Genomic DNA, 52,887 nt, shown 5'->3' with positions numbered 1-52,887 from the left:
CGGCGTGTTTGCCATCTGGCGCATCATCAACTCGCCCTTCGGCATGATCCTGAAATCGGTGCGCGAGAATGAAAACCGCGCCATATCGCTCGGCTACTCCGTCAATCGCTACAAGCTGGCCGCTTTCGTGATGTCGGCGGGCCTTGCCGGTCTGGCAGGCGGTCTGAAGGCGCTCGTCTTCCAGTTTGCAACGCTGACCGATGTCGGATGGCAGATGTCGGGTGAAGTGATCCTGATGACGCTGCTTGGCGGGATCGGCACGCTGATCGGGCCCATCGTCGGTGCAGCCTTCGTCGTCGCCTTGCAGAACTATCTCGCAACGTCCGACTTCCCCGTCACAATCGTCACCGGCATCATCTTCATGGCATGCGTCATCCTCTTCCGTAAAGGTATCGTCGGAGAGTTCTATGCCTGGCTGGAGCGGAGGAAATGAGCATGAGTGAAACCTTACCCATTTATCGCACAAGCGTTTCGCCGAGCTGGATAGACTATAACGGCCATATGGGGGACTATGCCTATGGTATCGTCTTTTCGGATGCCGCCACTGCCTATATGGACCGAATTGGCATTGATGCCGCCTATCGTGAGGCAAATAATGCCACGCTCTATACCCTTGATAGCCGTATCGGATATTTGAAAGAATGCCACGTCGATGAAACATTGAACGTGGAGCTGTCTGTCTTGAATGTCGATCACAAGCGTATGCATGTTTTTATGCGGATGCTGAATGGAGACGGGGAGGAAACGGCCTTCTGCGAGCAGGTTTTGATGCATGTCAGCCGAGCGTCGGGATCGCCGCGTTCAAGCAAAATGCCTGAGTTGGTACAGGAGAAGCTATTTGCCGATCTTGAACTGTCCAAAGCCACCATCAAGCCCGATTGGATCAATCGGCGGATCGGTTTGGAAAAGCATCGTAATTGAGCTACGCCAGCGGCTGCGGTGCATGCAGACTGCCCAAGCATCACACGGCGTATACCTTGGTATATGCCGTGTACCATAATGCACCTTGCAAAAACCATGCATTTTCGTAGCTCGCGAAAGGCGCATCTGGTAAAGAGATGCCGTCGGAGCAACAAGCTCCTTAACACAGGAAAACACAATGCCAAGCGACAGTAGTCGAAAGCTGTCGCCACTGGGGTTGTTCGACGAGAGCTAATCTCATGCTCTTGCCCGGACGCTCGCAGTGGCGCGTCATGAGGTAAGAGATGAATATTGCAGCCGCAATCGCAAATTTTGGCGCGCGCTTTGGTGTGCCTATGCATTCCATTAGCCGCAAAACCGCTCGCAGCAGCATAACCACTTATAGCCACGTGTTTGAAGCCGATGTGAACCGTGACGGAGCCATCCGGAAGGCTCCCCAACTGACAACGATCTGGTACGTCAATCCTGAAAACGGACGCGTGGAATGTCGCTGGACAACAGACCGCGAAGAGATTGCACACTATAGGTCGTTGCCGGTGTTGGAACGTTTCGGCCTGTTGCTTGCTGCCGGGCAGCAGAACCGAACGTCAACCTGGGTGCATTGATAAGCGAAATCATTCAAACAGTGAAATTAGACCATGGACGATGACCCCAGTAGGTCCGCTCGTTTATCCCCGGTAGCGCTAATCGGGCAGGCTTTTCACAATCTCGACAGGAAAACAAACCGGACGTCGCTTCGACGGTGCGGCATGGGTTGGCATATCCCTTAAGGGGGGCATGTCAGCGCTCGTGCCGGACGTGGCGGCATGAGGATAATGACATGAATGCCATATTGAAACAGCCCGTATCTGCCGCTGCCCGCAAGGACGACAGGAAACTGTCAATGCGTGCGGTGCGCGAGGCACAAAACAGCGTTGATACGACGCTCGCAAATTTCAGGACGACCATCAACGGCCTGACTGAGACTGAAGCGAAACACCGCCTGATCAAGGACGGACCCAATCATGTAGCACATGAAAAGCGTCCGCACGCGTTGGTACAGTTTCTGCTCGCCTTCAAAAACCCGTTTATCGCCGTGTTGGTAACGCTTGCGGCTATATCGTCCGTTACGGATATCATTCTTCCGCTGCGCAACGGCGAAGACCCGGAATATACCGGCGTGACGATTATCTTGACGATGGTGTTCCTCAGCGCATTGCTGCGTTTCTGGCAGGAATTCCGCTCCGGCAAAGCTGCGGAAGCGCTTAAGGCCATGGTGCGCACAACTGCAACAGTGTTGCGCCGTCAGGGAAGCGGAAACGCACAAGGTGTGGAAGCAAAACTGGTCGAAGTTCCCATGGCCGAACTCGTCGCAGGCGATATCGTCAAGCTTTCAGCTGGCGATATGATCCCTGCCGACGTGCGACTGCTTGAATCGCGTGATCTGTTCGTCAGTCAGGCGGCCCTGACGGGTGAAGCTCTACCGGTTGAAAAATATGACACGCTTGGCGCTGTTGCTCAAAAGTCTGCCGAGACTAAAGCAACCGTCGGTGATCAGATGGACATGCTTGATCTGCCGACTGTCTGCTTCATGGGCACAAATGTCGTCAGCGGCTCAGCGACTGCTGTTGTGGTCGCAACCGGCGCACGCACTTACTTTGGTTCGCTTGCGAAGGCGGTCGTGGGTTCGCGCGCAGAAACGGCCTTTGATCGGGGTGTTAACAGCGTGAGCTGGCTTCTGATCCGCTTCATGCTGGTAATGGTGCCGGTGGTCCTGCTGATCAACGGCTTTACCAAAGGGGACTGGCCTGACGCCTTCATGTTTGCGCTCGCTGTGGCGGTTGGTCTTACACCCGAAATGTTACCGATGATCGTTTCCTCGAACCTTGCCAAAGGTGCTGTCACAATGGCGCGCCGCAAAGTCGTGGTGAAGCGTCTGAATGCCATCCAGAATTTCGGGGCGATGGATGTGCTTTGTACAGACAAGACCGGCACATTGACTCAAGACAAGATCATCCTCGAACACCATCTTGATGTTAACGGCCAATGTGATCCAAGTGTATTGCGGTTGGCATGGCTCAACAGCTACCATCAGAGCGGCGTGAAGAACCTTATGGATCAGGCCGTTATTCGCTTTGCCGAAGACAGCCCCTCAAGCACTGCTTCAGCTCGGTTCTACAAAAAAGTGGATGAACTGCCGTTCGATTTCGTTCGTCGCCGCTTGTCGGTTGTGGTTGAAGGTTTTGGTGGCGAGCATCTGCTGGTCTGTAAAGGCGCAGTGGAAGAAATGCTGGCGATCTCAACCTCAATTCGCGACGGCGATGAAATCAAGCCGCTGGATGATGCGCGCCGTAAAGCGCTTGTCGAACTGGCACGCGATTACAATCGTGATGGTTTCCGTGTGCTGGTGGTCGCCACACGAGAGATCGATCCGTCTTCCACCGTGGCGCGCTATGATATCCCGGATGAGAAAGAGCTGGTGGTGCAAGGCTTCCTGACCTTCCTCGATCCGCCAAAGGAAACTGCACGTCCCGCAATTGCCGCCTTGGCCGAGCATGGCGTTGCCGTCAAAGTACTCACTGGGGACAATGATGTCGTCACCACAAAGATCTGCCGTGAAGTTGGACTGGAGCCGGGCACGCCAATTCTTGGTCGAGAAATCGAGAAGATGAACGACGAAAAATTGCGCGCGACGGTTGAGGAAGCCACAGTTTTTGCAAAGCTCACGCCATTGCAAAAATCACGGGTTCTCAAAGCGTTGCAGGCAAATGGTCATACGGTTGGGTTTCTTGGCGATGGTATCAACGATGCCCCAGCATTGCGCGATGCGGATGTGGGTATTTCGGTTGATAGTGGCACTGATATTGCGAAGGAATCTGCCGATATTATCCTTCTCGAAAAGAGTCTGATGGTGCTGGAAGAGGGTGTTATCAAAGGTCGTGAAACCTTTGGTAATATCATCAAATATCTGAATATGACCGCCAGCTCGAATTTCGGCAATGTGTTTTCGGTCCTTGTGGCGAGCGCTTTCATACCGTTCTTGCCGATGCTGGCAATTCATTTGCTGATCCAGAATCTGATGTACGACATTTCCCAGCTTTCCCTGCCATGGGATCGCATGGACAAAGAGTTTCTGGCAAAACCCCGGAAATGGGACGCCCGGAACATCGGTCGTTTCATGATTTGGGTAGGGCCGACGTCATCGATCTTCGACATCACGACTTTCGCGTTGATGTGGTATGTCTTTGCGGCGAACACGCCGGACATGCAGTCACTGTTCCAGTCGGGCTGGTTCATTGAGGGCCTGCTGTCGCAGACGCTTGTGGTGCATATGCTGCGCACGCAGAAAATACCGTTCATCCAAAGCACTGCCGCTTTGCCCGTGATGCTGATGACCGGTTTGATCATGACGCTTGGCATCTACATTCCATTCTCGCCGCTTGGAACTATGGTCGGCTTGCAACCGCTACCCTGGGCTTATTTCCCATGGCTGCTCGCAACGCTGTTCGCCTACTGTGTTGTCGCCCAAGGCATGAAGAGTTTCTACATTCGTCGCTTTGGTCAGTGGTTCTGATGTGACGCTGTCGGTGCCTCGCAGCGTCACATCGAAGGAAGTGGCCAGCAGCTATGCTGCTGGTCACTTTTTCATAGAAACGACTGTGTGGCTTGAACGCATGCCGGATCTTGCGAAGTATCATGGTAGATCAAACCAAAGGATTGGAGCTATAAGGTTCAAATGAAGCTTCAAACTTAACACCAGAGAGGAGCGCTAGATGCGAATGAAAGGCCTTCACCGCATGTCTCCGCAGGACATTGCGGCATCTCTGGTACTAGCGATTTTCTGCGCCGCCATTTTCGTATTCGACACAGTCACCGATTACGCGATAGCCGCCGCTGTTTTCTATACAGCTATCGTGCTGGTTTCGGCCAGATTGTTCTCGCACCGCACAGTGATTGGTGTCGCCGCTGGCTGCATCGTCTTGACTGTTGTAAGCTTCGGCCTGACGCGCTCGGGCTCTTATAATGTTGGTTTCATCAACACATTGATCAGCATTGTGGCCATCGCGTGCACAGCATATCTGGGCCTGAAACTGGTCGATGCGGAAGCAGAAGCCCACGAGACGCGGGAACGCTTGTTGCGACTTGCACGACTGACCACCCTTGGTCAGCTGACCGGCTCCATTACCCATGAAGTCAGCCAGCCACTGGTTGCAATCGAAACCAGTGCGGGCGCCGGCCACCGTTGGCTGTCACAAACTCCGCCAAACGTGGCGCGTGCTCTATCAACGTTTGAGCGGATATCTGCGGATTCTCATCGTGCGAGTGAAATCCTTGATCGTGTTCGCCGCTTGTCCAAAGGCGAAAAGCCAAAGATCGGGCGCTTTGATTTCAACATGGCCATCCGTGAAATGGCCGATCTGGCCGCAGCAGAGCTTCACCGGAATGGGATACGCCTTCAACTTGACTTGGCGAACGATCTACCGTCCGCTTGGGCAGATCGGGTGCAAATACAGCAGGTCATCGGCAACCTGATCCTCAATGCCATTGAAGCAATGGCGGGGACGGATAGGGACGATCGGTTTCTCCTGATAAAATCCCAGTTCGGCGTAAATGCCGGCTTGCGGTTTTCGATAGCTGATACGGGATCAGGTCTCACGAATGCAACGCGAGAACGCCTTTTCGATGCGTTCTGGACCACGAAAGACGGCGGCTTCGGGTTGGGGCTGACGATCAGCCGCACTATCATAGAGGCCAATGGTGGTCGTATCTGGACCGATGCCCAAGGTGCATTGGGTGCCGGGTCGAATGGCGTGACGTTTCTGCTGGAAGTGCCAGCGGTCAGGATGGGCGAGCAATGACGGCTACACACGAGAACGCAGCGGTCGTTTACATTATCGATGACGATCTCTCGGTTCGGCGCGCCTTGGAAGATTTATTTGCTTCCATCGATATGAAGGTGATCAGCTTTGAATCTGTGCGGAGTTTCCTTGATTTCGAACGCCAGTCCGGCCCGTCCTGCATGATACTTGATGTGCGAATGCCGGAGCAGACAGGTACGGATTTTTTCGCCCAGATGACAGGCCTCGGTATTCGTATTCCGGTTATCTTCATTACCGGTCACGGCGATATCACCATGGGCGTCAATGCCATCAGAAACGGGGCTGTTGATTTTCTGCCGAAACCATTTCGTGATCATGATCTGTTGGACGCTGTCTATCGGGCCATCGACGGCGATAAGAAACGTTTGCAGGACGAACAAGCGCGTTCTGAGATTCACGACCGTTGGATGAGCCTGACAGCGGGCGAACGTGATGTGTTCGCGCTCGTCGTGCAAGGTCTATTGAATAAGCAGATAGCCGCTCAACTCGAGGTGAAGGAAATCACCGTGAAGGTGCGTCGTGCGCATGTCATGCAGAAGATGCAGGCAGGATCGCTGGCCGATCTGGTGCGTATGTCCGCTCTGATGGAATCCTAGCAAGACGTAGTTCGCTACACACACAGAAAATGTGCTGTTTGTTACTGTAACAAACTTCATTTTCCGTGCGTTTAAGATACCTTTTTCGATATGAAATGGGGAAACTTGAGATGTCGATCTTCACGCGTACAGGTCTTGGACTGCTGTTGTCCTTCGTTTTGATGAATGGCGTTGCAGCGCAAGAGCATCAGTCGGTAAACGACGCCAATAATCCCCTGACACCGAAGATTACCGTCAACTTCCATAACTATTATGTGCCGGAAATATATGGATTATCCGGTCGGCGATCCAATCAGTTTCTCCTGCGTGGACTGGTGCCAGCGGAGATAGCCGGTTTGCCGCAATTGTTACGGTATACGCTACCCATCGCCACAGCGCCGGAGTTTCCCGACGGATATGTGACAGGATTGGGTGATCTGACGCTGATGGACATTTTCATTCTCCCCAAGCATGGAGACATCACATTCGGTGCGGGGCCGATATTGGTTATCCCAACCGCGACGGATGACGCACTTGGCAGCGGAAAATGGCAGGTCGGGGCGTCGGGCGTAATCGTCGCGCCGCAAAGTTGGGGTCTTTTGGGCGGCCTGGTGACCTATCAAACATCGTTCGCAGGGCATGGCGACCGAGAGAGGGTAAGCTTGGCAACCGTCGAGCCGATCATCAATTACAATCTGAAGGATGGCTGGTATCTTCGCTCGACAGCAACATGGAACTTCAATCTTGAGGACAATGAAGGGTATATTCCGGTCGGTTTTGGTATCGGTAAAGTTTTCGAGCTTGATAAAGGCATCACCATGAATGCGTTTATCGAGCCGCAATATACGGTTTGGCATCAAGGCGACGGCGCGCCGAAATGGCAGATATTTGCGGGCGTCAATTTTCAGTTTCCTGTTAAAAAATAATAGTGCCTCGTCGCGGCTTTTGTGCGGCGCGTTTGAGCGTATCAAAACTTGTTTGAGGCAAATTGCTGTCTCAGCCATTTGGCAGCGGGTCCGTGCGGGCGGAGCTTGTTCCAGACCAGTTCAAGCGCCACGGGATGGGCGCCACCGTCGAATTGCAGTTTTGGGATGACAAGTTCATCCGCCAATGGTGAATCCCTCAATATATGTTCCGGGATATAAGCCCAACCGATGCTCTGTTTCAGAATTTGCAGAATGACCCAGTGGCTTTCCACCCACCAGACCTCGGCGGCCACGCGAAGCCTGTGTTTTTCGTCCTCGTCACTGCGTTTGCGAACCATGATCTGCCGGTGCGTCCGCAGGTCTTCCCAATTCACAGGGCTGCTCGCAAGGGGATGGTTTCGACCGCAGACAAGCACAAGCGGCACCCAGCCAATGGTCTTGAACCCGAGTTCGGGCTGTATCTGATCCAGCCGCCACATGACGCCAAGATCAACCTTGCCGTTTTTAAGCAGCCCGGCGATCACGGATGAATGCGGAAACTGCAATTCGAGTTCGACATGGGGATAGTGCTTCGCAAACGCGGCGAAAAGGGCGGCGACCGCCGGTTCGGGATAGAGTTCATCCAGAGCAACCACAAGGCGGGACTCGACATGCTCATCGAAGTTTCGTGCGACTGAAATGAGATGTTCACGCCGATCCAGCATCAGACGCGCTTCGGGCAACAGCCTCGCGCCTGCTTCGGTCAGTGCCGGGCTGCGTGTCGCTCTGCTGAAAAGTTTGACGTTAAGATCGTCTTCCAGAGAGGAGATCAACACACTGACGGCTGACTGCGCTTTGCGCAGATGGCGGGCCGCAGCCGAAAACGATCCGTGTTCAGCGGCGGCAACAAATGCTTCCAGTTGGTCCAGCTCGACATTCATCTATCGCAAATCCAGATAGTATCTAACTTTTAAAATCCATAATAATAGATAGAAAGGGCACACCAATATCAAGGAATAAATAAGTGCGTAGTTTTGCAGATCGTGTTCGCCACGCGGCGATGTTTGAAATTATTGGACTGGCAATCTTCATTCCATGCTCGGCGATTATTTTTGATAAGCCGGTGGATGCGATGGGTGTCATCGGCGTCATATCCGCCACTACCGCGACTATCTGGAATTTTCTTTTCAATCTTGGATTTGATCGGGCTTTGCTGCGACTGAGGGGAACGGTGCATAAAACTATGCCCATCCGCGTTGCACATGCCATCTTGTTCGAAGCGGGTCTGATTGTGCTGCTGATACCGTTTATTGCCTGGTATCTGGGCATTTCGATCATCGTCGCGCTGATGATGGACGTGGTGATCGTGCTTTTCTATCTGGCTTATGCCTTTGTTTTCAATATCGCTTATGACTGGCTTTTTCCGATCTCGCCACAGCTTCCTGAGAAAAGTGCCGCTTAAAACTGTGCGGTGAGGCATTATTCTGCCTCACCGTATTCTGTGACGTCAAACTGGCAAACGGTGACGCACCAAAGTTGTCCAATAAGAGCAACCCCAGGCAATGACATCGTCGTTGAAGTCATATTTGGGGTGATGGAGATTGGCGCTTGGGCCGTTGCCGATATTGATCATCGCGCCCGGAACTTCGTTTAGCATGAACGCGAAGTCTTCGCCGCCAAGTGTGGCCGGCATGTCGCGCGTGACACGATCAGCGCCAGAGACGGCTTCGGCAGCAATGGCTGCAAGTTCGGTTTCGTGCTCGTGATTGACGGTCACGGGATAGTTGCGCTGATAGTCGAGCGTTGCCGTTGCTCCGAAAGCATCGGCAATGCCCTGCACTGCACGGGTCAGTTTTTCCTCGATGTGATTACGCACGTCCTCGCGAAGCGTGCGAACCGTGCCGGTCAAACGGATTTTCTGCGGAATGACGTTGAACGCATCGCCTCCCTGAATAGTCGTGATCGAAATCACGGCAGAATCCAGCGGATCGATGGTGCGCGCAGTCAGGGTCTGGATTGCCTGAATGAGAGCGGCTGTCACCGGGATTGGGTCGATGGTCTGATGCGGCGAGGCCGCATGTCCGCCAACACCTTCAATGGTGATGTCGAGAACGTCGACTGATCCCATGATCGGACCGGAATTGATGGTGAAATGTCCAACCGCAAGGTTTGGGCGGTTGTGCATGCCATAAACTTCGCTGACCGGCCAGCGCTTGAACAGGCCGTCGTCGATCATCGCCTTGGCACCGGCACCGCCTTCTTCGGCAGGCTGGAAGATCACGATAACCGTGCCGTCGAAAGCGCGACTTTGTGCCAGTTCGCGGGCCGCACCGAGAAGCATCGTCGTGTGGCCGTCATGACCGCAGGCGTGCATTTTGCCTGGCACTTTCGAAGACCATTCCGCGCCGGTTTCTTCCAAAATCGGCAGCGCGTCCATATCCGCTCGCAAGGCAATGGCACGGCCAGACTTGTTGCTCTGACCGCGTATGACGCCGACAACACCAGTGCGCCCGATGCCGGTTGCGACCTCATCGACGCCAGCCGCGCGCAGTGCATCGGCAACCTTGTCTGCCGTCCGGTTCACATCGTAAAGCAGCTCGGGGTTTTCGTGCAGGTCACGACGAAATGCGACGAGTTCATCGAGCTGGTTCGACGTCCAGTTTTCAACCGGCATATCAGGCTTCCTTCGTATTTTCTTCGGTGGCGTCGAGGCGATAGCGAAAATCGCAGTGGCTCGCGCCCTTCATGATGGTCTGCGTGCGTTCCAGCTTCATTGCGGGATTATAGCCGATGCAAAAATCGCCATCGCGATTGCAGGAAAGCAGATGCCCGATATGGCCAAGGCCCATCTCGCGGTACATTTCCGAATAACGGCAGCGCGTGACATTGAAATCGAAATGGTTTTCGCCCTGCGAAATCACGTCGATTTCCAGCGCGTTTTCCTTCGTCCACAGCGGCTGGATGTCGGCAAAATCCTGCAAGGTAGGCGTGCGACCCAGTTCTTCGGCAAAGCTTTTGCCCTGTTCAATTGCTGAACGGCTGACGGCTTCGCCCACCACGGCTTGGGCTTCTTCGTCGCCGGAGCGTTCGCGCAGCACATCATAGATGTTCTTGATGACCATCGCCTCAATGCGGCGGCGTTCGAGAATTGGCATTTGATTCATGGACCTGACCTTTCACATGAATAAGCTGATTTAGAGATTGGGTTCGGTGAGATCCTTGCGCCGAAGCCAGGCGAGATAGAAAGGCGCGATTTTCCGCGCGACTTTGTGAAAAGGCAATGGCGCGGGCTCTGAAACGGGTAGCGCAAGCTCCTGCACCGATTCTCCATCGAGCGCACGCGCGAATTCGCGACCAAGTGATGTGCCAAGCGCGACGCCACGTCCGTTGCAGCCGATCCAAGCCCAGCCATTGGTGCCAAGCTGATGAACGCGTGGGAAACGATCCCACGTCATGCCGATAAAGCCGCTCCACACATGGGTGATTTCCGGTTCCCCGAGGGCGGGAAAAGCTTCCGCCATGCCGCGCGCAGTCTTGCGCTTTACGCGCTCGGCGACATCGTAGTCACCCATCACAATGCCGCCGGTGATCAGCCGGTTGCGCGCATCGTAGCGGAAGAAGCGCAGGTCACCGCGTGTATCGGAAACCGCCTGCCGTCCGGGCAGAATTAACGCGCGCAGATTATCGCTGACGGGTGCGGTTGCCATCTGCCATGAGAGTACGGGCACGATTGTCCGGGCCAGACGCGGGGCAAGCCTTTCGCGAAGCTCGCCGGTATAAGCATTGGTCGCGAGCAAAAAGCCTTTAGCGCGCACTGTGGCGTTGTCGGTACGCACTTCCCAATGATCGCCGACTTGCCGATAGGATGTAACCGGGCTTTGCTCGTGAATGATTGCGCCATGGCGCTCCGCAGCAGCGGTAAGACCGCGCGCGAAGGCCAGCGGATTGATATGGCCGCCGGTGGGGTTGAACATGCCGCCGTACCAGAAATCGCTGCCGATCAGTTGCGATGTCGCGGATCGGTCAAGAAACTCCGCCGGAAAGCCGAACCGCTTCCACGCCTCGACACGCATTTGCGAAAGCTTTACCCGACCCGGCGAATGGGCAGGCTGGAACCAGCCTTTTTGTTCGGCTTCAGCCTCGATATTTTCATCGCGCACGATGGAAAACAGAATATCAGCGCTATTGCCGATCAGGCGGGCAAAGCGTTCGCCCGCAGCGCCATAGCGCTTGGCAATCGCATCCGGCTCGGCGGACGTCATGGTCGGGATGACCTGACCATTGTTGCGACCCGAAGCACCCCAGCCGACCGCATTGCCTTCCAGCAGGATGACGCGCTTACCACGCTTTGCCAGATGAAGTGCTGCCGACAGGCCCGTAAAACCGCCGCCGACAATAACAACATCGGCTTCCGCGTCACTGGTCAACGGCTTTGCAGCTGTGCGGGGAGGTGCCGTGGCGGCCCAGATGGAGGGTGGGAATTCTACTTTTTGCATGACGTCACGCATTCTCAAAACGAGGTGGCGTCCAGTTCTTGCCGGGGATCGAGGCAAGCAGGCGCTGGGTATATTCGTGGCGCGGATTGGCGAAGACTTCAGCCGTCGGGCCGGTTTCGGCGATCTCGCCCTTGGACATCACGATGATGCGGTCGCAAAGCTGCGCTGCGACGCGCAAATCATGCGTTACGAAAAGCAGCGACAGGTTCAGCCTTTCACGCAGATCGGCCAGAAGCCGCAGAACCTGCGCCTGTACCGAAACATCGAGCGCAGAGACAGGTTCATCTGCGACGATGATGCGCGGCTCCAAAGCGAGCGCACGGGCAATGCCGATGCGCTGGCGCTGCCCGCCTGAAAACTCGTGCGGAAAACGGTCGGCAGCAGCGGGCGAAAGCTCGACCAGTTCCAGCAACTCACGGGCCTTTGCGTGCGCCTCTGCCTTCGGTACACCATGGACGATAGGGCCTTGTGCGATGAGGTCCACGACACGGCGGCGCGGATTGAGGGAGGCCATCGGGTCCTGAAAGACCATCTGGATATCCTTCCGCATGGCGCGCACTTCACGCGGGCTTGCGCTCAGAAAATCCTTGCCGTTCACATCGACCGTGCCGCTGTCTGCTTCCAGCAGGCGCGTGACGATGCGCGAAACGGTCGTCTTGCCCGACCCGCTTTCGCCGACGACGCCCAGCGTTTCGCCTTGGCGCAATTCGAACGAAAGGTCCTTTACGGCGGGCACGGCACTGCGTTTGCCGGTTAGCAATCCGCCACGCGCCTTGAAGGTTTTGCGTAAAGCGCTTGCCTTGAGAATAATCGGTTGGGCTTCAACTGACGGCTTCGGTTCGGGCGGGGTGAGTGCGGGAACCGATGCGATCAGCGCTTTCGTGTAAGCATGCTGGGGATGGTTCAACACTTCGTTTGCAGGGCCTTGTTCGACCAGTTCGCCGAGCCGTAACACGGCGACGCGGTCGGCGATTTCTGCCACCACGCCAAAATCATGCGTGATGAAGAGAATGCCCGTGTCATGCTCGCGTTGCAGATCACGGATCAGCTTCAGAATTTGCGCCTGCGTGGTCACGTCGAGCGCAGTAGTCGGTTCGTCGGCAATGATGAGGCGCGGCTTCAGGATCAGCGCCATGGCGATCATGACGCGCTGGCGCTGCCCGCCGGATATCTGGTGCGGATAGGCGTTATAGGCGGATTCCGGATCGGGAATTTTCACCTCTGCCAGCATGTCCAGCACGGCGGCACGGCGTTCCTTGCGGCCAAGTATGGTATGGAGGCGCAGCACTTCATCGATCTGCCAGCCAACTGTCTTCTGCGGGTTGAGCGCTGTCATCGGCTCCTGAAAGACCATGCCGATGCGGTCGCCGCGCAGCTTTTTCATGTCAGCTTCGCTGAGCGAATAAAGGTCAGTGCCTTCAAGCTTGATCGTGCCATGCGTCACGCGCACATGCGGTTCCGGCAAAAGGCGCATGATCGCGCCTGCCGAAAGCGATTTGCCTGAACCGCTTTCGCCAACAAGGCAGACGATTTCACCGGGATTGATGGTCAGTGTGAGGTCCTGCAAGGCAAAAGGACGGTCGGCGCCCTTCGGCAGCGCGATTTGCAGGTTGCTGATTTCGAGAACGGGTGCAGCGGTCATTATTTCTTCTGCCTCGGATTAAGCGCATCGTTCAGGCCTTCGCCAAGCAGACTGAAGGAAAGAACGGTGAGCAGAATGGCGATGCCGGGAATGACCGAGCAGAACCAGTCGGTGCGGAGCACGGCGCGGCCCTGGCCGATCATGTTGCCCCAGCTGGCATAATTAGGATCACCGAGACCGAGGAAGGCGAGCGCGCTTTCCATCAGGATGGAGGTGGCCATAACGACAGATGCGAACACGATCACCGGCGGCAAAGCGTTTGGCAGTATTTCGCGGAAGATGATCGACATATTGCCGACACCCAGATTGCGCGCCGCGTCGATGAATTCGCGCTGGCGCAACGCCAGAAATTCGGCGCGCACCATGCGTGCAGGCGCGGTCCATGAGACGATGCCTATGCAGATGATGATATTCTCGATGGACGAGCCGAAGATTGCCACCAGCGCCAGAAGCAGCACGAAGCTCGGCACGGTTTGAAAGGCTTCGGTGATGCGCATCAGCACATCATCCACCCAGCCGCCATAATAACCTGCAAGCGCACCGATAACGATGCCGATGACAATCGAGATCAAGGTTGCGACGACGCCGATCAGCAACGAGATGCGTGCACCGTGGAAAATGCCAGCCATAATGTCACGCCCGAGCTGATCGGTGCCAAGCGGCGTTATCGCATTGAGGAATGGCCAGACAAGCGGATCGCCCGCACGGCGCAGCGGGTCGCCGGGCGCAATGACATCGGCCAACAGGGCAATCAGAACCACGGCGATGAAAAGAACAAGGCCCAGCACGGCAGCGCGGTTGCGGCTGAAGCGCTGCCACAGAACTTTCGTGCGGGAGACCTGTGGGCGGGTGAGGGAAAGGTCCTGGGATGTCATGACAGTTCGATCCTGGAATCAAGCCGCGCATAGATGAGATCGGTAATGAAATTGACGATCACCACCAACACCGAGCACAGGAAGATTATACCCATCAGCGTGTTGAGGTCGCGCTTGATCACGGAAGTATAGGCGAGCTGGCCAAGGCCGGGCAGCGAGAAGATCGTTTCGATCACAACCGAGCCGCCAAGCACGGTGGAAAACTGAAGGCCGAGCAGCGTTACGACCGGCAGGAAAGCGTTGCGCATGATATGATGGAACATCAGCCTTGCGCCGCTGGCGCCCTTGGCGCGGGCGGTGCGGACATAATCGAGGTCGGCGACTTCCAGCACGCTCGTGCGCATCAGGCGCATGTAGAAGGCAAGATAGATCAGCGAAAGCGCCGTCGTCGGCATGACGAGGTGTACGGCAATATCCCAGACATTCTTCCAGCCAGTGTAAAAACCGCCAAGCGTCTTGTAACCGCCGACGGGCAGCCAGCCCAGCTTGACGGAAAAGATAAACATCAGGATGAGGCTGAGAAAGAAGCTCGGCATGGCGTAGAAGACAAGACCGAGCGTCGAGATGACATTGTCGGTCAGCGAATAAGCCTTGCGCGCAGCAAAGGCACCAAGCGTGATGCCGAAAATGAACGCTACGGAAAGCGAAGAAATCATCAGCAGGAGCGTCGGCACGAGCCGCGCCATCAGCACGTCCAACACGGGCAGTTCATAGACATAGGACCAGCCGAAATCGAACCGAGCCAGCTTGGTCATGTAAATCCACAGCTGCACCCAGACTGGTTGGTCCAGACCGTATTCCGTGCGCAGATTGGCGACGAATTGAGGGTCTGCACCGCCCATGTCACCGACAAGCGCGTCAACCGTGTCGCCAGGCGCAAGCTTGATGAGCAGAAACGCCCCGATCATGATGAGAAGGATGACGGGAACCGCCTGCAAGATGCGGCGCAGCGCAAAGGTCAGGATTGGGGGCAGGGACATTGCGGATTATCCTGCAAGATATTCATAGTCAGCATTCTAAAACTGGTGAACCGCTGCCGGGTGACCGGCAGCGGTTGGCATTGCTTATTGGTCGATCCAGAGATCGTACCAGCTTGAAGAATCCCACCGTGGCGTGTTGTGGTGGTTTTTGAGAACCTTGTTGGTCACGCCGACGAACGGATGTTCGATGGCGAAGATGACTGGCAGGTCTTTCATCTCAAGCTGCTGGATCTGGTGATAGAGATCGGCGCGCTTGGCCGGGTCGAGCTCGCTTGCGGCCTTGTCGATCAGGCTGTCCATTTCGTCAGACTTATAGTCGAACTGGTTGGACCATGCCGTGCCGACCGGAGCGCCGGAGCGCAGCCAGACGGTGGTGGAAACAGCCGGATCGGAACGGAACTGGTGCCAGCCGCTTGCCGTGTCGAAATCGTGATCGCGATAGACGCCGTTCAGGAAGCCCGGTGCGTCATTGGTCAGGATTTCAACGTCGATGCCGACTTCCTTCATGGCTTGCGCATAATATTCAGCCCAGAGCTGAGTATATTCGCCCCATGGTGCCGGACGGTGACGCAGCTTGAAGCGGACGCCGTTTTCTTTGACGGGATACCCAGCCTCGTCGAGCAGCTTCTTGGCCTTTTCCACGTCATATGGATAGGTCTGGACCTGATCGGTATAATTTGCACCGCCAGCGCTCGGGATCGGACCGCGACCCGGCTTGGCGTAGCCGCGCATGATCGTCTTGATTGCAAAGTCGATGTCGAGCGCGTGATAGATCGCCTGACGAACCTTCAGATTGGCAAGGATCGGGTTGCGCAGATTGAACTCGATGGTCGAGTGGGCAACGTTGTTTTCGAAACCCTTGGTGCCTGTGTCGAAGCGGCCATCCTTCTGGAGGCGCTCGGTGTCCGACATGGAAATGCCGTTGAAAGCGGTTTCCATCATTTCGCCAGCCTCAAGCGCTGCCGCTGCCGCTGCCTTGTCCGGCATGAAGCGCCAGATAATGCGGTCGAGGTAAGGATATTCCTTGCCGCGCCAGTAATCATCATTGCGCTCGGCGATGATGTGCTGGCCGCGCTCATATTCGACAAACTTGAACGGACCCGTGCCGACCGGCGCGGAATTGTACTTGTTCTTCAGAATGTCGGTGCCTTCATAAAGATGCTTCGGCACCGGATGACCGAGATCCGGCATCGCGGCGACCAGCAATTCCAGCGGCATCGGCTTGGAATAACGGAACACGGCGGTATGCGGATCGGTGCAGTCGACAGCTTCGAGATTGGCCTGAAGCGTGGTCGAATAGTTAAGCAGCTTCTTCCAGAGGTTCATCGCGCTGAACGAAACGTCATCGCAGGTGAATGGCTGGCCGTCGTGCCAGCGCACATTTTCGCGCAGCTTGAAGGTGATGGCCTTGCCGTCTTCCGATGAAGACCAGCTCGTTGCCAGAACCGGCACGTAGCCCTCGTAAGTGCGGTCGATCAGCGGCTCCATGATGCGACCGGTGATCTGGTAAACGCCGGTCGAGGCGCGCAGCGCAGGGTTGAGGACGCCCTGCTCGGTATTCATATGGACAATGACCGTACCGCCGCGCTTCACTTCTTCAGCGTTGGACGACGCCGTAGCAAGTGAAAAGGCTGCGAGAAACAGGCCAAGGCCAGCTTTTCTGATATGCATTCTATGTTCCCCTGAAGGACGTTGAGGAGGGCTTTCCGGCCTCTTTTCCCGCACGTCCCGATATTGTTCAAGCCCCTGAAACTGCTCTTTAAAGCAGCGTTCAATGGCCTTTTCCTTATGCAAGCACCGTTATGCTAGAATCCGCTATGATTTTGTCAAGATAAACTAATTTGTGCGATAAAATTAGTATAATTTCTCGATAACCATGCGTTAATAAATGTCGATTTTCTATCTTGGAGTTTGTTGATGAGCCAGATTTCTCCCGAACAGAGTGAAAATGCGGGCAAAACCAAACCCGGAGCGGTCTGGGTCACCGGCGCCGGTTCGGGCATCGGCGCTGCAATGGCACGCCGTTTCGCAAGCGAGGGTTGGCCGGTGGCCCTGACAGGCCGGAAGGCGGAAGGGCTGGCCATCATCGCGGATGAAATTACTTCTGCAGGCGGCGAGGCCCGGATATTCCCGGCTGATGTGCTCGACCGCAAGGCGATGACAGATGTCGCTGAAGCGATCGTCGAATGGACCGGGCGTCTCGATGTTGTCTGCAACAATGCTGGGCTTAACATTCCGCGCCGCAGCTGGTCGGATATCGATTTCGATGCATGGGATGATGTCATCGACATCAATATCAAGGGCGCGATCAACGTGATTGCAGCCGCGCTTGCACCAATGCGGGCGCAGGGTGGCGGCCTGATGATCCATACATCTTCCTGGGCGGGGCGTTTTTCGTCGCCCGCTGGCGGCGTACCATATGGCGCCTCCAAACACGCGCTCAACGATCTCAGTGCGAGCCTGAACGCGCAAGAGGGACAAAACGGTATTCGTTCCACGGTGCTTTGTCCCGGTGAGGTGGCGACGCCGCTTTTGGCGCGCCGTCCGGGTTTTGATCTCGCACGCATGGATGACGTCATTCAGCCGGAGGATATGGCCGAAACCGCGCTCTATGTCGCCAGAATGAATCCGAAGGTCACAATTCATGAGATTGTGCTGGCGCCGACAAAGAAATAAGCCTCCATCCACTAACATCTGATTTTATCAAAAAAGGAAACTCCACATGTCTCACCCGGTAAAAGGCGTCGACCACGTTTTTCTGCTGGTTAATGATCTGGAGAAAAGTGCCGAGCAATACCGTCGCTTCGGATTCACGCTGAGCCCCCGCGGACTGCACAGCAAGGAAAAAGGCACCGGCAATTACACGATCATGTTTCCGGAAGATTACTTCGAGCTTCTAGGCATTGTTGCTGAAACCCCGGGCAATCAGCACCAGCGCCAGAAACTTGCGGCGCAAGGTGAAGGACTGCATGCCATCGCCTGCCGGATCGACAATGCACGCGAGGCAAAGGCGGAGCTAGCAACACTCGATATAGCGACGGGCGAAGTTGGCGCATTCCAGCGCCCGGTGCAGCTGCCGGGCGGCGGCGAGGGCGTCGCAGCGTTTGAAACAGTCTCTTTTGCCGACAGCGAAGTTCCGCAGGGCATGGTTTTCATGTGTCAGCACAAGACCCGCGAAACGGTCTGGCTGCCGGAGCTGATCGAACATGAAAATGGTGCTATCGGTCTCTCGACTATCGTCATCATCGCTGCCGATCCTGAAACAACTGCGAAAGGTTTTGCCCGTCTGTTCAAGGCCGGGGAAGCGGTTGAGCACGATGGCGGATGGAAAGTTCTGACCGGGCCGAACTCGGCCGATCTACTGGTTCTGGATCGCGAGAAAGCGTCGTCGCTTTACCCGAATGTCGATTTGGACAAAACGCCTGCCAGTGCTTTTGCAACCTTGCGCATTCGCGTGAGATCACTGGATAAAGCGCGTGCCGCACTGACCGCACATGGCGTGTCCTTTGCGTCAACGGCGGCAGGCGTGGCCGTTTTGCCCGAGAACGCCAGCGGCACAATTCTGGAGTTTTCAGAACAGTAGGCGTTGTGCCCCGTAAAGGACTCAAGGCGCGGTTGCCATAAACCGCGCCTCCAAGGCATGGATCGAAACGATCCAGTCGTACACTTGAAATGATTGCACTGGTAACTTTCAGTTGGCTATTTTTTACGCAAATGCTCGAAAACATTGCATTTTTGTATGTCGGATCTTTTTCTGTAGCGTCATTTCAGGCGCTTGGTGTCTGAAAAGAAGGTTGCCCCTGCTTTTCGCGCACAATTAATGCTTAATACTTATTCAAATTGATCAAAAATTATTCTAGAGAGTGATCATTATGAGATTACATACCGACTCTGGAGATGAAATTTTGGTCAACGTCCATGAAAAGCTCGAGCCCATTCTCGAAGATGTCCTCCATCGCAACGCGGGTGAAATTGAATTCCACCAGGCCGTGCGAGAGGTGTTGGAAAGTGTTGGGCGCGTCATTGCGAAACGACCATATTATGCCGACAATGCCCTGATCGAACGCATTTGCGAGCCGGAACGGCAGATTATTTTCCGCGTGCCGTGGGTTGATGATCAGGGTCGCGTACAGATCAATCGCGGTTTCCGCGTGCAGTTCAATTCGGCTCTTGGACCTTACAAGGGCGGGATTCGCTTCCATCCTTCGGTCAATGTCGGCATCATCAAGTTCCTCGGCTTCGAACAGACGTTTAAAAATGCGCTGACCGGCATGCCGATTGGTGGCGGCAAGGGCGGCTCGGATTTCAACCCGCGTGGCCGTTCCGACGCTGAAATCATGCGCTTCTGCCAGTCCTTCATGACCGAACTTCATCGTCATATCGGCGAATATGTGGACGTTCCAGCGGGTGACATCGGCGTTGGTGGGCGCGAGATCGGCTATATGTTCGGTCAGTACAAGCGACTGACCAATCGCTATGAAGCCGGCGTATTGACCGGCAAGGCGCTGTTCTACGGCGGTTCCAGGGCGCGCAAGGAAGCAACCGGTTATGGTGCGACCTATTTCGTGCAGCGCATGCTTCAGGCCCGCAAACAGGATTTCGATGGCAAGCGCGTTGTCGTTTCCGGTTCGGGCAATGTTGCCATCTACACAATGGAAAAGGTGATCGAGTTTGGCGGCAAAGTGGTCGCCTGCTCCGATTCCAATGGTTATATCGTTGACGAGAACGGTATCGATCTTGATCTCGTCAAGGAAATCAAGGAAGTGCGTCGCGAACGTATTTCCGAATATGCACGCCAGAAGGGCCAGTCCGTCCATTACATTGAGGGCGGCTCGATCTGGGATGTTCCCTGCGATGTGGCCATGCCGTCGGCAACTCAGAACGAGTTGACCGGCAAGGATGCCAAGACGCTTGTGAAGAATGGCGTTATCGCTGTCGGTGAAGGCGCTAACATGCCCTCCACGCCTGAAGCGGTGAAGATTTTCCAGGATGCGAAAGTTCTCTTCGCGCCCGGCAAGGCTGCCAATGCGGGCGGTGTGGCGACTTCGGCGCTTGAAATGCAGCAGAACGCATCGCGCGATAGCTGGACCTTCGAGCAGACGGAAGCGCGTCTGGCTGAAATCATGCGCAATATCCACGATCTTTGTGCGGAAACCGCCGAGGAATATGGCACGCCGGGCGATTATGTCCTCGGTGCCAATGTCGCCGGTTTTGTGCGGGTGGCAGAAGCCATGGATGCTCTGGGCATTATCTGATTGAACAGGAGGGCGGGACCGTAGGGCTCCGCCTTCAACTTTTCTACGCGGCTCATTATAGAATGACATTTGCTTCGGTATGAGCTTGCGCTACCATTATTTCCCATCAGAGTTGTTGCTACCATTAGCCAGCTTCCATTTTTGGAAGATGGATTGCCGCGATTCTCGGCAGTTTCGGCGAACCGTCGACGGGTTCGTCATTTTGATCAAATTGCTCCCACAAATTTTGCAAAATCCACGGCTTGAACGGTTGATCCATCAATGGAACTCTGCTCAATAGTTCTATGAAAGCGGTGACTTAGGGAGGGGATCGCTGAATGTCTGTAATGCCCGAATTGCGTGCTGATACCATAATTTATAACGGCACGATCTGGTGTGGATACGAAGAGGGCACAGTCGAAGCCCTGGCAATCTGGCAAGGCAAGGTGCTTGCCACCGGCACTAAAGATCAGGTCTGGGGCCTCAAGGGCGACAAGACGCAGTTGATCGATCTGGAAGGGCGTTTCGCCACACCGGGACTAAACGATTCTCATCTTCATCTGATATCGGTCGGGCTGACGCTCAAATGGATTGATGCAACGGCTGATGCCGCGCCTACGCTGGAAAGTCTTCTGAATGCAATCCGCGAAACGGCGGCTTCTGTTCCTCCGGGCACCTGGATCAAGGCGCGCGGCTACGACCAGACCAAGCTGGATATTGGTCGTCATCCGCATAAATCGGAACTTGATGCGGTTGCGCCAGACCATCCCGTGATGCTCGTGCGCGCCTGCGGTCACGTTTCGATCTTCAACTCGAAGGCCTTCGAACTTGCAGGGATCGATGAAAACTCTCCGGTTCCCGACGGCGGCTTGATCGAGCAGCGGAACGGCGTGCTGACCGGCATGGTTGCCGAAAATGCGCAAGGCGCGGTTCGCAAGGCCATCCCGACCGCGACGACAGAGGAAATGATCGAAGCTATCGAAGCAGCAGGCAATCTGCTGCTTTCTTACGGCATTACCAGCGTCATGGATGCAGCGGTCGGGCAGGTTGCAGGTTTCGACGAAATTCGCGCCTATAATATTGCCAAGCTGCAAAAGCGTTTGCCGGTGCGAACGTGGCTGGTACTGCTGGGCGATCCGGGCCCGTCAATCGTTGAAAAATGCTATGAGGCCGGGCTGGTCTCCGGTGTCGGTGATGACATGCTGACCGTTGGCGCCGTCAAGATATTCCTCGACGGTTCTGCGGGCGGTCGCACGGCTTGGATGAGCAAACCATATCTGGGTGACGACAACAATATTGGCGTGCAGATTTTGCCCGATGCGGAGCTTGAGGCACTTGTGCTTGATGCGCACAAGAAGGGATATCAGCTTGCGTGCCACGCGATTGGTGATGCTGCCATCGGGCAGCTCATCACCGCTTATGAGAAAGCTTTCACTGCCTATCCAGACCCGAACCGCCGTCATCGCATTGAGCATTGCGGATTTTCAACGCCGGAACAGCATGCGCGCATGCAGAAGGCGGGCATTTATCCATGTCCGCAGCAAGTCTTCATCTATGATTTCGGGGATGCCTATATTTCGGTTTTGGGCGAGGAGAGGGCTCTTTCAAGCTATCCGCTCAAGACGTGGAAAGACCTTGGTTTCAAACCGGCAACGGGAAGCGATGCGCCGGTCTGTCATCCAAATCCCTATCCCAACATCTATTCGATGCTGACGCGCGAAACGGGCAGGGGCACGGTGATGGATGCGCGACAGTGTGTGACCATTGAAGAGGCTCTTCAGGTCTATACGGAATATGGCGCGTTTTCGCAGAAGTTAGAAACCGTAAAAGGCAAACTGGTCCCGGGACAGGTGGCTGATATTGCAGTCTTTTCGCGCAATATGCTCACCGCGAAGCCGAAGGAAATTCTCAACGATACGCATTGCGTGCTCACCCTTCGCGAAGGTGAAGTGGTGTTCGAACGTTCGTAGGGAGAACAGGCAGCGAAGCCTCGGTTGCGCTGCCTGAATACGTTCATTCATCCGATCTACAAAAATCAAAAGGGGAAGATCATGAGGAAATTTGCGTTGCTTGCGGCGGTGTCCGTCGCATTGTTGGCCGGAACTGCGGCCTTTGCTGCCGATACGCCGCGCTCGGGAGGCGTCGTCAACTTCGTTGCGCCTTATGGCGACAGTTTTTCGACACTGGATATTCAGGCATCGCCTGCAACACAGGACGAATTCTACGCCAAGGCCATTCATCGCACGCTCTATGACTGGGATGCGGATCTGAACAAGCCGGTTCTGGCGCTGGCGACAGATGTAGGTGTTTCGGACGACAAGCTCGTCTATACTTATAAGCTGCGTCAGGATGCATTTTTCCATGACGGCAAGCCATTGACGGCAGACGATATTATCTGGAGCTACACCCGGATAATGGACCCGAAGAAGGCCATGCCTCCAGCGCGCTATATAGCGGAAATCAAGGGCGCTGAGGATTATGGACAGGGCAAGGCCAAGGAAATTTCGGGTCTGAAGAAGATCGACGATCACACGCTGGAAATCACGTTGAAGCAGCCGATTGATCCGGGCTTCCAGTTCATGCGCAACAATACCGCAATCTATCCTGTGGGACAGGGCGACAGCGAAGAGTTTCAGCGCCATCCGATCGGTCTTGGACCTTACAAGTTTGCCGAATATGTGCCCGGCTCGCGTCTGACGGTCGAGAAGTGGGACAAATATTACGATAACGGCAAGCCCTACGCCGACAAGATCAATATCATGATCATGGGCGATGCGGCAGCGCGCGATGTTGCCTTCCGTAACAAGGAAATCGATGTGGCCGTGCTCGGGCCGGCACAATACAGCACCTATCGCGCGGATCCGGAACTTGGCAAAAACATGCTCGAAGTTGCTGAAGCCTATACGCGCGCGGTCGGTTTCAATCCCGATTTTAAGCCGTTTCAGGATAAGCGTGTTCGCCAAGCCATCAATTACGCCATCGACAGTGATCTGATCATCAAGCGTCTCGTCAAGGATAAGGCTTACCGTGCGGTTGGCTGGCTCCCGAACTCGTCGCCTGCTTTCGACAAGGATGCCAAGCCCTACCCCTATGATCCTGAGAAGGCAAAGGCTCTGCTCGCAGAGGCCGGTTATCCGGATGGTTTCGAATTTGAATTGACGGCCACGCAGAATGAAAGCTGGGGCTTGACCATTGTTCAGGCCATCATCCCGATGCTCGCAAAGGTTGGGATCAAGGTGAAAGCAAAGCCTGTCGAAGCATCGGTTCTTGCCGATGTGGTTCCAGCCGGTAATTTCCAGGCCTATATGTGGTCGCTGGAAAGCGGCCCGGACGCGCTCACGGCGATGCAGTGCTTCTATTCCACGACACCGCAATCGGCCTGTAACTATCAGAAGTTCTCCAACGCGGAATTCGACAAGATTGTCGATGCCGCGAAAGCCGTCAAAACCGAAGAAGAGAAGAATGAGCTTCTGAAGAAAGCCAACAATCTGTTGCAGGAAGAAGCGCCGGTCTGGTTCTTCAACTATAACAAGGCTGTCATGGCGCATCAGCCATGGCTGCATGGCTTGCAGCCAAATGCGGCCGAGATTGCAATTCAGTCCTACGAAAAGCTTTGGGTCGACGACACGGTTCCGTCCGGTCGTTAATCCGAGCTTCCATGGACCGGCCCGCTCGTTTTCGGGCGGGCCACAAATCCCCTTTGCTCCAGCGTTTCATCGCTGATCTGAAAGGAGGACTGCGTGCTCTATTTTATTGTCCGCCGCGTCTTGCAGATGATACCGACAGTTCTGGCTGTATCGTTGCTGGTCTTCGTCATATTCAGCGTTGTTCCGGGCAGTATCGCTTCCGGCCTCGTCGCCAGTGGCAAAGGCATGAGCGACCCGAAACTGGTCGAAAAAATCACGCAGGAATTCGGTCTCGACAAACCCGTTCACGTGCGTTTTGGCAATTATCTCGTGCAATTGGCGCAGTTCGATCTCGGTACGTCCTATCGCTCGCGGCAGCCCGTTGTTTCGCTTATTCAGGAGCGTATGTGGCCGACATTGAAGCTCGCTTTTGCGGCCATGGGACTTGCGATTTTGATTGGTGTGCCGCTGGGCTTTCTGGCCGCGCTCAAGCCCGGAAGCATACTCGATAGCACGACCATGATCGGCGCGGTGTCGGGCCTTTCCATGCCGCAATTCTGGCTTGGTTTGCTGGCGATGTATCTGTTTGCGCTGACACTCGGCTGGTTACCAAGCTTCGGTTACGGCGATGGAGGCATACGCAATATCATCCTGCCTGCTCTGACTTTGGGCGTTGCGCCCTTGGCGTTGCTGGCGAGAACCACCCGTGCAGCCGTGCTGGAAGTGATGGGGGCCGATTTTATCCGCACGGCGCGTTCAAAGGGCATGAACAGTTTCAGGCTGGTGAAATGGCACGTCATGCGCAATGCGCTGGTGCTGATCATCACGACCATCGGTCTGCAATTCGGATCGATGATGGGGCAGGCCGTGGTGGTGGAAAAGCTTTTCTCCTGGCCGGGGCTTGGTTCATTATTGATCGACAGTGTTTCGCTGCGCGATATCCCGGTGGTGCAGGGTGCAATTCTCGTGATCGTTTTATGGTTCCTCGTCATCAATACGATCGTTGACATTCTCTACGCGGTCATCGACCCGCGTATCAGCCACGAGTGACGCCCATGAAGCTCCGTTTCAATCTCATATTCGGCGGGCTGGTATGCATCATCATTTTGATGGCGGCAGTCTTCGCACCGCTGCTGGCGCATTATAATCCGGTTCTTGATGCCGACCTGATGAATGCCGAACTGCCGCCCGACGCCCAGTTCTGGTTCGGGACCGACGCACAGGGGCGAGACGTCTATTCGCGTATTCTCTATGGCGCGCAAGTGTCTCTGACGGTTGGTATCGTCTCACAGTGCATCAACACGGTGATCGGCCTTAGCTTTGGCATATCCGCTGGCTATTTCGGCGGCTGGTGGGATGATTTTGTCAACGGGTTGACCAATCTGATGCTTGCAATCCCGTCACTGATCTTTGCGCTCGCCATCATGGCGGTTCTCGGTCCGGGCCTGCCAAGTCTCTTGCTGGCGCTTGGGCTGACAAACTGGTCATGGACGTGCCGCATTGCCCGCAGTTCCACGCTTTCCCTCAAGAAGCAGGGCTATGTGCAGGCTGCAAAGATGCTCGGCTACAGCGATATTCGCATCATGATCACACAGATCGTGCCGAATATGATCGGACCGATCCTCGTTATCGGCACGCTTGGCATGGGCGACGCCATCCTTGCAGAGGCGGCACTTTCCTATCTCGGGCTCGGTATCAGCCCGCCAGATCCAAGCTGGGGAAATATGTTGACCGACGCCCGCGAACTGATCGTCAGCGCGCCATGGGCGGCAATCTTTCCGGGTCTGGCGATTTTCTTCACCGTGCTCGGCCTCAATCTGTTTGGCGATGGGCTGCGCGACTGGCTCGACCCGCATATGAGGACACGCAAGGTATGAGCGAAGAAACACTTCTGGAGGTGGAAAACCTTCGCATTGATATCGTTTCCGGTTCTTCCCGACACAATGTGGTGGAAGACGTGTCTTTCACCATTGGCGCGGGTGAAACCTTTGGTCTCGTGGGGGAATCCGGTTGCGGCAAAAGTATCACGGCTTTGTCGATGATCGGCTTGCTGCGCAAACCTTTGGCGATTACTGGTGGTGCGATACGCTTTAAAGGGCAGAATCTGGCTGCCCTGTCGTCCCGCGAGATGCGCAAGCTGCGGGGCAATCGCATCGCCATGATTTTCCAGGAGCCGATGACGGCACTCAACCCCCTATCGCCGGTAGGGCGGCAGATCGCGGAAATGTTTGTGCTGCATCAGGGCGCGACATGGCATGAGGCTGAACGCAGGGCCGTCGAAGCGCTTGCAAGTGTTCAGGTTCCGGCACCCGATCAACGGGTCAAAAACTATCCCCATCAGATGTCGGGCGGCATGCGCCAGCGCGTGATGATTGCGATTGCGCTGGCCTGTGATCCCGATCTTTTGATCGCCGACGAACCGACCACAGCACTCGACGTGACGGTACAGGCAGAAATTCTGCGTCTGATGCAGGACCTTTGCACCGCCAGAGGAACCTCTGTGCTGATGATCAGCCACGATCTCGGCGTCATTGCCAAAATGTGCCGTCGTGTCGGCGTCATGTATGCCGGGCATCTGGTCGAGGAGCGCATAACGGCGGGGCTGTTCCGACATCCGTCGCACCCCTATGCGCACGGACTTCTGGCATCGCTGCCACAACTCGGTTCGCGCCAGAAGGAAGGTCAACGGCGACTTCAGGAAATCGAAGGCGTCGTGCCATCTATTTCCGCCTTTCCAAAAGGCTGCCGGTTCGAACCGCGCTGCACACGCGCAACCGAAATATGCCGTGCGGAAAAGCCCGGCTGGACTCCGCTTCAGGATATGGGTGTGGTGAGGTGTTTTCATCATGAATGACATGCGTTCAACCCAGACGACCAATGCGCTCGTTACTATTGACGATCTATGCGTCTATTTTCCCGTCAGCGGTGGACTATTCAGCCGTTCCAGGCAGTTGCTGCGCGCTGTCAACAATCTCAGCCTGACGCTCAATAAGGGCGAGTGCCTGTCGATCGTTGGCGAATCCGGTTGTGGGAAATCCACCCTCGCGCTTTCAATTGTCGGATTGCAAAAGCCGACGAGCGGCGAGATTTATTTTGAAGGCCGTCCGATCACTGGCAAGAACGAGCCATCGCGGCTTGAGCGCTCGCAAATGGCGCAAATGGTGTTTCAGGACCCATTCGCTTCGCTCAATCCGCGCCAGACCGTTTATACATCACTCGCTGCGCCTTTGCGGCTGCATGGGGTGGCATCGCGCAGCGAAGTTGACGGGCGGGTTGAAGATATTTTGCGTCTGGTCGGTCTCAAACCTGAGCATGCGAAACGTTTCCCGCATGAGTTTTCCGGCGGTCAGCGTCAGCGCATCGGCATTGCGCGGGCGCTGTTGCTCAATCCGAAGGTGATTGTCCTTGATGAGCCTGTTTCGGCACTCGATGTTTCCATTCGCGCGCAAATCATCAATCTGTTGCTGGAATTGAAGGAAAGGCTTGGTCTGTCCTATATCATGATCAGCCACGATCTCAGCGTCGTGGAGCATATGAGCGACCGCGTGGCGGTGATGTATTTCGGGCAAATCGTCGAAAGTGGGCCATGGGACCGGATTTTTTCGAACCCGACCCACCCTTACACAAGGCGATTGATCTCGGCTATTCCTGATCCGATGACCGAACTTTCCGGTGGGCGTCTGCTCGACGATGGCGCAGCGCCGCCGGCGCCAGAAGGCTATGCCTTCTATCCGCAGGGTTTTGGCGGGCATGATGTGCACCAGATACCACCGCCCACGCAATTCATCGACATTGGTGGTGGTCAACGCATCCGCGTTATTGAGAGAGCGTGAGAAGCAGCGCAGATTGATATAACGCCGATATTGAAATGCCGTCGCAGAACGCACCAGCATTTCTGTTGGAACGTCATCCGCTTCGCTTGTGACGGCGAAGCGGATGACCAGAATTAACATTACTTCGGCGGAGCCACCGCGACATAGACGACGCTGTGTCCGTTATACTTTGGCTCGAACCAGTTTCCGTTGCAGTCCTTATAACTTATGCCGTTGACTACAACGTTGGTACAATCTGGCGGAACATTGGCAATGACCGAATCGATGGCGGCGATAATTTGCCCCGTCGTATCTGGTTCATTTCGGACGGGATGAACAGGAAGAAAGGTCAGGAGGCCATTCTCAATTTGATCTCGGCGGAGATTGTAACGGACAAGTCTGCGAAATGCGGACAGCCTCGCATCGATCTGACGAACCTCAAATTGCCCATCCCCGCCTTGAAAGATAACAAACATGCGTTCGAAAAGCGGTTCGGCAAGGTAAGCGCCAAGCAATTTGCGCGTTATTCGAACGAACATTAAGTTTCAGGTGCGACAGGCGAGCAGTCGCTCGTCTACCAGCTGGATGGAGAACGGATTATTGGAGTGGCGTTCTCCCAGGCCGCAGCGAACTAGCATATCTCGTGTCCAATCAAGCATAGGTAAGAAACTCGGGCATATGGAATTTCGCTTCGCGTTAGCCATGTTCATTGCAATACGGAGTGTCATGGGTCTCGCGATTGGTATTTTCGTCTTATCGGCTCCATCATTTGCACAGTCTGCGAGTGACGACATCAATGAATTGGCGCGGAAAGTCTCCAACCCCGCTGACGTTGCCCCCAAGTTTTATCCAGTTTTGAGTTCGCTCCAGCGGTATTGTGAGGTGCACCCCGAATTTGGACCACGGAGAACTGGAATTTTCCGGGTTTTTGCACTGAGCCCCAAGATTGGACCGCCGGGAATTAGAATTTTCCGGCTCTTATGCCAATGGCGGGCTGATGACGCCATCGGGATTATGCAAGGCAATCGGCACGTTATATCCGATTGCCGAGTGAGGACGATCCTCATTATAGTGTCGACGCCAATTCTCCAACTTTTCGCGCGCATCTTCAAGCGTTAAGAACCAGTGTGCGTTCAGGCACTCGGCGCGAAGCTTACTGTTGAAGGCTTCGATGAACCCGTTATCCGTCGGCTTTCCGGGTCGGGAGAAGTCCAGTGTGACCTTGTTGGCATAGGCCCACAGATCGAGGTCACGCGAAACAAACTCACTTCCATTATCAACCCTTATTGTCTTCGGATAACCAGCACGACGACACACTTTCTCAAGTGTCTGAACGACATCCTCACCACGATAACTGAAGCGCGGATCGGTTGCCGGCGAGTAGCGTGAATGCGTATCGACAATAGTCAGAATCCGGAGTTTCTTTCCTGTTGCCAGCTGATCATGCACAAAGTCCATCGCCCAAACATCATTCGGCCCGATCGCTTGTTGACGATCCTCACGCAGCTTGGCCTTGACACGACGTTTCGGATGTTTATTCCTGAGCTGAAGTCCTAACTCATTGTATATTCGACGTGTTTTCTTCATGTTGATGGTCCAGCCTTCGCGACGAAGCAGGACGTGTACGCGACGGTAACCGTATCGCACACGGGTCTCACAAATCTCTTTGATCCGCTTCTCAACAGCGGCCTGCACGGTGCGGCGGGACTTGTAATTGATAGTCGATCTTTCGAAGCTTAGTGCTGCACAAGCCCGTCGGATCGATATTCCCCAATCAACAAGCATTCCCGCCACCAGATCACGTTTCCGCGCAGGCCTTAAAGTTTTCGGCGGATCACATCCTGCAACATCTCCCGATCAAGCGTGAGGTCTGCAACAATCCTCTTCAGCCGCGTATTTTCCTCTTCCAAGGCGCGCAGCCGCCGTATCTCATCAGGCAGCAGACCTGCATACTTTTTCTTCCAGTTGAAATAAGTTGCCTGGCTGATCCCGCTCTTGCGACAGATTTCCGCGACCGGAACGCCGTCATCTCCCTGCTTGAGAATAAACACCTTCTGAGCGTCCGAAAACTTCGATGCTTTCATGCCTTCCACTCCTTCTTCCAGCTAGGAAAATAGCGCGGAAAACTCTCATTATAAACGGTCCAGTTTTAAGGGAGCAGAGCACCGCTTCCTTCATGGTCAGTGTGCCAGTTCATTCTGATATTGTTTTTGGTCGTGGAAGCGGAAAGGTGCGGGGCTTCTCTCTCGATATCGAACCAGTCATTCCTATGCGGTTCAATGATCGCTGGAACGTTATTTCCCACACCGATATTCCGTTAGTCTATTGTAACCCGTTTGGCGAGGTAGGCAGCACTTTCGGGATCGGTGACAATAACGCACGTTCTCTTTGACCCCATCCGCCCATGGCCCATTCATAGGGGCGATAGGGCCGCTGTTCTCGTTCCCAACGGCGGCAGACGACTTACTGGGGTCTGGTAAGTTCTCTCTCGGGCCATCGGGTTTGCTGCTTTATCAAACAAGTGCAATCACGACTGGCCTCTCGGTAAACCATATCTGGTCCGTTCTTGGGGCGGATAGCAGGCCGGACATGAACCGCACCGAACTCCAGCCGTTTATCGGCTGGCATATCGGCAAGGGACGAACAATTTCGGCAAATCTTGATGCTGACTATCATTGGACAGCCAATCAATGGACTGTGCCAGTGTCGGGGTCATTCTCGAAGATCGTGAAGCTTGGCGATCAAACGATGAATCTGTCGCTCGGAGCGAAACATTGGCTGGAAGGTCCAGACGAAGGCCCCAAACGGTCAAATAGCGCGGTCGTCACACAGGAACAATGATGTCAAAGGCCAGCGACCTTTTTCAGATCATCGACGGCTCCGGAGGAGGCTGCAAACACAGGATGGCCTTTAAGTATATTCGCGCCGTTCACAGGGAATGGATGGGTGTACCCGCCAGCTTCGCGCACGAGACAAAAGCCAGCCATGCAATCCCATGCGTGCATGTAAGGCTCGTAGTAGCCGACGAGCCTGCCTGCCGCCACATAGGCGATCATTAGGGCGCCCGACCCATTGCGTATGAAAGTGCCACCGGCTTCCAGCAGATTTTCGACGATCTTCGCCACGGTTTGTGGGGTGACATAGTTATTTGCGCCGATGCCTGTGACTGCGTTTTGAAGTGTCTTCATTGAATCGAGCGCCAGAATCTTGCCATTCAGCGTCGCGCCAAGACCTTTTGCCGATGCATAGAGCTCATCGAAACACGGTGCCTTGATAACGCCAATAACAGGCTCGCCGTCTTTCAAAACGGCAATCGACACACACCAGTTTGGCATACCGTTTACGAAAGGGCTTGTTCCATCAATGGGGTCGACAACCCAGGTAAAGCCCGATGATCCGTCGTTCAGTCCGTATTCCTCACCCAGAAAGCCGTCTTCCTGAAATTTTTCGGAAACAAGCGTGCGAATAAGCTGCTCCACTTCCCGATCAGCAATGGACACAACGTCTTGGGGATCACGTTTGAATTCTATGGTCAGCGCTTCGCGATTGTTGAAGTAGTCGAGTGCCTTGGCGCCAGCCGCCTGCGCAATGTCTTTGGCAAGCGCCAGCCGCGTTTCCAGATCGTATTGGAGATTGTGGGTCATTCTTTGCTTCCGGCGAGAGTGATGATCGGCACGTTTTGGCGGGCTATTGATTGATAAGCGCAAGCCCGCGTGACTTGAAGTGTATCGAGACATCCGTGGATGTTGGCAAGGCTTGTTCCGCTTCGGGGTCAACTATGAAGAGCTTGCCATGTTCCGTTTCGATCTCATACTCGATGTGATCGCCAAGATAAGCGGCGTGCGCCACGCGCCCCGGAAAATCGCCGCCGGCGAGCGGCTGCAGGTTAACGGCGTTCGGTCGGATCGCCAGTTGTGCAGGCCCTATTTTGGCATTACGCGCAGCGACACGGTGGGTCATTGCGCCAATGCGTATGACGGCCTCGTTATTCTCGGTGGCGATCACTTCGCAGGGCATGACATTGGCCTCGCCCATGAAGTCCGCGATAAAAGCCGATGCCGGTGACTCATAGAGTTCACGCGGTGTGCCTTTCTGCGCAATATTACCATCCTTCATTACGATGATCGTATCGGATACGGCCAGTGCTTCATCTTGATCATGCGTTACATAGACTGCCGTGAAACCAAGCCGTTGCTGCAATTCGCGGATTTCCGTGCGCACGCGCCGCCGAAGCCGTGCATCGAGGTTGGATAGCGGTTCGTCGAGAAGCAGCACTTGTGGTTCCAGCACCAGAGCACGCGCCACGGCCACGCGCTGCTGTTGTCCGCCCGAAAGCTCGGCGGGCAGCCGGTGGCCCATGCCGCCCAAACCAACCAGCTTCAGTCCTTCTTCTGCTCGGTCGCGGGCTTCGGCTTTCTTGATGCCGGAAGATTCCAGCCCATAGGCGACGTTATCCAGCGAATTCATATGTGGAAACAGTGCGTAGGACTGAAACACCATCGAAACATCGCGTTCATTGGCTGGAAGATTTGTGACGTCCTTGCCGCCGATCAGAATGCGGCCCGAGCTTGGGTGTTCCAGCCCCGCCAGCAGCCGCAAAGTGGTGGTCTTTCCGCAGCCTGAAGGGCCGAGCAAAGTGACCAGTGTTCCCGGTTCGACAATCAGGGATAGATCGGGCAGGGCGGTGAAGTTTCCAAATTTCTTGGAGACATTCTCGAATGTGACGGAGCCGGGGCGGATCGTCGTCATGCTATTTTCTCCTGATTGGCGGATTTGATCGGCGTGACAGCGGCGACACGATTTTCTCGCCTGAGTTTTCGTTCTCCGACAAGTAACTGAAAGCCGGTGATGATGGCGATCATCACCACAATCAGCATTGAGGAGTAGGCGATGGCGACGCCGAATTGCCCATTTTCAACCAGTCCAACGATGTAGGATGTCGCCATGTTATACTGCGCGGAAACCAGGAAGATGACGGCACTGATTGATGTGATCGCGCGCACGAAGGAATACACCAGCGCTGCGGTTATGGCGGGGCGCAGGAGTGGCAGAATGACCTTGCGAATGGTGCGGAAGCTGTTTGCCCGCAAGGTCAGGGACGCTTCATCAAGGCTTTTGTCGAGTTGGCTCATTGCAGCGACGCCGCCTCGCACGCCGACAGGCATGTTACGGAAAACGAAGCAGGCGATGAGGATTGCCGCAGTGCCGGTCATTTCGAGCGGCGGCAGATTGAACGCCATGATGTAGCTGACACCGATCACCGTGCCCGGAATTGCAAAGCTCAGCATCAATGCGAATTCGAACAGATTGCGGCCGACAAAGCGTTGCCGAACAATCAGATATGCGGTGAGCAAGCCAACAGCGGCTGTGAGCGGTGCTGAGATCAGCGAGATTTCCATTGTGGTCCAGAAGGAGTTCCATGCAACACCGGTCCAAGCAATGCCGGTCTCGGTCCAGCCAATGGAGAAGGCGCGGGTATAATGCTCCAGCGTCAATGTATTATCGAGTCCCCACTGGCGCACAAAGCCGCCGATAAGGATCATGAGATAGACGATGACGGTGAATATCATCCACGGGATAACAAGCACGTAGACGCCGACTTTCAACCCGTGTGGCAAGGCGGCATGCACGCCAGAATCGCCCTTGCCGGTTACGGTCGCGAAGTTTTTGCCAGCGAGCCAAAGGCGCTGGATAAGGAAGGCGCTGAGAGTGAAACACAGCAACACCATGGCGAGGACAGCTGCGCGCGATGGATCATTTTGCGCACCCACCACTGCAAAGAAGATTTCCGTCGACAGCACGCCGTTGCTGCCGCCCAGAACCATCGGATTGCCGAAATCGGCCATGCTCTCGATGAAAGCGATAAGGAAGGCGTTGGCAAGGCCCGGCGCCATCAATGGCAGCGAGACCTTTCGGAAAGTGCGCCAGCGGTCTGCGCGCAAGGTTTGCGACGCTTCCTCCATCGACGGCGACACCCCCTCAACAACGCCGATGAGGACCAGAAATGAAATCGGCGTAAAGGAAAGAACCTGCGCAATCCAGATGCCGGTCAAGCCATAGAGCCAACGCCCCGGCTCGACACCGAATATGTTGGAGATCTGTTCCGTGACCACGCCCGCGCGCCCGAACAACAAGGTAAGGGCCAAACCGACGACGAAAGGCGGCGTGATGATTGGAAGGATGGTGAGAAGTCGAAGTCCTTTCTTGAAAGGGAAGTTTGTGCGCGTCGCCACCAGGGCAAAGGCAAGGCCCATGATTGTCGAGCCAGAGGCCGTCATCAGTGCAAGCCATAAGGTGCGCCATGCAACACCGCAGCGACCTTCCCCCACCACGCAGGCGAGGCTCCAGATGGAGGAATCTTGTATGTTTCCGATGAACCCCTCCGGCTTGAACGAACCGTCGAAGTCCTGAACGGAACCGACAAACATGCTGAGCACCGGGTAGAAAACAAATACACCTACCAATGCGACGAGCATGGTAATGGAGGAAACGACGAAAGCATCGCCTTTCATCACGCCACGTTCAGCAAGACCGAAGGCGAAAATTAGCAAAAAGCAGAGAGAGGTCAGGATTGCGCCTGCACCAAAGGCTGGTTGTCCATCGCTTAGTGCACCAAAGCAGTTTTCACTGATTGTCCAATTCCAACCGGAACCGCCAACAGCCAGCCCTTGAAGGACGAGAAACCCCAGACCAAAAAGGCTTGCCCAGATCAAAATGGAACTGCGCCTGCCCACAGGCAAGGCTATGCGGGCAAATGCACAAACAAGCATAAGGGCCGCCGCAACGCCGAGCCAGGGACGGGAAAAAGCAACGATTTGCAGGATGCCGGGTGCAGTTGTGCTTTCGCTGAACAGGTCGCCAAGCCAGCCAAAACCAAGAAAGCCGTCTTCTATCCGATACCAGGGCAGTAAGACGAAGGCCACCAGCGCAAATGCGAGAGCAATATCCAGTCTGCGGTTTTGCTGTACCATAGTGCGTCCGCTTCATTTCGGGTCTTGGAATTGTTGCGATGAATGGCGAGGCGTTAGCGGCAACGCCATTCAGGCAGACGCGTTGCCGGAAGCGGCAACGCGTTCAAACGGTGATCGAAGGTTTAAAACCCATCAGTTGGCGTGCGCGCCAATTTCCTTGTCCCAGCGCTCCAAGAGCTCCTTGCGTTTTGCAGGGTCACCATAGGTCTTGAAGTCATAATCGATGAGTTTGATGTCTTCGAAGCGCGGTGATTCCTTCGGCACTTCAGCAGACTTGTTCGATGGAAGCTGGAAGGATTTGGCATCCTTCATATGAGATTGTACTTCCGCGGTTAGCGCCCAGTCATACCATTTCTTGGCGTTGTCGAGGTTCTTTGCGCCTTTAATAATGGACATGGAGCCGATTTCGTAACCGGTGCCCTCACACGGCGCGACGGATTTGACCGGGAAACCTTCGGCAGTCATCGACACCGCATCATGCATGAATACGATACCAATGCCGGTTTCACCACGCGCGGCGGATTTGACTGGTGCCGAGCCTGATTTGGTATATTGGGAGACGTTCTCATTGAGCTTCTTGAGGTAATCATAGGCCTTGTCTTCGCCCATGATCTGTACCAGCGTTGCAAGCGCCGTATAGGCCGTGCCGGAAGAGTTGGGATTGGCCATCTGAATTTCGCCCTTGTAGGACGCATCCAGCAAGTCAGCCCAGCATTTTGGTTCTTTGAGCTGCTTCTTGGCAAGAATATCGGTATTGTAGCCCCAGCCGAGAGCGCCGGCATAGACGCCAACCGTGCGATAGTTCGCGCTTTCCGCCTGCTTCTTGGCCCAATCTTGCAATTGATCAAGCATCGGTGATTTATATTCGAGCGTCAGCCCTTCGCCAGCGGCCTGCAAATGGGGATCGCCCGTGCCCGCCCACCAGATATCTGTTTTTGGATTGCGGGCCTCTGCGCGAACCTTGGCATAGGTTTCGCCTGAAGAAAGCCGCACCATGTTTACACTGATGCCGGTGTCTTTTTCGAACATGTTTTTCATTTGCTCGCAGATCACTACATCTGCCGAACAAATCAGATTGAGATTGCCAGCCGCATGGGCCGCAAAAGCCATTGACGAGATACCGGCGGCAAGCGCCGCAACCAAAAATGTCGAACGCATTCTTTCCCTCCCATTTTACGACGCCTCCACGTCGACGTTTTTGCAAACGTGTGCACAGTCTTGGCCTTTTATCGATAGCTGTCAACGGTTTTGCAAAATTCATTCTGAATTTCCCTGAAATAGTTCAATTGTTCTGTTTGATACGAAAATATGCACAGCCGTGCAGGGTGCGCCCCAAATTGCGTTGGCGATTATATATGAATCGTATATGGTATGCTTATCAACCGTAAGTTTGGAGCCAACGATGGGTATAGTGAAGATCGCCGATGATCTGCATGAAGAATTGCGCAAGGCGAGCGATGTCATGTGCCGTTCGATCAATGCGCAGGCAGAATACTGGATGAAAATCGGCATGCTGGCGCAGGCCAATCCAGATATGTCATTCAACGAAATCGTGCAGATGCAGTTGCGCGCCGCACAGGTGGAAATTCCGGTCATGGCTGTACGGCCATCATGACCAAGACGCCCGCCGAATTGGAACAGATGGCGATTTCAGGAGCGTTGTTGGCTTCTGTTTTCACACTGCTGGACCGTACACCGCTTGCCGGTATGACAACGATGCAGGTCAACGATCTGGTTGAGGGTTACATTACGGGTGAGTTGAAAGCGCGACCCGCCAGCAAAGGACAATATGATTATCCCTTTGTTCTGAACTGTTCGAAGGACGATGTCGTCTGCCACGGAATGCCGTCCCATGGTGATGTTATCGCTAATGGCGAAATCATCAATTTCGATATTACGCTTGAAAAGGGTGGCTATATCGCGGATTCCAGCAAGACTTACATGATCGGCGACGTCGCGCCGTTTGCCTCCCGTCTTGTACGCGTGACTTATGAAGCCATGTGGAAAGGCATTGCAGCGGTTCGACCCGGCGCCACGTTGGGCGATATTGGTTACGCCATTGAGCGTCATGCCAAGCGGAACGATTACAGCATTGTGCGCGAGTATTGCGGCCACGGCATCGGACGAGAGATGCATGAAGAACCGCAGGTTCTGCATTTCGGCAAACCGGGTACGGGGGTTCGCTTGCGCGAAGGCATGGTTTTCACCATCGAACCAATGCTCAATCAGGGAACGGCCAAGGTGAAAACCGAAAAGGATGGATGGACCGTCGTCACGCGCGACGGAAAACTATCGGCGCAATTCGAGCACACAGTTGCCGTCACCGGCAATGGCGTGCGTGTGCTGACCTTGCGTCCGGACGAAAAGAAAATGCTGGCAGCCATAAAGCATGCAGTATGACTGCCGGTTTGGCTATCGATTGTTCTTACGCCGCCATGTCTGGAATTTCTGTTCGAATTTCTCCTTGGTGCAGGGATAAAGCCCAATTATCGCTTCACCGTTCTTGACCTCTTCGAGCACGAAATCTTCGTATGTTTCCATCCCGATGCACTCCTCGGCGATTTCTTCGCAAAGATGCGCCGGAATGACCATGACGCCATCCGCGTCGCCGACCAGCACGTCGCCGGGGAACACGGCGGCGTCGCCGCACGAAATCGGTACATTAATGTCGATGGCTTCGTGCAAAGTCAGATTTGTTGGCGCCGATGCTTTTGCGCAATAGGCGGGCATGGATAATTCGCCAATTCCGGTCACGTCACGAAAGCCGCCATCGGAGACAATGCCTGCCGCGCCACGCAGCGCAAGTCGCGTTACCAGTATCGACCCAGCGGTTGCCGCACGTGCATCCTTGCGTGCATCCATAACCAGCACCCAGCCGGGCGGGCAGGTTTCGATCGCAACACGCTGTTTGTGATTAGGATTGCGGAAAACAGTAATCGGGTTTCGATCTTCACGCGCGGGAATGTAACGCAAGGTAAAGGCCTGTCCGACCATGTTTTCGGGCTTGCGCGCCACCTGAAGCGCACCTTGAATGAACTGATTACGCAAACCGCGTTTATAAAGCGCCGTAGCAACCGAGGCCGTCGAGACCTTCTTCAGTTTGGCGCGGGTTTCTTCCGAGAGAACATAATCGGTCATGGTCTGCCTCTTAATAGATCACCGGTTCATCAACCGGACGGCCAAAGTCGGTTTTCAGGAAATCGAAGTCGCAACCCTTGTCGGCCTGTTCCACATGTTTGGAAAACACAAAGCCGTAGCCACGTTCATATTTGGGTTCAGGTGTCTTCCAGGCGGCGCGGCGTTCAGCCAGTTCTTCGTCTGGAACAAGCATGTTCAGGCTGCGGGCGGGGATATCCAACTCGACCATATCGCCGGTCTTGAGCAGGGCTAGCGGCCCTCCAATGAAGGATTCCGGTGCAACGTGGAGCACACAGGCGCCAAAACTTGTCCCCGACATGCGGGCATCGGAAATGCGCACCATATCGCGCAGGCCGAGCTTCAAAAGTGCCTTCGGCATCGGGATCATACCCCATTCCGGCATACCCGGTCCGCCTTGTGGTCCGGCATTGCGTAAGACAAGCACGGTGTCCGGCGTCAGGGGATAATCGGGATCATCAATGATCTTTTTCAGCTCGGGGTAGCTGTCTGCAACCAATGCCGGGCCTTTATGGCGATGAAATTTCGAGTCGCAGGCCGCTGGCTTGATAACCGCGCCATCGGGACACAGGTTCCCCTTCAAGACCGCCAGTGACCCCTCATGATAGACGGGGTTGGAAAGCGGGCGGATAACATCATCGTTCCAAACCTGGACCTTCTCCAGCCCTTCCACCAACGCCTCACCTGTCACGGTGATAGCCGTGGGATCCAGCTTGTCGGTAAGCTGTTTCATCAATGCGCGGATGCCGCCTGCATAATAGAAATCTTCCATCAGATATGTCGTTCCCGATGGCCGAATATTGGCGATCACAGGTGTGGTGCGCCCGATGCGGTCGAGGTCGTCCAGCTCCAGTGGAATGCCTGCGCGCCGCGCCATGGCAATCAAATGAATGATGGCATTGGTTGAACAGCCGGTGGCCATGGCGACGATAACGGCATTTTTGACAGCAGCAGGTGTAATGATCTGATCGGGTTTCAAATCGTCCCAGACCATATCGACAATGCGGCGTCCGCATTGGGTCGACATGCGTTGGTGGTTGGCGTCGGATGCCGGTATGGACGATGCACCGGGGAGGGAAAGGCCCATGGCTTCGGCAATCACGGTCATCGTGGACGCGGTGCCCATCGTCATGCAATGCCCATAGCTGCGCGCAATACCGCCTTCTATGCCTTGCCATTCTTCCTTACCGATGGTGCCTGCGCGGCGCTCGTCCCAGAACTTGAACATGTCAGTGCCCGACCCGAGCGTTTTCCCGGCATAATTGCCGCGAAGCATTGGACCTGCGGGCAGGAAAATGAAGGGTAGACCGGCGCTTGTTGCCCCCATGATGAGTGCAGGCGTGGTCTTGTCGCATCCGCCCATCAAAATGGCTCCATCGACCGGATGCGAGCGCAGCAGTTCTTCGGTCTCCATCGCGAGCATGTTGCGATAGAGCATTGTTGTGGGTTTCACGTAGCTTTCAGACAAGGACAGAGCGGGCAGTTCAAGGGGAAAGCCGCCTGCCTGCAATATGCCGCGTTTGACCCATTCGACCCTATCCTTGAAATGGGCATGGCAGGGCTGCGCATCCGACCATGTATTGATGATCGCGATGATGGGCTTGCCCTCCCAGTCCACCGGATCATAACCCATCTGCATGGTTCTGGAACGATGGCCCGAAGAACGCTGATCATCCGGCAACATCCAGCGCGCAGAACGCAGATCGGCATATTGCTTCCTGGGCATTTCAATATCTCCCCGAAAATTTTCGGCCCGACCTGTTATCAGCGAGCCTGCTTTAGTTGTGACTGTGCCCCACGGCTCGTGCAAAGCTAATCGCCACGCGTATAGTCCTGTGCTGTAAAAGCACCACCCTGATAGCGCCGCGTGATCGGATCGCCAGTTTCGGCGAGGTCGCCAAAACGCGAGGCGTCATCCTGCGGCACATAACCGATGCGGCTGGCATCGTCCTTTTCCCACCAGCGCCCGGCATTGGCGGAAATCCCCCAGACAACGGCAAAGCCGGTTTCCTGCGCCTCGACCGATCCGATCAACAACCGCACCAAGTCGTCTTGCGAAAGCCAGGTGGCGAGGTGTCGCGCTTCGGTTGGTTCAGGAAGGCAGGAGCCGATGCGCACGTGAACGCTTTCGACGCCGTGTTTGTCGAACATCATTTGGCCTAGCAGTTCACCATAAGCTTTCGACAATCCGTAATAGCTATCAGGCTTGAAGGGATCATTGCTGCTCAGCACCGCATCGCGTTCATAAAAGCCAATCGTATGATTGGAACTTGCAAAAATCACCCTTTGCTTTTCAGCGCGCGCAGCCTCGAAAATATGTGTAACGCCGAGAAGGTTAGCACGGGCGATCAGATTGTAAGGCTTTTCGATACTGATGCCGCCAAAATGCAATATCGCATCGGTTCCGCAAACCAGTTCGGCAACCGCATCGGCATCGCTCAGATCCGCCTGTATGAATTCTGCACCTTCGGGCAAGGCATCGGGGAAGGGCTCAATGTCGGATAAGCGCAAACGGTAACCGGCTTGTGACAGTTTTCGGGTGAGCATACGGCCAAGATTGCCGGAAGCCCCGGTCAAAAGGAGGTGTTTCATTCAATTAAATTCCCTTCATGCGCGCCACTTTTGCCCCGGCAACGGTGCTGGTTGCGAGATGCACACCGCCCGATTGCGGAGCTTCGGCCAATTTGTCGGCGGGCGCCAAGCGATGCGAAGTCAGCGCGATCTGCTTCAGATCGGGACCGCAGAAACAAGGCATTGTCGGTGCCGGAACCGGAACTGGAAAGCTAGCGAGCAGATTTCCATCCGCATCGAAGCGGTTCAGGACACCAGCTGACACACCCGCACTCCAGTAAGCGCCTTCGGCATCGCATGCGCCGCCGTCCGGTCTGCCGGTAATTTCGTCGAGGTCGCGAATGCGTCTCTGGTTGCTAATACGGCCCGCCGCGCGGTCAAAGTCGTAACGGTCGATCCATGGTCCCCGGGAATCCGTATGGAACATCGTGGTCGCGTCCGGTGTCCATGCAAGGCCGTTTGATACCTCAAATCCCTTTGCCATGACCGCAGCTTGCCCATCAGCAGTGACACGATAAAGCTTTGCGATAGGCTCACGTGTTGGGCGACAATCCATGCTGCCGATCCACAGCGCGCCGTCGGGACCGATCTTGCCATCGTTGAGCCGCGATGTTTGTGGCTCATTATAGCCGCTCCACAGGGGCTGCCTGTCACCGCTATCCGGATCGAACAGAATGATTTCGCGTGCCAGCGCGACGATCAGCTTACCGCTTTCGGCAAGCCCGACGCATGGAACCTCGGCTTCAAAGGTCCAGTCTCGAACCGGGCCGTGTTCAAGGTCGATTTCGTAAAGCTTGCGCCCATTGATATCGCAGGCAAAAAGCTTCGCCCGGCGCTCGTCCCAGACGGGGCTTTCCATCAATGCGCCGCGCAGATCGGCAATACAGTGAAACGGTCCAATCATAATGCGTCTGTCTTTCTGCGGATAACATCCGGGTGGTTAAGAACGAAATCGGAGAGCTCCAAGCCAAGCCCGGCCCCTTCAAAGGGATAGATCATCCCGTTTTCAATCCGTGGCATCACCGTGACCAGATCGCGATACCATGAAGTGTAATAGGCCCGGACCGACTCTTGATAGATGGCATTGGGCGCATTGAGCGACAGGTGAATGGAGGCTGCGAAAACGACTGGTCCCGTGCAGTCATGCGGCGCAATAGGGCGCTGGAAGGCTTCGGCCATGGTGGCGATCTTCTTCGCTTCGGAAAGTCCGCCGCACCATGAAATATCCAGCATCACATAATCGGACGCATCGGCGCGCAGGACGTCGAGGAATTGAGCGCGGGTTGCCATTGTTTCGCTTGCACAAACCGCAATGCCGGATTTCTGGGCATAGACCGCAAGCGCTTGCGGATTCATCATTTTGACCGGATCTTCCGACCAGAACGGGCGGAACGCCTTTAGCTCACGCGCAATGGTCAGCGCCGATGTCAGGTCCCACATGGAATGGAATTCGACCATAATTTCAATTTTGTCGCCGACAGCATTGCGTATCTGGCGGAACGGCTCCAGAGCCTTGTCCAGATCCTGCGCATGGATGAAATTTCCCCCCGAAGCCACGGCGAATGGATCAAACGGCCATATCTTCATGGCCGTTATGCCTTCGGAGAGAAGACTTTCGGCAAGCGCGCCCGCATCACGGTGAAAGGCAAGCTGGTCCTCGTAAGGTCCTTCCTTGCCTTCGTCCGTATCGCCGATATAGCGACGCGCACCGCTTTTGTTATAGGTGTAGCCTGCACAGGTATTGTAGGTGCGGATGGAGTGTCGCGACAACCCGCCCAGCAGCTGGTGGATGGGCTGGCCGGCGACCTTGCCAAAAATATCCCAAAGCGCGATGTCGATTGCGGACGCGGCGCGAATTTCCACGCCGGAAGACCGAAAGCCGACATAAGGCTCCAGCAGGAGTTTGGATATCCGGTCGATCTCCAGTGGGTTCTGCCCGATTAGTTGCGGTGCGATATCACTATGGATATAGGCCGCCACGGCATTCGCGCCGCGAAACGTCTCGCCCAGACCCACAATCCTCTCATCGGTGTGGATTTGAACCCACAAGATGTTGTTCAGGTGCGGCAACTGCACCGTCTCCACAGCCGTGATCTTCATCATAGGCTCCTGTTCAGTCTGTCACGCTAATGCGCGGATGGTTGACGGTTGCGCGCAACAATTTGCGTGGGGTTGACGAAGCGCAGCGCCAAAAGAAGCCATACCAGCGAAGTCACCATGTAGATCACGGCCATGGCGTCGATGGATTGGACGGAACGAACACCGGCTGCGAACACCGAATAATAGAGTGCCACGACGAGTGTTTGCGATGTTGGGCCCGCTGTCAGGAAGGTGAGTTCAAACATGGCCACCGTTCGCACCAGAACCAGAAGCATGGCGGCGAGAACACCGGGCAGCAACATGGGCAGGAGCACATGGATGAAGAGCTTGAATGTCCCAGCGCCGAAAACCCGCGCCGCCGCCTCAACCTTGGGGTCGATCTGTTCAATGAAAGGGATCATGACGAGAATGACGAAAGGTACGGTCGGCACGAGATTGGCAAGAACGACACCCCAGAATGTTCCGCCGACACCGAATTTATAAAGAACGGTCGCGAGCGGAATACCGAAGGTTATTGGTGGCACGAGCAGCGGCAAAAGGAAGATCAGCAGCACGAATTTCTTACCGGGGAAATCGCGCCGCGCCATGGCATAGGCGGCGGTTACACCGAGAATGCCGGATAGGATCACAACGGCAAAGACCACCTGAAACGTCACCAGCAAGACTTGATCCAGCTGGAATTCCGCCCATGCGGCTGCATACCAGCGTGTCGTGAAGGCATCCGGCAGCCATGTGCCAAGCCAGCGTGTGCCGAAACTCGACACGACGACAGCCGTAATAACCGCCAGAACGTTGAGGACAAAGAAGCCGGTGAGAAGCCAGACGGCGGTGATCCAGAGTTTGGAGAGAAGGGATGTGTCGCGAACCATGATTTATCCCTTTCCGCCGGCTGTCGAGCCACGATAGAAAAGCGAGCGGACGCCAAGAAGTGCGCCAACGACGACCAACTGTACCGCTGCCATGATCATGGCAATTGAAGACGCCATGGAGTCGTCATATTGCTCGAACGCGGCCTGCGCCGCGGCAATGGATATGACGCGCGTGGGGCCGGATGGAGCGCCCAGAAGCACGGCGGATGGGAATACCGCGAAGGCCTGAACGAAGGTGAGGCAGGCCGCCACGACCAGACCGGGAACCAGCAGGGGCAACATGACATATCGAAAGCGCTGCCAGCTATTGGCTCCATGGGTGGCCGCCGCCCGTTCCAGTCCCGGATCGATGCCGGTTATATAGGAGAGCGTCAGTAGAAACGTGAATGGAAAAACGGTGATGACAAGTGAAGCGAACACACCCCAGTAATTATTGGTCAGCTTCAGCGGGCTGTCGATCAGGCCGATGAAAATCAGCGTGCGACTGAACCAGCCTTGCGGACCGAGATAGTTGAGAAGGCCTTCCGCGATCAGAACTGTGCCAAGCGTAATGGGCAGGACAAGTATGGTCGTCAGCAGCCGCTGGCGTCGCATCAATCGAACGCGCAAGGCGATTGGTACGGCAAACATCACACTGATGATCGTCACCGGAACAGCAAGCCAGAGGGTCGCGCCGATGGTTTTGTAAAGAAATGGATCGGAGAAGAATTTGGCGTAGTTGGCGAACGCGCCGCCTCCGTCCAGCGGATTGAACGACAGCACCAGCCCATAGAGGAATGGGTAGATGAAGACGCCCACCACGAACAGCAGCGCTGGGAGGATCAGTAATGTCACACCGTCGAAGCCGCGATTGGCGAGCCTTTGTCGCAGGCTGGGCGTTAATGGCGCCTCGGCGTATCGCTCTTGAGCTAGATCAACCATGCCTCAGTCCTCCGCCGGAAAGACGAGCGCATTGGCCGCATCAATGCCGAGCGCAATCTGGCTGCCCGGTTCGACGCCTTTCGGGCCGTGAAAGATCAATTCCAGACCTGTTTGCGTGCGCGCTGTGCCCACATATTCGCGACCGCGATATTCGATGGTTTCAACGGTTGCCTGCAACGTATTCTGATGGCCCGAGCCTGAAACGACATCGTCGCCGCGTGCCATCAAAACGGCTTCGTCGCCAGTTTTTAAGGCGTCAACCGCACGTCCCGTCAGCGCGCTACCAGCGACGTCAATGGTTGCCTGACCATTTTCGATGCGCGTGACCTTGCCGGGGAGGGCGTTTCTGAACCCCATGAAGGCTGCAACATCTCTGTAGAGCGGCGCTTCATAAAGTTCGTTGGGCCTGCCGACCTGACGAATTTCACCATCGCGCAACACCACAATGCGGTCTGCAAGCGACAGGGCCTCGTCCTGATCGTGCGTAACGTAGATCTTGGTGGAACCAAGCTGATTGTGGATGCGACGAATTTCGGCGCGCATTTCGAGGCGCAGTTTTGCATCGAGATTGGATAATGGTTCATCCATCAAGACCAGAGGAGGTTCGATGACAATTGCGCGGGCGATAGCCACGCGTTGTTGCTGACCGCCAGAAAGCTGTCCGGGGAGTTTTTCTTCCTGTCCCTGCAAGCGCACCAAAGCCAGTGCCGCACGCGCGCGCTTTTCGATCTCGCTTTTGGCGAGCCCGCGCATTTTAAGGCCAAAGCCGACATTCTGCAGAACGTTCATATGCGGAAACAGCGCATAGTTCTGGAAAACCATGCCAAAGCCCCGATCCTCAGGCTTCAACTGGTCAACGCGACGATTGTCGATATAGATGCCGCCGCCCGTCGTGCCGAGAAGACCGGCAATACAATTAAGAGCCGTGGATTTTCCGCAGCCGGAAGGGCCGAGAAGTGCGATGAACTCGCCTTTCCGGATGGTGAGGTTGATTTCCCTCAGCGCATTGAAAGTTCCGAATGAACGGCTCATCCGGTCTAGCCGGAGTTCTTGAAAGGACATTGACGCAAACACCATGATTTGTTTGGCGATCATGGGCGCTTCCAGACGAGCCGATGTGGCTCGCCTGGAAATACCCGCTTAAGAGCGCATCCCGAAAAGTGTGAAACGGTTTTTGGAAAGGATGCGCTTTAAAACGAAGGCCTTAGCTGGCCGCGACCTCTTCATCCCAGCGCCGGAATGCTGCGACGAGCGCCTCGGGTTCAAGTGGAAGTTCAATCGGGTTGTTGGCGATCCACTCGGCATATTCGGGCCGCCCGAACTCAGCTATGATGTTCTGGCTTTCCTTCGGCGCCATCTCGATCGTAACGTCTTTGACGGCTGGGCCCGGATAGAAATAACCAGCATCGTAAGAATAAGCCTGCTGGTCCGGCTTCAGCGCAAACTTGATAAACTCCATCAGGACGGCGATCTTCTCTTCCGAAACGCCTTTTGGAATTGCAAAATAATGCGCATCACAAACCCAATGGAAACCGTCGAGCTTGCTGACGCCCATTTCCTTCGGCACCACGCCCAGTGCACGTGGATTGATATCCCAGCCGGTGGTGGTCACCGTCATGTCGCGGGTGCCTTCGCCCAGTTCCTTCATCAGGGCGCCAGTGCCTGCCGGATAATATTCGATGTTCTTGTGCAGTTCCTTCAGATAGGCCCAGGTTTTATCCCAGCCCTTGATCGGGTCTTTTGGATTGCTGTCGCCGAGAAGATAGGGGAGCCCCATCAGAAATGTGCGGCCCGGGCCTGAATTAGCCGGACGTGCATAAATGAACTTCTTGGGATTTTCCTTTGTCCAGGCCAAAAGTTCTTCAGCGTTTTTTGGCGCGGTCTTGACCTTGTCGGGATGGTACTCAAGCAGCGGTCCCGACGGGTAGTAGGACACCACCACGCCTTTGCCCTTCGACATTTCCTGCATGCGCCATGCTGGCTCAAGATAGATGTCCTGAAGCTTGGGCAGGCCGTTTTCCGGCAAGGCGATGATGTCGGTCCAGATATCATCGGCAAGTCCTGCCGAGAGCGCGTCTGGGCCGACAATGACCAGATCGATATCGATGCGGTTGGCGCGCTGTTGGGCCTTGATCTTGCCCGGCAGTTCCGGCGCTGGCGCTTTATTGAAAGTAAAGCGCGAAACAAGCGCCTTTTGTTCGGATGCAAAATTATCAAATATGGGCTGGGTCAAAGCGAGGTTGCCCGCAGCATCGATAACATTCAGCGCAACGGGCGATGATGGCAGTTTAGCCGACTGGGCCCAAGCACGTTTCGGCAGCATGATACCCATGCCTGTTGCAAGCCCGGCCCCCGCCATGAATGTACGGCGTGAAATTCCCTTATTCATGTTCTCCTCCATTTTTGGTTCTGCGGTGCGCCCATCTTCTCCCTGTCAGGACGCCCTGATTTCATCTGTCAGACTAAGCCATCTGTCTCCCAAACCGCGACAATCTGCTGGAGCGTTTCGCGGTCATGCTTTTCGAGTTGCGGCAATCCGGGAAGCCGGACCTTACCCACGGCAAGCCCCTGAATTTGCAAGGCTTCCTTGACGACCGTAACGTTGGCGCCATTGCGGTATTTGGTGCGCATGGTTTCAAATTCAGCGATGCTTTCGACGACCGATCGCGCGCGGTCGTAATCACCGGCCTCCAACGCATTCCAAACAGCAAGCGAACGCTGCGGTGCGACATTGACCAGTCCTGAAGTGAAGCCCCGTCCGCCGAGCGCGTAGAAAGGCAGCGCCCAGCTTTCCGCGAGACCGCAAATCCAGGTCGCGTCCATGCCTTTTGTCGCCCGGCAGCATTCGAAGAAAAGCATCGTGTTTTGCGATGCGAATTTTACCCCTGCAACTTTCGGATGGGTGGCGAGCCTGACCATTTCATCAAGCGGGATCAGGTCAGAACGGATATAAGCGACGATGGGTAGATCAATCGCTTCAGCAATCGCGATAAAATAATCAACCTGCGCATGCGGGGCCGCGAAGGGATCGAGCGGATGGTGGATCATCACGCCGTCGGCACCTGCCGCGCTGGCAGCCTTTGCCACTTTTATGGCCTCACGTACCGAACGCCCCGCAGCAGCTGTGACCGCTGCCTTACCGGCGGCAGCTTCAATCGCTATCGATTGCAGGCGAATAACTTCGTCTTCCGTCAGGCTGTAGAACTCACCGGTGTTACCACCGCTGACGATATTATGAACGCCCGCATCGGCGATACGCGAAACGATTTTCGCCGTCAGCACCGGGTCGATTTCGCCCTGTGCGTCATAAGCGGTTGCATGCACGCCCGAAATGCCGCGAAGCACTTGGCGATAGCCTGCTAGATCCATTGTTTCCTCCCAATAGGCTGGTCAGAAGACCAGCTCGATATGCGTCTCCCCTGCCTTTACGATGTGCTCACGCATCAATCGCTCGGCCAAATCTCCGTTTCTTTTGGTAATCGCCAGCATGATAGCCTCATGCTCGTTGAATGATTGGCGCCGGACGTCGTCGCGAGACAGCACCGTGACCCGGGCCGCATGGTCATACATGCGCTGAGCGTTTTGCAGTCGTCGCAGATATTCACAACCGGACGCTTCATGAATGCCGTCGTGAAATTTCTCGTTCAGTTCAATCAATTCATCGACGTCGCCGGTTTCGACCGCCGCGCGCATTTCCTCAATGGTGGCGCGAAGAAAATCAAAGGCTTCCTCGCTTCCGTGTTTTGCAGCCTGCCGCGCAATGATGCTTTCCAGCGCAGCGCGCGCCAGCATCATCTCTTCCGCCTGACGTTCGCTGAAGCAGACAAAGGTACCGCGACGCGATTCCGTTCGAACCAGCCCTTCGCCCTCAAGCTGCCTCAGCGCTTCCTTGAGCGGACTGGTGCTGATGCCAAGATCGGCTGCAAGCTGACGTTCATTCAATTTCTCGCCGGATTTCAGCCGACCGGAAATAATTGCTTCCCGCAAGCTGTCATGCACATGGTCTCTGAGATTTCTCAGCTTAATCGGCTTGAGAGCTAATGCCTGCGAATCCAAAGCTCAAATCTCCCTGAAACTCCTCGCTTAAAGAAATAGCCGCCTATTTTGTGATATGTCAATATCTGATGTATCAGATTTTATGTCGCTAAATCCTGCCTGTCACATAACGCGTGAAGCGCATTTTGTTATTTTGTGGAGGCGGCGTCGGCATGCGATTGAGTTTTACGTTCTGGAAAACAAAAATGGCGCTGTAGCGCCATTCTCAATAAGCCCGAAACTGAGGTGAGAGTTATTCCGTCAGCGCCAGACGACGGCGAAGCCGTGCAGCCCTTCCACCAGCAACGTTGGCTGACAGCTTTTGAAAAGCGTCGAGATAATTGTCCTTGGTGCGAAGAATATGCGCAGCCAGTATCGTGGAGAGTCGGTCACGCTTGTTCTCGGCAAAGAGGCTGATCATATGCGCATGATCTTTATAGGAGCGGTCCGGTTCACCTTCTGCGCGAATGGCAAGATGAGTTCTCAAAGATGCCACGCGGCCTAGAATAAGATCGTAAGCATTTTTGAGATAGCGATTACCGCAGTGATGAAAGAAGGCAAGGTGGAATGCGGTATCGGCGCGGCCATAAGCCTGCATGTCGCCACGATCGATGGCCTCGGTCATGGCTTGCAACTGCTTCTGCAATTCGCTGACCGCCAGCGGAAGCGATTCTTGGGGCGTAAGCGCAATCGCTTGCTTTTCCAATCCAACGCGATAGTCGCAAAGTTCGGCAATGTCTTCCAGCGTCGGCGTGAAGACATAGGTGCCGGATTTTGGGACGATGATCACCAGCCCTTCCATCTGCAACAGATTGAGCGCTTCACGCACAGGCGTTCGGCTGACTTCAAATGCAGAGGCCAGAGTGTCTTCGGAGAGGTTTTCCCCAAAATCGAGCTCGGCGTCGACAATAGCCGCGCGTATTTTATCAGCGATCGTCGGGACAAGACTCTTGCGCGGGGGCGTTTTCGGCTTTGTCATGCCAGTACACGGTCTCCTCAAAGAATTTCCGACAGCGCGTTCAAGATCGCTGCCGGTAATGTGGTCTAGTCGCGTTTCGCTTTCAAGCTCATGCAGAGGAAGAAGCTGATGATCGGAAATACTGCAAGTACAAGAAGCGAGATAGAAAAACTATCGGTCGCCGTTTTGACCCAGCCCACAATATAGGGGCCAGTAAAGCCGCCAATCTGTGCAAAGCCGTTGATTGCAGCCAGACCGCCAGCTGCTGCTGCACCGGTGAGAAACTGTGTCGGCAAGGTCCAGAAAACACCGAGATAGGACCAGAGAAAGAACGCGCAGATGCAAAGCAGCAGCAGGCCCAGATAGGGGTTGGGCGCAAGCGCGCTGGCTGCGAGGAATAGGCCGCCGAACAGGCCGGCAATGGCCGTGTGAATCTTGCGCTCGCCGGTGCGGTCGGAACTGCGCGAAATGACGACCAGACCGAGTGCCGCGAAAATGAACGGTATGGCCGAGACAAAGCCAGACTGCAGGGTGGTCAGGCCAAAAGTCTTCACGATCTGCGGCAGCCACATAATCACACCATACACGGCGATACCGTTGAACATGTAGACCAACGTGAGGAGCCAAACCCGTAAATCGCTGAAGATTTCGCGCAGACTATGGCGTGTATCGGGCTGGGCGTTCTTTTCGTCAGCGGCAAGCTGTTCCAGAAGCCAGGCGCGTTCGTCCGCATCCAGCCATTTGCTGTCTTTCTGTGGTGAATCGACAAGATAGAAGAACGTGATAATGCCCAGCAGGACTGCGGGCAATCCTTCGAGGATGAACATCGCCTGCCAGCCGTGCAGGCCGAACAGGCCTTCACCAGCGTCGATCAGCCAGCCCGAAATGGGCGCGCCAATGACAATCGACAATACGGTTGCGGCCATGAAGAGGGCCGTCGCACGGCCACGCTCTTTGGCTGGGAACCAGTAAGTCAAATAGAGGAGTACGCCTGGCGCAAAACCAGCTTCGGCTACACCGAGCAGAAAACGCAGGATATAGAAGGACGTCGGTCCCTGCACGAAGGCCATCGCACAGGAGACAATGCCCCAGGTGACCATGATACGGGCGATCCAGATGCGCGGACCGACCTTGTGCAGGATCATGTTGCTGGGGATTTCAAAAGCCAGATAGCCGATGAAGAAAATTCCCGCGCCGAGGCCGAACATATAAGGCGTCAGGCCTATATCTTCGTTCATATGCAGTGCGGCAAAGCCGATATTCACGCGATCCAGATAGTTCACGATGAAGCAAATAAAGCAGAACAGGACAATGCGCATGTTGAGCTTGCGGATCGTCCGGTCGCGTAGACTGGTATTCAATTGAGCGCCGTCAGCACGGATAGCATCCGCCATGACATTCCTCCCTAAGCTTTGATGTCGCCCTCCGCGACACCTTTCGGCGGCACCTATAGACTGGAAAAGAAGTACGCACAAGTGCCATACATAAACTAGAACCCTAGTTGACAATCGGACCGATCTGGTCATTCTTGCCGCCGAATGAAACATGACGCCCTTTGTGGCGGGAGGATAGAAGTGCAGCAATCACAATCGGCAAACATCGGCTCCGGTTATTTCGTTGACCGAACGGTTTTGGTTACCGGCGGCGCATCGGGAATCGGGCGCGCCGTTACCGACAAGCTGGTCGGTCTCGGCGCGAAAGTTGCGGTATGGGACATCAATGCTGAGCGGCTTGCTGAATGTCAGTCAGTTCACGGCGAACGCGTGCTGACGGCCAACGTCAATGTTGCGGATCGCGCATCCGTTGAAGCCGCCATGGACGCGCTTGTCGGGTCGCTTGGTGGTGTTGACCATCTCTTGAACAATGCGGGTATCATCGGTCAGCGCATGACTGTCGAAGATATGAACGAGCCGGAACTCGACCGTGTTCTCGGGGTCAATCTGAAGAGCGCTTTCTATGTTTCCAGCGCCTTCATTCGCGCTCCTTCCAGTCGTGCGGATCGTTCCGTGGTGAATTTGTCTTCGATTGCCGCGCGCACCGGCGGTATGGTTGGCAATATCGTTTACGCAACCACCAAAGGTGCGATTGCGTCCTTTACTGTCGCACTTGCCAAAGAGCTTGCGCCGAAGGCACGTGTTAACGCATTGGCGCCCGGCGTCATCAACACGGAAATCCAGCAGGACGTTTTTGCCGATCCCGCCAATATTGAAGCGATGGCCAATATGATTCCGCTCAAAAGGCTTGGCACCGCCGCTGAAGTTGCAAATGCTGCGGTTTGGCTCCTGTCTGGAGAGGCGTCCTATATCACCGGTGTTGTCGTAGACGTATCCGGCGGTCGCTAACAGGGATAGCATAATGAAGAACACAGCTGAAAAATTGAGAGCTGATATTGAATCGGGTCGTCTGCTTCAGGCTCCGGGTGCCGCCGACGCATTGACTGCACGTCTGGTTGAGATGGCACAATTTCCCGCCATTTACATGACGGGTTTTGGGGCGACGGCCTCGCGGCTCGGTCTGCCGGATATCGGCCTGCTGTCGCAAACGGAAATGACAACGCATGCGCGTGACATGGTCCGGGCGGTTGATATTCCTGTGATTGCTGATGCTGACACCGGTTACGGTGGCCCCGCCAATCTCTGGCGAACGGTTGAAGAGTATATTCAGGCTGGCGTTGCTGCAATCCATCTTGAAGACCAGCAACTGCCTAAGCGATGCGGCCAGCGGACGGGCGTACGCGTCATTCCCGCAGAGGAAAACATTCGTCGTTTGCGTTGCGCTGTCGAAGCGCGCGGCCGGCATCCCATGTTGTTGATAGCGCGGACGGATGCAATCCAGAGCGAGGGCATCGACGAAGCCATTCGCCGTGCAAAACTCTATCAGGATGCAGGCGCCGATCTCGTTTTTGTCGATGGTATCAAGAAGATCGCTGAAGTTGAGGCGGTTTCCAAGGGCGTGCAAGGTCCCAAGGTTGTCAGCATTGTTGATGGCAACGAGACCACCGCACTCAGCGCAAAGGACCTGGAAGAGCTTGGTTTCAACGTTGCTTTCTATGCGCTTTCTGCTCTTTTCTCTGCGGTTAAAGCCGTTCGAGACACACTTGATGTGTTGAAGGCAGAAGGAACACCGCATAATCGCGCAAGCGCCATGGTATCATATGCAGAGTTCAGTGCTGTCACTGGACTTGCAGGGTATGATGCACTGGACGATCGTTACGGCTGGCCGGAACACAAGGAATAGTCCCAAACCAAAACAGGTGGCCCGCTTTCCGGCGGGTCACCTGTTTTTTGTCATGGTCGGGTTGGGGCAGGGGCTGCCCCAAGTGGGTTGTTTGTTATGCCTTGCCGAGACGCTTGCGCAATTCGGTGTTTTCGGAGCGAAGCT

At 55.2% G+C, this 52,887-nt stretch carries 49 protein-coding genes; 22 read left to right on the top strand and 27 right to left on the bottom strand.

What is annotated here, in order from left to right:
- From D8666_RS11660 to D8666_RS11630, 7 genes are all read left to right on the top strand, one after another.
- Window positions 1–433 (top strand): branched-chain amino acid ABC transporter permease (locus D8666_RS11660; protein ID WP_147437997.1); only part of this gene is annotated, 433 nt, incomplete at its 5' end.
- 2 nt (window positions 434–435) lie between these two features.
- Entirely contained in the window at window positions 436–921 is a 486-nt protein-coding gene (locus tag D8666_RS11655; protein WP_167836070.1) for a thioesterase family protein, read from the top strand.
- A 284-nt stretch (window positions 922–1,205) separates the two neighbouring features.
- Window positions 1,206–1,526, top strand: coding sequence for a hypothetical protein (locus D8666_RS11650; RefSeq protein ID WP_121538067.1), 321 nt, complete (start codon window positions 1,206–1,208; stop codon window positions 1,524–1,526).
- 215 nt (window positions 1,527–1,741) lie between these two features.
- On the top strand, window positions 1,742–4,474 hold the full coding sequence (gene mgtA, locus D8666_RS11645) for a magnesium-translocating P-type ATPase (RefSeq protein ID WP_121538065.1): 2,733 nt from the start codon (window positions 1,742–1,744) through the stop codon (window positions 4,472–4,474).
- 199 nt (window positions 4,475–4,673) lie between these two features.
- Window positions 4,674–5,759, top strand: a complete 1,086-nt coding sequence (locus D8666_RS11640) for a sensor histidine kinase (protein WP_121538063.1) — start codon at window positions 4,674–4,676, stop codon at window positions 5,757–5,759.
- Window positions 5,756–6,376 carry a response regulator transcription factor gene (locus tag D8666_RS11635; RefSeq protein ID WP_121538061.1) on the top strand — a complete coding sequence of 207 codons (621 nt, stop codon included), beginning with the start codon at window positions 5,756–5,758 and terminating at the stop codon, window positions 6,374–6,376. Before D8666_RS11640 ends, D8666_RS11635 begins: the two co-directional genes overlap by 4 nt.
- Window positions 6,377–6,486: 110 nt before the next feature.
- A complete protein-coding gene (locus tag D8666_RS11630) occupies window positions 6,487–7,281 on the top strand; it encodes a hypothetical protein (protein WP_121538059.1) in 795 nt (264 codons plus the stop codon).
- Between the two features lie 41 nt (window positions 7,282–7,322).
- Here the strand turns inward: D8666_RS11630 and D8666_RS11625 are convergent, their stop codons facing one another.
- Window positions 7,323–8,201 carry a LysR family transcriptional regulator gene (locus D8666_RS11625; protein WP_121538057.1) on the bottom strand — a complete coding sequence of 293 codons (879 nt, stop codon included), beginning with the start codon at window positions 8,199–8,201 and terminating at the stop codon, window positions 7,323–7,325.
- Window positions 8,202–8,284: 83 nt separating this feature from the next.
- Here D8666_RS11625 and D8666_RS11620 point away from each other — a divergent pair, with 83 nt between their 5' ends.
- Entirely contained in the window at window positions 8,285–8,722 is a 438-nt protein-coding gene (locus D8666_RS11620; RefSeq protein ID WP_121538055.1) for a PACE efflux transporter, read from the top strand.
- Between the two features lie 45 nt (window positions 8,723–8,767).
- Here the strand turns inward: D8666_RS11620 and D8666_RS11615 are convergent, their stop codons facing one another.
- The 7 genes from D8666_RS11615 to D8666_RS11585 all read right to left on the bottom strand — a co-directional run bounded on the left by D8666_RS11615 (window position 8,768) and on the right by D8666_RS11585 (window position 16,924).
- The gene (locus tag D8666_RS11615) at window positions 8,768–9,934 is read right to left on the bottom strand and encodes a M20 aminoacylase family protein (RefSeq protein WP_121538053.1); all 1,167 of its coding nucleotides are present in this window, start codon (window positions 9,932–9,934) and stop codon (window positions 8,768–8,770) included.
- 1 nt (window position 9,935) lies between these two features.
- Window positions 9,936–10,424, bottom strand: coding sequence for an L-2-amino-thiazoline-4-carboxylic acid hydrolase (locus D8666_RS11610; RefSeq protein ID WP_121538051.1), 489 nt, complete (start codon window positions 10,422–10,424; stop codon window positions 9,936–9,938).
- Window positions 10,425–10,454: 30 nt separating this feature from the next.
- Window positions 10,455–11,756, bottom strand: coding sequence for an NAD(P)/FAD-dependent oxidoreductase (locus D8666_RS11605; protein ID WP_121538081.1), 1,302 nt, complete (start codon window positions 11,754–11,756; stop codon window positions 10,455–10,457).
- A 4-nt stretch (window positions 11,757–11,760) separates the two neighbouring features.
- Window positions 11,761–13,398, bottom strand: a complete 1,638-nt coding sequence (locus D8666_RS11600; protein ID WP_121538049.1) for an ABC transporter ATP-binding protein — start codon at window positions 13,396–13,398, stop codon at window positions 11,761–11,763.
- Complete coding sequence (locus D8666_RS11595) at window positions 13,398–14,273, bottom strand: ABC transporter permease (protein ID WP_121538047.1); 876 nt, start codon at window positions 14,271–14,273, stop codon at window positions 13,398–13,400. Before D8666_RS11595 ends, D8666_RS11600 begins: the two co-directional genes overlap by 1 nt.
- Window positions 14,270–15,253 carry an ABC transporter permease gene (locus tag D8666_RS11590; protein WP_109365939.1) on the bottom strand — a complete coding sequence of 328 codons (984 nt, stop codon included), beginning with the start codon at window positions 15,251–15,253 and terminating at the stop codon, window positions 14,270–14,272. The genes D8666_RS11595 and D8666_RS11590 overlap by 4 nt, the downstream gene beginning before the upstream one ends.
- A gap of 84 nt (window positions 15,254–15,337) precedes the next feature.
- Window positions 15,338–16,924, bottom strand: a complete 1,587-nt coding sequence (locus tag D8666_RS11585) for an ABC transporter substrate-binding protein (protein WP_109365940.1) — start codon at window positions 16,922–16,924, stop codon at window positions 15,338–15,340.
- A gap of 246 nt (window positions 16,925–17,170) precedes the next feature.
- On the opposite strand from D8666_RS11585, the gene D8666_RS11580 reads away from it, so the two are divergent.
- From D8666_RS11580 to D8666_RS11540, 9 genes are all read left to right on the top strand, one after another.
- On the top strand, window positions 17,171–17,929 hold the full coding sequence (locus D8666_RS11580) for an SDR family oxidoreductase (RefSeq protein WP_121538046.1): 759 nt from the start codon (window positions 17,171–17,173) through the stop codon (window positions 17,927–17,929).
- Between the two features lie 46 nt (window positions 17,930–17,975).
- Window positions 17,976–18,836, top strand: coding sequence for a VOC family protein (locus tag D8666_RS11575; RefSeq protein WP_121538044.1), 861 nt, complete (start codon window positions 17,976–17,978; stop codon window positions 18,834–18,836).
- Window positions 18,837–19,158: 322 nt separating this feature from the next.
- Window positions 19,159–20,508 carry an NADP-specific glutamate dehydrogenase gene (gdhA, locus tag D8666_RS11570; RefSeq protein ID WP_167836069.1) on the top strand — a complete coding sequence of 450 codons (1,350 nt, stop codon included), beginning with the start codon at window positions 19,159–19,161 and terminating at the stop codon, window positions 20,506–20,508.
- Window positions 20,509–20,834: 326 nt separating this feature from the next.
- Window positions 20,835–22,457 (top strand): amidohydrolase, encoded by a 1,623-nt coding sequence (locus D8666_RS11565; RefSeq protein ID WP_371830814.1) that lies wholly within the window; start codon window positions 20,835–20,837, stop codon window positions 22,455–22,457.
- Between the two features lie 81 nt (window positions 22,458–22,538).
- Window positions 22,539–24,134, top strand: a complete 1,596-nt coding sequence (locus tag D8666_RS11560; RefSeq protein ID WP_121538079.1) for an ABC transporter substrate-binding protein — start codon at window positions 22,539–22,541, stop codon at window positions 24,132–24,134.
- Between the two features lie 93 nt (window positions 24,135–24,227).
- The gene (locus D8666_RS11555; protein ID WP_121538038.1) at window positions 24,228–25,163 is read left to right on the top strand and encodes an ABC transporter permease; all 936 of its coding nucleotides are present in this window, start codon (window positions 24,228–24,230) and stop codon (window positions 25,161–25,163) included.
- 5 nt (window positions 25,164–25,168) lie between these two features.
- On the top strand, window positions 25,169–25,990 hold the full coding sequence (locus tag D8666_RS11550; RefSeq protein ID WP_109365946.1) for an ABC transporter permease: 822 nt from the start codon (window positions 25,169–25,171) through the stop codon (window positions 25,988–25,990).
- A complete protein-coding gene (locus tag D8666_RS11545) occupies window positions 25,987–26,967 on the top strand; it encodes an ABC transporter ATP-binding protein (RefSeq protein ID WP_121538036.1) in 981 nt (326 codons plus the stop codon). The genes D8666_RS11550 and D8666_RS11545 overlap by 4 nt, the downstream gene beginning before the upstream one ends.
- Entirely contained in the window at window positions 26,960–27,946 is a 987-nt protein-coding gene (locus D8666_RS11540; RefSeq protein ID WP_121538034.1) for an ABC transporter ATP-binding protein, read from the top strand. The genes D8666_RS11545 and D8666_RS11540 overlap by 8 nt, the downstream gene beginning before the upstream one ends.
- A gap of 119 nt (window positions 27,947–28,065) precedes the next feature.
- Here D8666_RS11540 and D8666_RS11535 read toward each other — a convergent pair whose 3' ends face one another.
- Together D8666_RS11535 and D8666_RS11530 are read right to left on the bottom strand one after the other, a co-directional pair.
- Window positions 28,066–28,464 (bottom strand): hypothetical protein, encoded by a 399-nt coding sequence (locus tag D8666_RS11535; protein ID WP_121538032.1) that lies wholly within the window; start codon window positions 28,462–28,464, stop codon window positions 28,066–28,068.
- A 439-nt stretch (window positions 28,465–28,903) separates the two neighbouring features.
- Window positions 28,904–30,009 (bottom strand): IS3 family transposase gene (locus D8666_RS11530; RefSeq protein ID WP_109988023.1). Its coding sequence is split into 2 segments (ribosomal slippage): window positions 28,904–29,748 and window positions 29,748–30,009, totalling 1,107 coding nucleotides; the frame shifts between segments, so codons are not numbered across the junction.
- Window positions 30,010–30,514: 505 nt separating this feature from the next.
- On the opposite strand from D8666_RS11530, the gene D8666_RS11525 reads away from it, so the two are divergent.
- Entirely contained in the window at window positions 30,515–30,766 is a 252-nt protein-coding gene (locus D8666_RS11525) for a hypothetical protein (RefSeq protein ID WP_121538030.1), read from the top strand.
- Between the two features lie 2 nt (window positions 30,767–30,768).
- Here the strand turns inward: D8666_RS11525 and D8666_RS11520 are convergent, their stop codons facing one another.
- From D8666_RS11520 to D8666_RS11505, 4 genes are all read right to left on the bottom strand, one after another.
- Window positions 30,769–31,569 carry an inositol monophosphatase family protein gene (locus tag D8666_RS11520; protein ID WP_121538028.1) on the bottom strand — a complete coding sequence of 267 codons (801 nt, stop codon included), beginning with the start codon at window positions 31,567–31,569 and terminating at the stop codon, window positions 30,769–30,771.
- A 43-nt stretch (window positions 31,570–31,612) separates the two neighbouring features.
- A complete protein-coding gene (locus tag D8666_RS11515; RefSeq protein WP_121538026.1) occupies window positions 31,613–32,674 on the bottom strand; it encodes an ABC transporter ATP-binding protein in 1,062 nt (353 codons plus the stop codon).
- The gene (locus D8666_RS11510; protein WP_121538024.1) at window positions 32,671–34,896 is read right to left on the bottom strand and encodes an ABC transporter permease; all 2,226 of its coding nucleotides are present in this window, start codon (window positions 34,894–34,896) and stop codon (window positions 32,671–32,673) included. The genes D8666_RS11515 and D8666_RS11510 overlap by 4 nt, the downstream gene beginning before the upstream one ends.
- Window positions 34,897–35,028: 132 nt before the next feature.
- Window positions 35,029–36,054: an ABC transporter substrate-binding protein gene (locus D8666_RS11505; protein ID WP_121538022.1), complete on the bottom strand. Its 1,026-nt coding sequence runs from the start codon at window positions 36,052–36,054 to the stop codon at window positions 35,029–35,031.
- Between the two features lie 244 nt (window positions 36,055–36,298).
- On the opposite strand from D8666_RS11505, the gene D8666_RS11500 reads away from it, so the two are divergent.
- Together D8666_RS11500 and map are read left to right on the top strand one after the other, a co-directional pair.
- Entirely contained in the window at window positions 36,299–36,511 is a 213-nt protein-coding gene (locus D8666_RS11500; protein WP_109365955.1) for a ParD-like family protein, read from the top strand.
- On the top strand, window positions 36,508–37,296 hold the full coding sequence (gene map, locus D8666_RS11495) for a type I methionyl aminopeptidase (protein ID WP_121538020.1): 789 nt from the start codon (window positions 36,508–36,510) through the stop codon (window positions 37,294–37,296). Before D8666_RS11500 ends, map begins: the two co-directional genes overlap by 4 nt.
- Window positions 37,297–37,308: 12 nt before the next feature.
- On the opposite strand, the gene D8666_RS11490 is transcribed toward map, so the two are convergent.
- From D8666_RS11490 to D8666_RS11430, 13 genes are all read right to left on the bottom strand, one after another.
- A complete protein-coding gene (locus D8666_RS11490; RefSeq protein ID WP_121538018.1) occupies window positions 37,309–38,034 on the bottom strand; it encodes a ribonuclease activity regulator RraA in 726 nt (241 codons plus the stop codon).
- A 10-nt stretch (window positions 38,035–38,044) separates the two neighbouring features.
- Complete coding sequence (araD, locus tag D8666_RS11485) at window positions 38,045–39,778, bottom strand: L-arabinonate dehydratase (RefSeq protein WP_121538016.1); 1,734 nt, start codon at window positions 39,776–39,778, stop codon at window positions 38,045–38,047.
- 86 nt (window positions 39,779–39,864) lie between these two features.
- Window positions 39,865–40,644: an NAD-dependent epimerase/dehydratase family protein gene (locus D8666_RS11480; protein ID WP_121538014.1), complete on the bottom strand. Its 780-nt coding sequence runs from the start codon at window positions 40,642–40,644 to the stop codon at window positions 39,865–39,867.
- Between the two features lie 4 nt (window positions 40,645–40,648).
- Window positions 40,649–41,527 (bottom strand): SMP-30/gluconolactonase/LRE family protein, encoded by an 879-nt coding sequence (locus tag D8666_RS11475; protein WP_121538012.1) that lies wholly within the window; start codon window positions 41,525–41,527, stop codon window positions 40,649–40,651.
- Window positions 41,524–42,723, bottom strand: coding sequence for a mandelate racemase/muconate lactonizing enzyme family protein (locus tag D8666_RS11470; protein WP_121538077.1), 1,200 nt, complete (start codon window positions 42,721–42,723; stop codon window positions 41,524–41,526). Before D8666_RS11470 ends, D8666_RS11475 begins: the two co-directional genes overlap by 4 nt.
- 26 nt (window positions 42,724–42,749) lie before the next feature.
- Complete coding sequence (locus D8666_RS11465; RefSeq protein ID WP_121538010.1) at window positions 42,750–43,592, bottom strand: ABC transporter permease; 843 nt, start codon at window positions 43,590–43,592, stop codon at window positions 42,750–42,752.
- Between the two features lie 3 nt (window positions 43,593–43,595).
- On the bottom strand, window positions 43,596–44,513 hold the full coding sequence (locus D8666_RS11460) for an ABC transporter permease (RefSeq protein ID WP_121538008.1): 918 nt from the start codon (window positions 44,511–44,513) through the stop codon (window positions 43,596–43,598).
- A gap of 3 nt (window positions 44,514–44,516) precedes the next feature.
- On the bottom strand, window positions 44,517–45,590 hold the full coding sequence (locus D8666_RS11455; RefSeq protein WP_209445982.1) for an ABC transporter ATP-binding protein: 1,074 nt from the start codon (window positions 45,588–45,590) through the stop codon (window positions 44,517–44,519).
- Between the two features lie 127 nt (window positions 45,591–45,717).
- Window positions 45,718–46,872 (bottom strand): extracellular solute-binding protein, encoded by a 1,155-nt coding sequence (locus D8666_RS11450; protein ID WP_235858945.1) that lies wholly within the window; start codon window positions 46,870–46,872, stop codon window positions 45,718–45,720.
- A 98-nt stretch (window positions 46,873–46,970) separates the two neighbouring features.
- Window positions 46,971–47,882, bottom strand: a complete 912-nt coding sequence (locus tag D8666_RS11445; RefSeq protein WP_121538006.1) for a dihydrodipicolinate synthase family protein — start codon at window positions 47,880–47,882, stop codon at window positions 46,971–46,973.
- 21 nt (window positions 47,883–47,903) lie between these two features.
- Window positions 47,904–48,512: a GntR family transcriptional regulator gene (locus tag D8666_RS11440; protein WP_121538071.1), complete on the bottom strand. Its 609-nt coding sequence runs from the start codon at window positions 48,510–48,512 to the stop codon at window positions 47,904–47,906.
- 289 nt (window positions 48,513–48,801) lie between these two features.
- On the bottom strand, window positions 48,802–49,527 hold the full coding sequence (locus D8666_RS11435) for a GntR family transcriptional regulator (RefSeq protein ID WP_121538004.1): 726 nt from the start codon (window positions 49,525–49,527) through the stop codon (window positions 48,802–48,804).
- 65 nt (window positions 49,528–49,592) lie between these two features.
- Complete coding sequence (locus D8666_RS11430) at window positions 49,593–50,900, bottom strand: MFS transporter (RefSeq protein ID WP_121538002.1); 1,308 nt, start codon at window positions 50,898–50,900, stop codon at window positions 49,593–49,595.
- Window positions 50,901–51,080: 180 nt separating this feature from the next.
- Between D8666_RS11430 and D8666_RS11425 the strand changes: the two genes are divergently transcribed.
- Window positions 51,081–51,848: an SDR family NAD(P)-dependent oxidoreductase gene (locus D8666_RS11425; RefSeq protein WP_235858944.1), complete on the top strand. Its 768-nt coding sequence runs from the start codon at window positions 51,081–51,083 to the stop codon at window positions 51,846–51,848.
- Between the two features lie 13 nt (window positions 51,849–51,861).
- Window positions 51,862–52,743 (top strand): isocitrate lyase/PEP mutase family protein, encoded by an 882-nt coding sequence (locus D8666_RS11420; protein WP_121537998.1) that lies wholly within the window; start codon window positions 51,862–51,864, stop codon window positions 52,741–52,743.
- The last annotated feature ends 144 nt before the right edge of the window (window positions 52,744–52,887 follow it).

Origin of the sequence: Ochrobactrum soli (assembly GCF_003664555.1) — a bacterium.
Lineage (GTDB): Bacteria > Pseudomonadota > Alphaproteobacteria > Rhizobiales > Rhizobiaceae > Brucella > Brucella teleogrylli.
This window is presented reverse-complemented; position numbering and strand designations above follow the sequence as displayed.

Coding starts and splice junctions, on each gene's coding strand:
- D8666_RS11615 (WP_121538053.1), bottom strand. CDS start 9,934: ATGCCGGTTGAAAACTGGACGTCGAACCAGCTCGATGAACTCGTCGCA.
- D8666_RS11520 (WP_121538028.1), bottom strand. CDS start 31,569: ATGACCCACAATCTCCAATACGATCTGGAAACGCGGCTGGCGCTTGCC.
- araD (WP_121538016.1), bottom strand. CDS start 39,778: ATGCCCAGGAAGCAATATGCCGATCTGCGTTCTGCGCGCTGGATGTTG.
- D8666_RS11525 (WP_121538030.1), top strand. CDS start 30,515: ATGAACCGCACCGAACTCCAGCCGTTTATCGGCTGGCATATCGGCAAG.
- D8666_RS11545 (WP_121538036.1), top strand. CDS start 25,987: ATGAGCGAAGAAACACTTCTGGAGGTGGAAAACCTTCGCATTGATATC.
- D8666_RS11585 (WP_109365940.1), bottom strand. CDS start 16,924: ATGCATATCAGAAAAGCTGGCCTTGGCCTGTTTCTCGCAGCCTTTTCA.
- mgtA (WP_121538065.1), top strand. CDS start 1,742: ATGAATGCCATATTGAAACAGCCCGTATCTGCCGCTGCCCGCAAGGAC.
- D8666_RS11510 (WP_121538024.1), bottom strand. CDS start 34,896: ATGGTACAGCAAAACCGCAGACTGGATATTGCTCTCGCATTTGCGCTG.
- D8666_RS11560 (WP_121538079.1), top strand. CDS start 22,539: ATGAGGAAATTTGCGTTGCTTGCGGCGGTGTCCGTCGCATTGTTGGCC.
- D8666_RS11445 (WP_121538006.1), bottom strand. CDS start 47,882: ATGGATCTAGCAGGCTATCGCCAAGTGCTTCGCGGCATTTCGGGCGTG.
- D8666_RS11455 (WP_209445982.1), bottom strand. CDS start 45,590: ATGGTGTTTGCGTCAATGTCCTTTCAAGAACTCCGGCTAGACCGGATG.
- D8666_RS11580 (WP_121538046.1), top strand. CDS start 17,171: ATGAGCCAGATTTCTCCCGAACAGAGTGAAAATGCGGGCAAAACCAAA.
- D8666_RS11480 (WP_121538014.1), bottom strand. CDS start 40,644: ATGAAACACCTCCTTTTGACCGGGGCTTCCGGCAATCTTGGCCGTATG.
- D8666_RS11600 (WP_121538049.1), bottom strand. CDS start 13,398: ATGACCGCTGCACCCGTTCTCGAAATCAGCAACCTGCAAATCGCGCTG.
- map (WP_121538020.1), top strand. CDS start 36,508: ATGACCAAGACGCCCGCCGAATTGGAACAGATGGCGATTTCAGGAGCG.
- D8666_RS11505 (WP_121538022.1), bottom strand. CDS start 36,054: ATGCGTTCGACATTTTTGGTTGCGGCGCTTGCCGCCGGTATCTCGTCA.
- D8666_RS11610 (WP_121538051.1), bottom strand. CDS start 10,424: ATGAATCAAATGCCAATTCTCGAACGCCGCCGCATTGAGGCGATGGTC.
- D8666_RS11490 (WP_121538018.1), bottom strand. CDS start 38,034: ATGACCGATTATGTTCTCTCGGAAGAAACCCGCGCCAAACTGAAGAAG.
- D8666_RS11420 (WP_121537998.1), top strand. CDS start 51,862: ATGAAGAACACAGCTGAAAAATTGAGAGCTGATATTGAATCGGGTCGT.
- D8666_RS11435 (WP_121538004.1), bottom strand. CDS start 49,527: ATGACAAAGCCGAAAACGCCCCCGCGCAAGAGTCTTGTCCCGACGATC.
- D8666_RS11475 (WP_121538012.1), bottom strand. CDS start 41,527: ATGATTGGACCGTTTCACTGTATTGCCGATCTGCGCGGCGCATTGATG.
- D8666_RS11640 (WP_121538063.1), top strand. CDS start 4,674: ATGCGAATGAAAGGCCTTCACCGCATGTCTCCGCAGGACATTGCGGCA.
- D8666_RS11465 (WP_121538010.1), bottom strand. CDS start 43,592: ATGGTTCGCGACACATCCCTTCTCTCCAAACTCTGGATCACCGCCGTC.
- D8666_RS11430 (WP_121538002.1), bottom strand. CDS start 50,900: ATGGCGGATGCTATCCGTGCTGACGGCGCTCAATTGAATACCAGTCTA.
- D8666_RS11635 (WP_121538061.1), top strand. CDS start 5,756: ATGACGGCTACACACGAGAACGCAGCGGTCGTTTACATTATCGATGAC.
- D8666_RS11540 (WP_121538034.1), top strand. CDS start 26,960: ATGAATGACATGCGTTCAACCCAGACGACCAATGCGCTCGTTACTATT.
- D8666_RS11470 (WP_121538077.1), bottom strand. CDS start 42,723: ATGAAGATCACGGCTGTGGAGACGGTGCAGTTGCCGCACCTGAACAAC.
- D8666_RS11460 (WP_121538008.1), bottom strand. CDS start 44,513: ATGGTTGATCTAGCTCAAGAGCGATACGCCGAGGCGCCATTAACGCCC.
- D8666_RS11575 (WP_121538044.1), top strand. CDS start 17,976: ATGTCTCACCCGGTAAAAGGCGTCGACCACGTTTTTCTGCTGGTTAAT.
- D8666_RS11630 (WP_121538059.1), top strand. CDS start 6,487: ATGTCGATCTTCACGCGTACAGGTCTTGGACTGCTGTTGTCCTTCGTT.
- D8666_RS11605 (WP_121538081.1), bottom strand. CDS start 11,756: ATGCAAAAAGTAGAATTCCCACCCTCCATCTGGGCCGCCACGGCACCT.
- D8666_RS11515 (WP_121538026.1), bottom strand. CDS start 32,674: ATGACGACGATCCGCCCCGGCTCCGTCACATTCGAGAATGTCTCCAAG.
- D8666_RS11590 (WP_109365939.1), bottom strand. CDS start 15,253: ATGTCCCTGCCCCCAATCCTGACCTTTGCGCTGCGCCGCATCTTGCAG.
- D8666_RS11595 (WP_121538047.1), bottom strand. CDS start 14,273: ATGACATCCCAGGACCTTTCCCTCACCCGCCCACAGGTCTCCCGCACG.
- D8666_RS11550 (WP_109365946.1), top strand. CDS start 25,169: ATGAAGCTCCGTTTCAATCTCATATTCGGCGGGCTGGTATGCATCATC.
- D8666_RS11625 (WP_121538057.1), bottom strand. CDS start 8,201: ATGAATGTCGAGCTGGACCAACTGGAAGCATTTGTTGCCGCCGCTGAA.
- D8666_RS11565 (WP_371830814.1), top strand. CDS start 20,835: ATGCCCGAATTGCGTGCTGATACCATAATTTATAACGGCACGATCTGG.
- D8666_RS11450 (WP_235858945.1), bottom strand. CDS start 46,872: ATGGCGGGGGCCGGGCTTGCAACAGGCATGGGTATCATGCTGCCGAAA.
- D8666_RS11535 (WP_121538032.1), bottom strand. CDS start 28,464: ATGTTCGTTCGAATAACGCGCAAATTGCTTGGCGCTTACCTTGCCGAA.
- D8666_RS11655 (WP_167836070.1), top strand. CDS start 436: ATGAGTGAAACCTTACCCATTTATCGCACAAGCGTTTCGCCGAGCTGG.
- D8666_RS11500 (WP_109365955.1), top strand. CDS start 36,299: ATGGGTATAGTGAAGATCGCCGATGATCTGCATGAAGAATTGCGCAAG.
- D8666_RS11650 (WP_121538067.1), top strand. CDS start 1,206: ATGAATATTGCAGCCGCAATCGCAAATTTTGGCGCGCGCTTTGGTGTG.